Annotated in this window: 59 protein-coding genes (2 of these 59 only partly in view); 29 read left to right on the top strand and 30 right to left on the bottom strand. The window is 63.9% G+C overall.

All coding sequences use genetic code 11. The annotated features are described in order from the left end of the window. Positions 1–152: the 3' end of a ribosome biogenesis GTP-binding protein YihA/YsxC gene (gene yihA / locus IAE40_RS15415; protein WP_153775016.1), read on the top strand. It extends 481 nt beyond the left edge of the window; the window shows 152 of its 633 coding nt (coding positions 482–633); its start codon lies off the left edge, out of view; it ends in the stop codon at positions 150–152. Positions 153–511: 359 nt separating this feature from the next. Here the strand turns inward: yihA and polA are convergent, their stop codons facing one another. Further along, positions 512–3,259 carry a DNA polymerase I gene (gene polA, locus IAE40_RS15410; RefSeq protein ID WP_200603481.1) on the bottom strand — a complete coding sequence of 916 codons (2,748 nt, stop codon included), beginning with the start codon at positions 3,257–3,259 and terminating at the stop codon, positions 512–514. Positions 3,260–3,334: 75 nt separating this feature from the next. On the opposite strand from polA, the gene IAE40_RS15405 reads away from it, so the two are divergent. Further along, entirely contained in the window at positions 3,335–3,622 is a 288-nt protein-coding gene (locus tag IAE40_RS15405) for a DUF2782 domain-containing protein (RefSeq protein WP_063542000.1), read from the top strand. Positions 3,623–3,694: 72 nt separating this feature from the next. Further along, a complete protein-coding gene (locus tag IAE40_RS15400; protein ID WP_054893356.1) occupies positions 3,695–4,645 on the top strand; it encodes a homoserine kinase in 951 nt (316 codons plus the stop codon). A 143-nt stretch (positions 4,646–4,788) separates the two neighbouring features. Here IAE40_RS15400 and IAE40_RS15395 read toward each other — a convergent pair whose 3' ends face one another. Beyond that, positions 4,789–5,748, bottom strand: a complete 960-nt coding sequence (locus IAE40_RS15395) for a metal ABC transporter solute-binding protein, Zn/Mn family (protein WP_234465158.1) — start codon at positions 5,746–5,748, stop codon at positions 4,789–4,791. Positions 5,749–5,766: 18 nt separating this feature from the next. On the opposite strand from IAE40_RS15395, the gene zur reads away from it, so the two are divergent. The 4 genes from zur to IAE40_RS15375 all read left to right on the top strand — a co-directional run bounded on the left by zur (position 5,767) and on the right by IAE40_RS15375 (position 8,633). After that, positions 5,767–6,252, top strand: a complete 486-nt coding sequence (gene zur, locus IAE40_RS15390) for a zinc uptake transcriptional repressor Zur (protein WP_054893358.1) — start codon at positions 5,767–5,769, stop codon at positions 6,250–6,252. Continuing rightward, entirely contained in the window at positions 6,249–7,022 is a 774-nt protein-coding gene (znuC, locus tag IAE40_RS15385; RefSeq protein ID WP_200603479.1) for a zinc ABC transporter ATP-binding protein ZnuC, read from the top strand. The genes zur and znuC overlap by 4 nt, the downstream gene beginning before the upstream one ends. Then, on the top strand, positions 7,015–7,797 hold the full coding sequence (gene znuB, locus IAE40_RS15380) for a zinc ABC transporter permease subunit ZnuB (protein ID WP_063541998.1): 783 nt from the start codon (positions 7,015–7,017) through the stop codon (positions 7,795–7,797). Before znuC ends, znuB begins: the two co-directional genes overlap by 8 nt. Before the next feature lie 128 nt (positions 7,798–7,925). Continuing rightward, positions 7,926–8,633, top strand: a complete 708-nt coding sequence (locus IAE40_RS15375) for a PA5502 family lipoprotein (RefSeq protein ID WP_153774339.1) — start codon at positions 7,926–7,928, stop codon at positions 8,631–8,633. 130 nt (positions 8,634–8,763) lie between these two features. Here IAE40_RS15375 and katE read toward each other — a convergent pair whose 3' ends face one another. Further along, positions 8,764–10,908, bottom strand: a complete 2,145-nt coding sequence (katE, locus tag IAE40_RS15370; protein ID WP_153774340.1) for a catalase HPII — start codon at positions 10,906–10,908, stop codon at positions 8,764–8,766. Between the two features lie 224 nt (positions 10,909–11,132). Between katE and IAE40_RS15365 the strand changes: the two genes are divergently transcribed. The 3 genes from IAE40_RS15365 to IAE40_RS15355 all read left to right on the top strand — a co-directional run bounded on the left by IAE40_RS15365 (position 11,133) and on the right by IAE40_RS15355 (position 13,649). After that, on the top strand, positions 11,133–12,140 hold the full coding sequence (locus IAE40_RS15365; RefSeq protein WP_065864691.1) for a methionine ABC transporter ATP-binding protein: 1,008 nt from the start codon (positions 11,133–11,135) through the stop codon (positions 12,138–12,140). Further along, positions 12,140–12,811, top strand: a complete 672-nt coding sequence (locus IAE40_RS15360) for a methionine ABC transporter permease (protein ID WP_054893364.1) — start codon at positions 12,140–12,142, stop codon at positions 12,809–12,811. The genes IAE40_RS15365 and IAE40_RS15360 overlap by 1 nt, the downstream gene beginning before the upstream one ends. 64 nt (positions 12,812–12,875) lie before the next feature. After that, positions 12,876–13,649, top strand: coding sequence for a MetQ/NlpA family ABC transporter substrate-binding protein (locus IAE40_RS15355; RefSeq protein WP_054893365.1), 774 nt, complete (start codon positions 12,876–12,878; stop codon positions 13,647–13,649). A 73-nt stretch (positions 13,650–13,722) separates the two neighbouring features. Here the strand turns inward: IAE40_RS15355 and IAE40_RS15350 are convergent, their stop codons facing one another. The 5 genes from IAE40_RS15350 to IAE40_RS15330 are packed head-to-tail and all read right to left on the bottom strand — an operon-like array spanning position 13,723 to position 17,612. Continuing rightward, on the bottom strand, positions 13,723–14,355 hold the full coding sequence (locus IAE40_RS15350) for an SCO family protein (RefSeq protein WP_200603478.1): 633 nt from the start codon (positions 14,353–14,355) through the stop codon (positions 13,723–13,725). Beyond that, positions 14,352–15,251 carry a heme o synthase gene (gene cyoE / locus IAE40_RS15345; RefSeq protein WP_200603477.1) on the bottom strand — a complete coding sequence of 300 codons (900 nt, stop codon included), beginning with the start codon at positions 15,249–15,251 and terminating at the stop codon, positions 14,352–14,354. The genes IAE40_RS15350 and cyoE overlap by 4 nt, the downstream gene beginning before the upstream one ends. After that, positions 15,236–16,309, bottom strand: coding sequence for a COX15/CtaA family protein (locus tag IAE40_RS15340; protein WP_125931061.1), 1,074 nt, complete (start codon positions 16,307–16,309; stop codon positions 15,236–15,238). The genes cyoE and IAE40_RS15340 overlap by 16 nt, the downstream gene beginning before the upstream one ends. Before the next feature lie 9 nt (positions 16,310–16,318). Continuing rightward, the gene (locus tag IAE40_RS15335) at positions 16,319–16,903 is read right to left on the bottom strand and encodes a hypothetical protein (RefSeq protein WP_063541988.1); all 585 of its coding nucleotides are present in this window, start codon (positions 16,901–16,903) and stop codon (positions 16,319–16,321) included. Next, positions 16,869–17,612, bottom strand: coding sequence for an SURF1 family protein (locus tag IAE40_RS15330; protein WP_200603483.1), 744 nt, complete (start codon positions 17,610–17,612; stop codon positions 16,869–16,871). Before IAE40_RS15330 ends, IAE40_RS15335 begins: the two co-directional genes overlap by 35 nt. Before the next feature lie 63 nt (positions 17,613–17,675). On the opposite strand from IAE40_RS15330, the gene IAE40_RS15325 reads away from it, so the two are divergent. After that, positions 17,676–17,879, top strand: a complete 204-nt coding sequence (locus IAE40_RS15325; RefSeq protein ID WP_054893370.1) for a twin transmembrane helix small protein — start codon at positions 17,676–17,678, stop codon at positions 17,877–17,879. Between the two features lie 30 nt (positions 17,880–17,909). Here the strand turns inward: IAE40_RS15325 and IAE40_RS15320 are convergent, their stop codons facing one another. From IAE40_RS15320 to coxB, 4 genes are read right to left on the bottom strand one after another with little or no spacing between them, the layout of a single operon-like run. Continuing rightward, positions 17,910–18,797, bottom strand: a complete 888-nt coding sequence (locus IAE40_RS15320; protein WP_054893371.1) for a cytochrome c oxidase subunit 3 — start codon at positions 18,795–18,797, stop codon at positions 17,910–17,912. 16 nt (positions 18,798–18,813) lie between these two features. Further along, positions 18,814–19,380 (bottom strand): cytochrome c oxidase assembly protein, encoded by a 567-nt coding sequence (locus IAE40_RS15315; protein WP_153774344.1) that lies wholly within the window; start codon positions 19,378–19,380, stop codon positions 18,814–18,816. Positions 19,381–19,392: 12 nt separating this feature from the next. Further along, positions 19,393–20,976: a cytochrome c oxidase subunit I gene (gene ctaD, locus IAE40_RS15310; RefSeq protein WP_065864686.1), complete on the bottom strand. Its 1,584-nt coding sequence runs from the start codon at positions 20,974–20,976 to the stop codon at positions 19,393–19,395. A 43-nt stretch (positions 20,977–21,019) separates the two neighbouring features. Beyond that, positions 21,020–22,147 (bottom strand): cytochrome c oxidase subunit II, encoded by a 1,128-nt coding sequence (coxB, locus tag IAE40_RS15305; RefSeq protein WP_054893374.1) that lies wholly within the window; start codon positions 22,145–22,147, stop codon positions 21,020–21,022. Between the two features lie 382 nt (positions 22,148–22,529). On the opposite strand from coxB, the gene IAE40_RS15300 reads away from it, so the two are divergent. The 4 genes from IAE40_RS15300 to IAE40_RS15285 all read left to right on the top strand — a co-directional run bounded on the left by IAE40_RS15300 (position 22,530) and on the right by IAE40_RS15285 (position 26,590). Next, complete coding sequence (locus IAE40_RS15300) at positions 22,530–23,165, top strand: hypothetical protein (RefSeq protein WP_054893375.1); 636 nt, start codon at positions 22,530–22,532, stop codon at positions 23,163–23,165. 111 nt (positions 23,166–23,276) lie between these two features. Beyond that, positions 23,277–24,617 (top strand): CHASE2 domain-containing protein, encoded by a 1,341-nt coding sequence (locus IAE40_RS15295; RefSeq protein WP_200603476.1) that lies wholly within the window; start codon positions 23,277–23,279, stop codon positions 24,615–24,617. Between the two features lie 33 nt (positions 24,618–24,650). Continuing rightward, positions 24,651–25,016, top strand: coding sequence for a hypothetical protein (locus tag IAE40_RS15290; RefSeq protein ID WP_054893377.1), 366 nt, complete (start codon positions 24,651–24,653; stop codon positions 25,014–25,016). Beyond that, positions 25,013–26,590: a M48 family metallopeptidase gene (locus IAE40_RS15285; RefSeq protein ID WP_153774347.1), complete on the top strand. Its 1,578-nt coding sequence runs from the start codon at positions 25,013–25,015 to the stop codon at positions 26,588–26,590. The genes IAE40_RS15290 and IAE40_RS15285 overlap by 4 nt, the downstream gene beginning before the upstream one ends. A gap of 19 nt (positions 26,591–26,609) precedes the next feature. Here the strand turns inward: IAE40_RS15285 and IAE40_RS15280 are convergent, their stop codons facing one another. From IAE40_RS15280 to prlC, 5 genes are all read right to left on the bottom strand, one after another. Further along, positions 26,610–28,139, bottom strand: coding sequence for a SulP family inorganic anion transporter (locus tag IAE40_RS15280; RefSeq protein ID WP_200603475.1), 1,530 nt, complete (start codon positions 28,137–28,139; stop codon positions 26,610–26,612). Positions 28,140–28,326: 187 nt separating this feature from the next. Then, on the bottom strand, positions 28,327–29,046 hold the full coding sequence (locus tag IAE40_RS15275; protein ID WP_153774348.1) for a carbonic anhydrase: 720 nt from the start codon (positions 29,044–29,046) through the stop codon (positions 28,327–28,329). A gap of 337 nt (positions 29,047–29,383) precedes the next feature. After that, the gene (locus tag IAE40_RS15270; RefSeq protein WP_200603474.1) at positions 29,384–30,439 is read right to left on the bottom strand and encodes a PA0069 family radical SAM protein; all 1,056 of its coding nucleotides are present in this window, start codon (positions 30,437–30,439) and stop codon (positions 29,384–29,386) included. A gap of 79 nt (positions 30,440–30,518) precedes the next feature. Next, the gene (locus IAE40_RS15265; RefSeq protein ID WP_112897047.1) at positions 30,519–30,797 is read right to left on the bottom strand and encodes a YheV family putative zinc ribbon protein; all 279 of its coding nucleotides are present in this window, start codon (positions 30,795–30,797) and stop codon (positions 30,519–30,521) included. Beyond that, positions 30,794–32,881, bottom strand: coding sequence for an oligopeptidase A (gene prlC / locus IAE40_RS15260; RefSeq protein ID WP_054893382.1), 2,088 nt, complete (start codon positions 32,879–32,881; stop codon positions 30,794–30,796). Before prlC ends, IAE40_RS15265 begins: the two co-directional genes overlap by 4 nt. A 66-nt stretch (positions 32,882–32,947) precedes the next feature. Here prlC and IAE40_RS15255 point away from each other — a divergent pair, with 66 nt between their 5' ends. Both IAE40_RS15255 and IAE40_RS15250 read left to right on the top strand, forming a co-directional pair. Beyond that, complete coding sequence (locus IAE40_RS15255) at positions 32,948–33,496, top strand: gamma carbonic anhydrase family protein (RefSeq protein WP_054893383.1); 549 nt, start codon at positions 32,948–32,950, stop codon at positions 33,494–33,496. A 103-nt stretch (positions 33,497–33,599) separates the two neighbouring features. Next, positions 33,600–34,250 carry an HAD family hydrolase gene (locus IAE40_RS15250; protein WP_197891792.1) on the top strand — a complete coding sequence of 217 codons (651 nt, stop codon included), beginning with the start codon at positions 33,600–33,602 and terminating at the stop codon, positions 34,248–34,250. 31 nt (positions 34,251–34,281) lie between these two features. Here IAE40_RS15250 and IAE40_RS15245 read toward each other — a convergent pair whose 3' ends face one another. Beyond that, the gene (locus IAE40_RS15245; RefSeq protein WP_200603473.1) at positions 34,282–35,373 is read right to left on the bottom strand and encodes an aminopeptidase; all 1,092 of its coding nucleotides are present in this window, start codon (positions 35,371–35,373) and stop codon (positions 34,282–34,284) included. 66 nt (positions 35,374–35,439) lie between these two features. On the opposite strand from IAE40_RS15245, the gene IAE40_RS15240 reads away from it, so the two are divergent. Both IAE40_RS15240 and IAE40_RS15235 read left to right on the top strand, forming a co-directional pair. Next, positions 35,440–35,853: a PA0061/PA0062 family lipoprotein gene (locus tag IAE40_RS15240; RefSeq protein ID WP_063541966.1), complete on the top strand. Its 414-nt coding sequence runs from the start codon at positions 35,440–35,442 to the stop codon at positions 35,851–35,853. Positions 35,854–35,898: 45 nt separating this feature from the next. Beyond that, positions 35,899–36,312 carry a PA0061/PA0062 family lipoprotein gene (locus IAE40_RS15235; protein ID WP_054893387.1) on the top strand — a complete coding sequence of 138 codons (414 nt, stop codon included), beginning with the start codon at positions 35,899–35,901 and terminating at the stop codon, positions 36,310–36,312. 37 nt (positions 36,313–36,349) lie between these two features. Here the strand turns inward: IAE40_RS15235 and IAE40_RS15230 are convergent, their stop codons facing one another. Together IAE40_RS15230 and IAE40_RS15225 are read right to left on the bottom strand one after the other, a co-directional pair. Continuing rightward, complete coding sequence (locus tag IAE40_RS15230; protein WP_065864680.1) at positions 36,350–36,583, bottom strand: DUF1161 domain-containing protein; 234 nt, start codon at positions 36,581–36,583, stop codon at positions 36,350–36,352. A 65-nt stretch (positions 36,584–36,648) separates the two neighbouring features. Continuing rightward, entirely contained in the window at positions 36,649–37,074 is a 426-nt protein-coding gene (locus IAE40_RS15225) for an OsmC family protein (protein ID WP_054893389.1), read from the bottom strand. A gap of 157 nt (positions 37,075–37,231) precedes the next feature. On the opposite strand from IAE40_RS15225, the gene IAE40_RS15220 reads away from it, so the two are divergent. After that, positions 37,232–38,236, top strand: coding sequence for an LLM class flavin-dependent oxidoreductase (locus tag IAE40_RS15220; RefSeq protein ID WP_054893390.1), 1,005 nt, complete (start codon positions 37,232–37,234; stop codon positions 38,234–38,236). A gap of 124 nt (positions 38,237–38,360) precedes the next feature. Here the strand turns inward: IAE40_RS15220 and IAE40_RS15215 are convergent, their stop codons facing one another. Next, positions 38,361–38,582, bottom strand: coding sequence for a DUF1161 domain-containing protein (locus IAE40_RS15215; protein ID WP_054893391.1), 222 nt, complete (start codon positions 38,580–38,582; stop codon positions 38,361–38,363). Positions 38,583–38,692: 110 nt separating this feature from the next. Continuing rightward, positions 38,693–38,908, bottom strand: coding sequence for a dodecin (locus IAE40_RS15210; RefSeq protein ID WP_054893392.1), 216 nt, complete (start codon positions 38,906–38,908; stop codon positions 38,693–38,695). Positions 38,909–39,059: 151 nt separating this feature from the next. Between IAE40_RS15210 and IAE40_RS15205 the strand changes: the two genes are divergently transcribed. Further along, positions 39,060–39,383, top strand: coding sequence for a DUF883 family protein (locus IAE40_RS15205; RefSeq protein WP_054893393.1), 324 nt, complete (start codon positions 39,060–39,062; stop codon positions 39,381–39,383). On the opposite strand, the gene IAE40_RS15200 is transcribed toward IAE40_RS15205, so the two are convergent. Then, positions 39,380–40,273, bottom strand: coding sequence for a LysR family transcriptional regulator (locus IAE40_RS15200; RefSeq protein ID WP_153774354.1), 894 nt, complete (start codon positions 40,271–40,273; stop codon positions 39,380–39,382). The two genes, IAE40_RS15205 and IAE40_RS15200, sit on opposite strands and share 4 nt — an antisense overlap. Positions 40,274–40,494: 221 nt before the next feature. Here IAE40_RS15200 and trpB point away from each other — a divergent pair, with 221 nt between their 5' ends. Both trpB and trpA read left to right on the top strand, forming a co-directional pair. After that, positions 40,495–41,712, top strand: coding sequence for a tryptophan synthase subunit beta (gene trpB / locus IAE40_RS15195; RefSeq protein WP_054893395.1), 1,218 nt, complete (start codon positions 40,495–40,497; stop codon positions 41,710–41,712). Further along, entirely contained in the window at positions 41,709–42,518 is an 810-nt protein-coding gene (gene trpA / locus IAE40_RS15190) for a tryptophan synthase subunit alpha (protein ID WP_200603472.1), read from the top strand. Before trpB ends, trpA begins: the two co-directional genes overlap by 4 nt. Positions 42,519–42,608: 90 nt before the next feature. Here trpA and IAE40_RS15185 read toward each other — a convergent pair whose 3' ends face one another. Next, complete coding sequence (locus IAE40_RS15185; RefSeq protein ID WP_054893397.1) at positions 42,609–42,941, bottom strand: DOPA 4,5-dioxygenase family protein; 333 nt, start codon at positions 42,939–42,941, stop codon at positions 42,609–42,611. A gap of 79 nt (positions 42,942–43,020) precedes the next feature. Continuing rightward, positions 43,021–43,923, bottom strand: coding sequence for a choline sulfate utilization transcriptional regulator (locus IAE40_RS15180; protein WP_063541956.1), 903 nt, complete (start codon positions 43,921–43,923; stop codon positions 43,021–43,023). Positions 43,924–44,034: 111 nt separating this feature from the next. Here IAE40_RS15180 and betC point away from each other — a divergent pair, with 111 nt between their 5' ends. From betC to IAE40_RS15165, 3 genes are all read left to right on the top strand, one after another. Further along, positions 44,035–45,552 (top strand): choline-sulfatase, encoded by a 1,518-nt coding sequence (gene betC, locus IAE40_RS15175; RefSeq protein WP_200603471.1) that lies wholly within the window; start codon positions 44,035–44,037, stop codon positions 45,550–45,552. A 14-nt stretch (positions 45,553–45,566) separates the two neighbouring features. Beyond that, positions 45,567–46,496 (top strand): choline ABC transporter substrate-binding protein, encoded by a 930-nt coding sequence (choX, locus tag IAE40_RS15170; protein WP_153774294.1) that lies wholly within the window; start codon positions 45,567–45,569, stop codon positions 46,494–46,496. A 68-nt stretch (positions 46,497–46,564) separates the two neighbouring features. Further along, positions 46,565–48,130 carry a SulP family inorganic anion transporter gene (locus tag IAE40_RS15165; RefSeq protein ID WP_197891777.1) on the top strand — a complete coding sequence of 522 codons (1,566 nt, stop codon included), beginning with the start codon at positions 46,565–46,567 and terminating at the stop codon, positions 48,128–48,130. A 3-nt stretch (positions 48,131–48,133) separates the two neighbouring features. Here the strand turns inward: IAE40_RS15165 and aroE are convergent, their stop codons facing one another. Both aroE and hemF read right to left on the bottom strand, forming a co-directional pair. After that, the gene (aroE, locus tag IAE40_RS15160) at positions 48,134–48,958 is read right to left on the bottom strand and encodes a shikimate dehydrogenase (protein WP_197891775.1); all 825 of its coding nucleotides are present in this window, start codon (positions 48,956–48,958) and stop codon (positions 48,134–48,136) included. Positions 48,959–48,983: 25 nt separating this feature from the next. Next, on the bottom strand, positions 48,984–49,895 hold the full coding sequence (gene hemF, locus IAE40_RS15155; protein ID WP_200603470.1) for an oxygen-dependent coproporphyrinogen oxidase: 912 nt from the start codon (positions 49,893–49,895) through the stop codon (positions 48,984–48,986). Positions 49,896–50,028: 133 nt separating this feature from the next. Here hemF and IAE40_RS15150 point away from each other — a divergent pair, with 133 nt between their 5' ends. Further along, positions 50,029–51,006 (top strand): NADPH:quinone reductase, encoded by a 978-nt coding sequence (locus IAE40_RS15150; RefSeq protein WP_063541948.1) that lies wholly within the window; start codon positions 50,029–50,031, stop codon positions 51,004–51,006. A gap of 169 nt (positions 51,007–51,175) precedes the next feature. Here the strand turns inward: IAE40_RS15150 and IAE40_RS15145 are convergent, their stop codons facing one another. The 3 genes from IAE40_RS15145 to dprA all read right to left on the bottom strand — a co-directional run bounded on the left by IAE40_RS15145 (position 51,176) and on the right by dprA (position 53,627). Beyond that, the gene (locus IAE40_RS15145; protein ID WP_200603469.1) at positions 51,176–51,478 is read right to left on the bottom strand and encodes a DUF6124 family protein; all 303 of its coding nucleotides are present in this window, start codon (positions 51,476–51,478) and stop codon (positions 51,176–51,178) included. Between the two features lie 456 nt (positions 51,479–51,934). Then, entirely contained in the window at positions 51,935–52,492 is a 558-nt protein-coding gene (locus tag IAE40_RS15140; RefSeq protein ID WP_197891771.1) for an L-threonylcarbamoyladenylate synthase, read from the bottom strand. 37 nt (positions 52,493–52,529) lie between these two features. After that, entirely contained in the window at positions 52,530–53,627 is a 1,098-nt protein-coding gene (dprA, locus tag IAE40_RS15135) for a DNA-processing protein DprA (RefSeq protein WP_151925884.1), read from the bottom strand. Between the two features lie 208 nt (positions 53,628–53,835). Here dprA and def point away from each other — a divergent pair, with 208 nt between their 5' ends. Together def and fmt are read left to right on the top strand one after the other, a co-directional pair. Beyond that, positions 53,836–54,342 (top strand): peptide deformylase, encoded by a 507-nt coding sequence (def, locus tag IAE40_RS15130; protein ID WP_054893037.1) that lies wholly within the window; start codon positions 53,836–53,838, stop codon positions 54,340–54,342. Between the two features lie 60 nt (positions 54,343–54,402). Continuing rightward, positions 54,403–54,651 carry the beginning of a methionyl-tRNA formyltransferase gene (fmt, locus tag IAE40_RS15125; protein WP_200603468.1) on the top strand. It continues 684 nt past the right edge of the window, so only the first 249 of its 933 coding nucleotides appear in the window; its start codon is at positions 54,403–54,405; its stop codon lies beyond the right edge, outside the window.

Below are 54,651 nucleotides of genomic sequence, written 5' to 3'. Positions count from 1 at the left end.
ACACTCTGCTCAAGGTGCAGTCGGAAATTCGCAAGGGCTGGGGCGACGCGGCGTCCATCCAGCTGTTTTCGGCACCCAAGCGCCAGGGGCTGGAAGAGGCCTATCGGGTCTTGGCGCACTGGATGGAGCTGGAAGACAAGCCGGTGGCTTGAAGATCCACCTGCACGCTGTGGCGGCGGGCGGGTCCGCTGCCACAGGCTTCTCCAGCAGCCATGAGGCAAATTCCGGGCAAAAAAAACCCCGGACTTCATATGGGGAGGGGGAAGTTCGGGGTCCAAGTCCGGACCGCTAGGGCGGGGTCCAGATATCTGCCAACACTTAACACAACATAGGAGCATCGAAAGGCTTCACCAGCCATTCAGTTACTCTGAGTTCCGGTTCACCGGTTTAGTTCCGAAGCCTTGAAAACTATTTGCGATAGTTTCATGAAGCTTCAGAACCGGGGGCGAGGAGCCCACCCTGCGGATCCGCGACACTACGCCACAGATCCTACTCCTCTTCGCCACGCCATTTAGTGAGCTTCGTCCCAATTCGAACCAACGCCGACCTCGACCAACAGCGGCACATCGAGCTGCGCGGCGTTGCTCATGTAGGGGCGAATTTCGGCCTTCACCTGCTCGACCAGGTCTTCACGCACCTCCAGCACCAGTTCGTCGTGCACCTGCAGGATCACCCGTGCATCCAGGCCAGTGTCGTTCAGCCAGTTGTCTACCGCGACCATGGCGCGCTTGACGATATCGGCCGCGGTGCCCTGCATCGGCGCGTTGATCGCGGTGCGTTCGGCGCCTTTGCGCAGGGCCGGGTTCTTCGCATTGATGTCCGGCAGATACAGGCGCCGCCCGAACAGCGTCTCGACGAAGCCTTGCTCGGCGGCCTGGGTGCGGGTGCGCTCCATGTAGGCCAGCACGCCGGGATAGCGGGCGAAGTAACGGTCGATGTAGTCCTGCGACTGCTTGCGGTCGACGCCGATCTGCTTCGCCAGACCGAAGGCGCTCATGCCGTAGATCAAGCCGAAGTTGATGGCCTTGGCGCTGCGGCGCTGGTCATTGGTGACGGCCTCCAGCGCCACACCGAATACCTCCGCGGCTGTCGCGCGGTGCACATCGAGGTCATTGCGGAAGGCATGCAGCAGGCCTTCATCCTTGGCCAGGTGGGCCATGATGCGCAGCTCGATCTGCGAGTAGTCCGCGGCCAGCAGCTTGTAGCCGGGGCTGGCGACGAAGGCCTGGCGGATGCGTCGGCCTTCGGGAGTGCGTACCGGAATGTTCTGCAGGTTCGGGTCGCTGGACGACAAGCGCCCGGTGGCGGCCACCGCCTGCTGGTAGGAGGTGTGGATACGCCCGGTACGCGGGTTGATCTGCTCCGGCAGCTTGTCGGTGTAGGTACTCTTGAGCTTGCTGAGCGAGCGGTATTCCATCAGCACCGTTGGCAGCGGATAGCCTTCGGCGGCCAGGTCTGCTAGCACGGCTTCGGCCGTGGAAGCCTGGCCCTTGGCGGTCTTGCTCAATACCGGCATGCCCAGCTTGTCATAGAGGATCACCCCCAGCTGCTTGGGTGAGCCCAGATTGAACTCCTCGCCGGCCAGCTCGAACGCCCGACGTTCGAGCTCGGCCATCTTCACGCCCAGCTCACCGCTCTGCACCTTGAGCAGCGCAGCGTCGACCAGCGCGCCCTGGCGCTCGATCCTGGCCAGCACCGGCACCAGCGGCATCTCGATATCCATCAGCACCGGCTGCACGCTGGGGGTTTTCGCCAGGCGTGCCTGCAGTGCGTGGTGCAGGCGCAGGGTGATGTCGGCATCTTCGGCGGCGTACGGGCCAGCCTTGTCCAGATGGATCTGGTTGAAGGTCAGCTGCTTGGCGCCCTTGCCAGCAATATCCTCGAACGCAATGGTGCTGTGGTCGAGGTATTTCTGCGCAAGGCTGTCCATGTCGTGGCGCGTAGCAGTGGAGTCGAGCACATAGGACTCGAGCATGGTGTCATAGGCCACGCCGCGCATCTGGATCGGCAGCGAAGCGTTGGCCAGGATATTGATGTCGTACTTGGCGTTCTGCCCGACCTTGGCCTTGGCCGGGTCTTCCAGCAGCGGCTTGAGCGCCGTTAGCACCGCGTCGCGGTCCAGCTGCGTCGGAGCACCTTCGTAGTCGTGGGCCAGCGGCACATAGGCCGCTTCATGGGGCTCGACCGCGAACGACAGGCCGACCAGCTCCGCACGCTGGGCATCCAGGCCGGTGGTCTCGGTGTCGAAGGCGAACAGCGGCGCCTGGCGCAGCTTCTCGAGCCAGACATCGAAGCGCGCCTGGTCGAGGATGGTTTCGTATTTCGCCTCGACCTGGGCAGCAGGCTCCTCGACCGGAGCAATGGTGTCACCCTCCCGGGCGGCGTCGCGCTGTACCTCGGCGATCCAGCTCTTGAACTCCATTTCGGTGTACAGCGCCAGCAATGCTTCGCGGTCCGGCTCGCCGCATATCAGGGCATCGACTTGGACATCCAGCTCGACATCGACCTTGATGGTCGCCAGCTCATACGACAGAAACGCCGCGTCGCGGTGCTCCTCGAGCTTGGCCGGCAGGGTCTTGGCGCCGCGAATGGCCAGGCCCGGAACCTTGTCGAGGTTCTGGTACAGGTCACGCAGACCGCCACCGATACCGGTCAGCAGGCCCACTGCGGTCTTCTCGCCGACCCCCGGAACACCGGGGATGTTGTCGACCTTGTCACCCATCAGGGCCAGGAAGTCGATGATGTGCTCAGGGCCCACGCCGAACTTCTCGTGCACGCCTGCCACGTCGAGCACCGTGCCGGTCATGGTGTTGACCAGAGTGATGTGGCCGTCTACCAGTTGCGCCATGTCCTTGTCGCCGGTCGAGATGATGACCGGACGCCCGGCTGCCGCACTGCTGCGGGCCAGGGTACCGATCACGTCGTCGGCCTCGACACCCTCGACGCACAGCAGCGGGTAGCCCAGGGCCCTGACGCTGGCGTGCAACGGTTCGACCTGCACACGCAGATCGTCGGGCATGCTCGGGCGGTTGGCCTTGTACTCAGCGAACATGGCGTCGCGGAAAGTGCCGCCCTTGGCGTCGAAGACCACCGCGAACAGGCTGTCCGGGTACTGCTTGCGCAAGCTCTTGAGCATGTTCAACACGCCCTTGACCGCGCCGGTGGGCATGCCTTTGGAGGTGGTCAGCGGCGGCAGGGCGTGAAAGGCGCGGTAGAGGTAGGACGAACCGTCCACCAGGACGAGAGGCGCTTGGCTCATGAGGAGAATCAACCTTTTCGACGGGTCCGGAGCTAGAATAGCCGGATCAGTGACGACAAAAGGACTTAGGTTATCATGCGTACACCCATTCGCCTGTTACTGCTCAGCCTGCTGGCCACCATGCCGGTCGTTACGCTGGCGGCGGACGACGCCCCATCGGCAGATCCCGATGTGACCATTCGCACGGAAGGCGACAGAACCATCCAGGAGTACCGTCAGAACGGTTTCCTGTATGCGATCAAGATCACGCCGAAAAACGGCAAGCCTTATTTCCTGGTACGCGCCGATGGCTCCGATGGCAATTTCATTCGATCCGACCAGCCGGACATGCTGATTCCGTCCTGGAAAATCTTCGAATGGTAAGCTAGTAACGCGTATCGTTCTTATCAACCAGGCACCTCCTCCAGGAGGTGCCCGTATGGGCAACTTTTCAACATGTCAGTCTTCACCCCTGTGTCCCGGCCTGAGCTGGAAACCTTTCTGGCGCCGTACGAGCTGGGCCGTCTGCTCGACTTCCAGGGCATTGCCGCCGGAACCGAAAACAGCAATTTCTTCGTAAGCCTGGAAAAAGGGGAATTCGTCCTGACGCTGATCGAGCGGGGGCCGGCCGAAGACATGCCGTTCTTCATCGAACTGCTCGACGTCCTGCATGACGCCGACATGCCCGTTCCCTACGCTGTGCGCGATCGCGACGGCAAGGGCCTGCGCGAACTGTGCGGCAAGCCGGCACTGCTGCAGCCACGGCTGTCGGGCAAGCACGTCAAGGCACCGAACAACCAGCACTGCGCCCAGGTTGGCGAGCTGTTGGCGCATATCCACCTGGCGACCCGCGAGCGCATCATCGAGCGCCGAACCGATCGGGGCCTGGACTGGATGCTGGCCTCAGGCGCCGACCTGCTGCCGGGCCTGAGCACCGAACAGGCGCAGCTGCTGCAACCCGCACTGGACGAAATCGCCGCGCACAAGGCGCAGATCCTGGCACTGCCCAGGGCCAACCTGCACGCCGACCTGTTCCGCGACAACGTGATGTTCGAAGGCACCCACCTGACCGGGCTGATCGATTTCTACAACGCCTGCTCCGGGCCGATGCTGTATGACATCGCCATCACCATCAACGACTGGTGCCTGGACGCCGACGGCGGCATCGATCTGCCGCGCGCCCAGGCGCTGCTGGGGGCGTACGCGGCGCTGCGGCCGTTCACTGCGGCCGAGGCAGAGCTGTGGCAGGTGATGCTGCGCGTGGGTTGCGTACGCTTCTGGCTGTCGCGCCTGATCGCGGCGCGGGACTTCGCCGGCATGGACGTGACGATCCATGATCCGAGCGAGTTCGAGGTGCGTTTGGTGCAGCGTCAGCAGGTGGCTTTGAAGTTGCCGTTTGCGCTGTAAGCGCCGCGGCCCTATCGCGGGACAAGTCGCAGCGGCGAACCGCCGCTCCCACAGGCACGGCACTGAACCCAGAATCAGCGCCGTACCTGTGGGAGCGGCGGTTCGCCGCTGCGACTTGCCCCGCGATAGGGCCGGGTCAGCCGCTATAGATGCTCCAGGCAACCCACCAGGTCGTTGCCCAGCTTCTCCAGCAAACGCTCGTAGCCCTTGCCATCCACCGGATCGTTCCCACCCAGTGCATCCAGCTCCGCCAAGGTCACCGGCAGTCCGGCCACCAGTGTTTCGGCCAGGCGCGGGCGGATCGGCGGCTCGCTGAACACGCAGGTCGGGCCAACTTCCTGCAGACGCTTGCGCATGGCCGCGACATGCTGGGCACCCGGCTGCACTTCGGCGGCGACGCTGAACACGCCGGTATGACGCAGCCCGTACTCGGCTTCGAAATAGTCGAACGCTTCGTGGAACACGAAGTAAGGCTTGCCGGCAATGCCGGCCACACGGGCCTTGATCCGCTGGTCGAGCGCGTCCAGACGCTCGACGAAGGCCTTCTGGTTGGCCTGATAGCGCGCCGCATTGGCCGGATCCGCCGCCGCCAGGTCGCTGGCCATTTTCGCCGAAATCACCCGGGCATTGACCGATGACAGCCACAGGTGCGCATCGAGCGATCCCGGCTGGTGGTCATGGTCATGGTCGTGATCGTCGTGGTCTGCTTCATGCGAGTGGCTGTCCTCGCCAAAACGACGCAGCTTCATGTCCGCCAGCGTCTGCACGGCGATGGTCGGCTTGCTGCGGTTTTTCAGCACGCGCGGCAGGAAGCTCTCCATGTCCGGGCCGATCCAGTACAGCAGGTCGGCATCGCCCACCTTCCGTACGTCGGACGGGCGCAAGGCGTAGTTGTGCGGCGAGGCGCCGGGCGGCAGCAGCACTTCGGGGCTGCCGACACCGTCCTGAACCGCGGCAGCGATCTGCTGCAGGGGCTTGATGCTGGTCAGCACACGCACGTCGGCCTGGGCCGAGAAGGTGATGAAAGCGACAAAGAGAGCAAGGAATCGGGACACAGTGGATACTCGGCTCGTCAGAAACAGGTAACATAATAACGTCTCCATCGATAACCGTCGCCGCCCATGTCAATCACGCCGCTGGCTCACCGTCCCCACGATCATTCCCATTGCGTCCACAGCGCCTTGGCCGAAGCCGACGCCCTGTGCGTCCGCCAGGGTCTGCGCCTGACCGCGCTGCGCCGCCGTGTGCTGGAGCTGGTGTGGCAAAGCCACAAGCCGCTGGGCGCCTACGACATCCTCGCCGTGCTCAGCGAACAGGACGGCCGCCGCGCCGCACCACCGACCGTGTACCGCGCCCTGGACTTCCTGCTCGAGAACGGCCTGGTGCACCGCATCGCCTCGCTCAACGCCTTCATCGGCTGCAGCCACCCTGAACACAAGCACCAAGGCCAGTTCCTGATCTGCCGCGAATGCCACGTGGCCATCGAACTGGAGCAGGAGAGCATCAGCGGCGCCATCGTCGCCAGTGCCAAGGCCGTGGGCTTTGCCGTCGACACCCAGACCGTCGAAGTGGTCGGCCTTTGCAGTAACTGCCGGGGCGCCGCATGAGCGACGCGCTGATCCGCCTGGAGCAGGTCGGCGTCACCTTTGGCGGCGAATCGGTGCTCGACAGCATCGACCTGTCGGTCGCACCACGCCAGATCGTCACCCTGATCGGCCCCAACGGTGCTGGCAAGACCACACTTGTGCGCGCCGTGCTCGGTCTGCTCAAGCCGAACAGTGGCAAGGTCTGGCGCAAGCCGCGCCTGCGCATCGGCTACATGCCGCAGAAGATCCAGGTAGACGCCACCCTGCCGCTGTCGGTACTGCGTTTCCTGCGCCTGGTACCGGGCGTGGATCGCGCCGCGGCGTTGTCGGCATTGCAGGAGGTGGGCGCCGAACACGTCATCGACAGCCCGATCCAGACGGTCTCCGGGGGCGAGATGCAACGGGTATTGCTGGCGCGGGCGCTGCTGCGCGAGCCTGAACTGCTGGTGCTCGACGAACCGGTACAGGGCGTCGACGTGGTTGGCCAGACCGAGCTGTACAACCTCATCACCCGCCTGCGCGACCGCCATGGCTGCGGTGTGCTGATGGTCTCCCACGACCTGCACCTGGTGATGAGCGCCACCGACCAAGTGGTCTGCCTGAACCGCCATGTGTGCTGCTCCGGGCACCCGGAGCAGGTCAGCAACGACCCGGCCTTCGTCGAGCTGTTCGGCCAGAATGCTCCAAGCCTTGCGGTCTACCACCACCATCATGATCACAGCCACGATCTGCACGGCGCGGTGATCGCCCCTGGCGCCCATGTTCACGGAGAGCACTGCAAGCATGGCTGATTTTCTTCTGTACGCCTTGCTTGCCGGTCTTTCCCTGGCGCTGGTGGCCGGCCCACTGGGCTCCTTCGTGGTCTGGCGGCGCATGGCCTATTTCGGCGACACCTTGTCCCATGCCGCGCTGCTGGGCGTGGCGCTGGGCTTCGTGCTGGACGTCAGTCCCACGCTCGCGGTAACGGTCGGCTGCCTGCTGCTGGCGATCCTGCTAGTGACCCTGCAACAGCGTCAGCCGCTGGCCTCCGACACCCTGCTCGGCATCCTCGCACCCAGCACCCTGTCGCTTGGACTGGTGGTGCTGAGCTTCATGCACGATGTGCGCATCGACCTGATGGCCTACCTGTTCGGTGATCTGCTGGCGATCAGTACCACCGACCTTTCATGGATTCTCGGCGGCAGTGTGTTGGTGCTGGGCTTGCTCGCGGTGCTCTGGCGCCCGCTGCTGGCAATCACCGTGCACGAGGAGCTGGCGATGGTCGAGGGCCTGCCAGTGGCGGCCCTGCGCATGGCGCTGATGCTGCTGATCGCGGTGGTGATCGCAGTGGCGATGAAGATCGTCGGCGTGCTGCTGATCACCTCGCTGCTGATCATCCCGGCCGCTGCGGCACAGCGTCACGCGCGCTCGCCCGAGCAGATGGCCCTGGGCGCCAGCTTGCTGGGCGTGGCAGCGGTTTGCGGGGGGCTGGCGATGTCCTGGTTCAAGGATACGCCTGCTGGTCCATCGATCGTGGTCTGTGCCGCAGTGCTATTCTTGCTGAGCCTGGCATTGCCCAAGCGCTGAAATTTCAGGGTGCGCATTGACGCACCCTGCAACCTTTGCGCCCGTAAAGGGTCTGTAAGACTTGTTTTCGAGCGTGCGCACCTGGGTGTAGACTTGCTCGCTTTTTGCGCAAATAGAGAGTCGCAGGAATGAAGCCGTTCGCCTCCCGTTATCTGCTTGTTGCCGCGTTTTCCCTGTTCCTGGCCGCCTGTTCCAGTGCCCCGGTCGAGCAGCCGGTCGCGCCTGCGCAGCCGGACGCTTGGCAGCAGTTGCAACAGAACATCGCCAGCAACGAGCTGGCCACTGCCGAAGACCAGCTCGCCAGCCTGCAGGCACAGTCGCCGAACGATGCGCGTATCGAGCAATACCAGCGCCAGATCGCCGAAGCCTACCTGCAACGCAGCCAGATCGTCCTGCAGAAAGGCGACGTCAATGCGGCCGCCACTGCGCTGGCCCGCGCCCGTGCACTGATGCCCCAGGCACCAGCGCTGACCGGCGGTGATGCCGTCGCCCATGCTCGCCAGGCCGAGCTGGACAAGGCTGAAGCCGCGCTGAAGGCTGCAGAATCCAAGCCACAGGCACGGGTCATCGACCCGGCGGCACCGAGCACGGTGATTGCACTGAAAACCACGGACATTGCAGCCATGCGCAAGCAACTGGATAACATCGCCGCCGATGTGGTGAATTACCAGTGCGAAGTGGTGTTCCAGGTGCCACGCACTCAGGATGCGCCGTGGCTCAAGACCCTGCTGCAGAAGCGGGTGACGCGGATCGATGCAGACTTTGCGCTGAAGCAGAAGCACGAGATCCAGCGGGCATTGCCAGCACAGGTGGTGCTGGTGCCGCATCAGCGCTGAAACAGCGTCGACATCTTCGCGGGTAAACCCGCTCCCACAGATGCGTCGATATCTTAGTGGGTAAACCCGCCTCCACAGATGCGTACATAACCTGTGGGAGCGGGTTTACCCGCGAACAGATGCTACGGCATCAAGCCGGAATCGCTTCTGCAGCCGCCTCCCGCTCCCATACCCGGTGCCCTTCGACCGCCTTCACAAAGGCTTCCACGGTCTTCTGGTCATCCCCAAGCAGCAACCCCTTGTCCTCCTTGAGCCCCAGCGCCCCCAGGAGCGCCTTGCCATCATTGGCCAGAGCGATCGCCTTGAGGTGCTTGTAGCCCTCGAGCAGGAAGTGCTTGGCCACGCCACTGCCCGCCAGTGCATCCAGCGAGGCCTTGCCAGCGGGCACCAGGATCCCGTCGAACATGACCGAAGGCATGCCCTCCATCGACGCATCCACCGCCAGCGCCTTGCCGCCAGAGGTCTTCACCGGCGCCGAGGTTGGCCCCAGCAGCATGGGACGTGCGCTGTGGGCCTCCAGCGCCTTGACCAACCTGTCGACGCTTTCGTCATCCACGCCATTGGCCACCAGCAACGCGATCTTGCGCCCCTTGATGCCCACATCGCCGGGATGATTCATCTGGCTCAGGGCCGGCGACGCCTTGAGTTTCGATTCCTTACCTTTGACCGTCCCGGTCTTCGGCGCCGGTAGGCCGAGGTTCTGCGCGACAGCGGCTGCAAGCTTCAGGTCGATATTGGCCAGAATCTCATTAACCTCACGCGCACGAATATGCTCGCGCTCCACCTTGCCCAGCTCGAAGCTGTAGGCCTTGATGATGTGCTGTTGTTCGGTGTCGCTCATGCTGTGGAAGAACAGCCGCGCTTGCGAGAAGTGATCGCCGAACGAGTCGCTGCGCTGGCGGATCTTGTGCGCGTCGACGCGCTCCTGGTAGCTCTCGAAGCCACCGTCCTGCGGCGCTGCAGGGGTTTCTTTCGGCCAGCCAGCATCGATCGAGTTGGGCTCGTAGGCGGCGCGGCCCTTGTGAATGGTGTGACGGTGCATGGCATCGCGCTGATTGTTGTCATTGCGCGCCACCGGCCGGTTGATCGGGATCTCGTGGAAGTTCGGCCCACCCAGGCGGCTGATCTGAGTGTCGGTGTAAGAGAACAGCCGGCCTTGCAGCAGCGGGTCATTGGTGAAGTCGATGCCCGGCACGATATGCCCCGGGCAAAAGGCGATCTGTTCGATTTCGGCGAAGAAGTTGTCCGGATTGCGGTTGAGCACCATCTTGCCCAGCGGCGTCACCGGCACCAGTTCTTCGGGGATTATCTTGGTCGGATCGAGCAAATCGAAGTCGAACTTGTGCTCGTCTTCCTCCGGCACGATCTGCACGCCCAGTTCCCACTCGGGATAGTCACCGGTCTCGATGGCCTCCCACAGATCGCGGCGATGGTAGTCGGTGTCCTTGCCCGCCAGCTTCTGCGCTTCGTCCCACAATACCGAGTGCACGCCCTGGCGCGGCTTCCAGTGGAACTTGACGAAATTGGCTACGCCCTCGGCGTTGATCAGCCGGAAGGTATGCACACCGAAGCCTTCCATCATCCGCAGGCTACGCGGAATGGCGCGGTCGGACATGGCCCACATCACCATGTGCGCCGACTCGGGCACCAGCGAAACGAAGTCCCAGAACGTATCGTGGGCCGAGCCGCCGGTAGGTATTTCGTTGTGCGGCTCAGGCTTCACCGCGTGGACGAAATCGGGAAACTTGATCGCATCCTGGATGAAGAACACCGGCATATTGTTGCCAACCAGATCGAAATTGCCTTCATCGGTATAGAACTTGACGGCAAATCCACGTACATCACGCACGGTATCACCTGAGCCACGCGGCCCCTGCACCGTGGAGAAACGCACGAACACCGGGGTGATCTTCTCGGCATCCTGCAGGAAGCCGGCCTTGGTCAGGGCGCTGTGATCGCCATAACTCTGGAAATAACCATGGGCACCGGTACCTCGGGCGTGCACGATGCGCTCCGGGATGCGCTCGTGGTCGAAGTGGGTGATCTTCTCGCGCATGATGAAGTCTTCGAGCAGCGAAGGCCCGCGTGCGCCCGCCTTGAGGGTGTTCTGATTGTCGGCGATACGTACGCCCTGGTTGGTACGCAACGCCTGGCCAGTGGCGTCGTTACGGTCCTGTTCGAGGCTTTGCAGCTTGGCATTGGTGTTGGCGCGGTCGGGCGTCTGGGTACCGGCCAGTTCGCTCTGCTTGGGCGCATCCGTCCTGTTGCTCGACATCTTGGCTCTCCTCATCAGTCTTCAGGCTGCCCGTTCGGGCTTGTTCAAGTAATGACTGGACCGTTTCGCCAAGCGTTCCATCGGGATTACCGGTTGTCGCGCTATGCCGGATCGATTGGTCGATTACGAAATAAATGCTAAGAACAACTATGGGAAAAGGCTAAAATGCGCCACCCCAGCTCACCGCTGACCCCAATTTCCATGCGCCCCACAAGGTTCGCTACGTGATCGAGTTCCAACATGTGCACAAGACCTACCGCGTCGCCGGTAGGGACATCCCCGCCCTGAATCCGACCAGCCTGACCATCGAGAATGGCCAGGTGTTCGGCCTGATCGGCCACTCCGGCGCTGGCAAGAGCACCATGCTGCGCCTGATCAACCGCCTCGAAGCGCCGTCCGGCGGCAAGATCATCGTCGACGGCGAAGACGTCACCGCCTTCGACGCCAACCAGCTGCGCCGCTTCCGCCAGCAGGTCGGCATGATCTTCCAGCACTTCAACCTGCTCGCCTCGAAAACCGTCGCAGACAACGTCGCCCTGCCACTGGTGCTGGCCGGCGAGCTGTCGCGCGCAGAGATCGACAAGCGCGTCAGCCAGTTGCTGGCCCGCGTCGGATTGTCGGACCACGCGAAAAAATACCCGGCACAACTGTCGGGCGGCCAGAAACAACGCGTGGGCATCGCCCGGGCGCTGTCGACCAACCCGAAGATCCTGCTGTGTGACGAAGCCACCAGCGCTCTCGACCCGCAGACCACCGCCTCGGTGCTGCAACTGTTGGCCGAGATCAACCGCGAGCTGAAGCTCACCATCGTGCTGATCACCCACGAGATGGATGTGATCCGCCGAGTCTGCGACCGCGTGGCGGTGATGGACGCCGGGGTGATCGTCGAGCAGGGGCCGGTGGCGGACGTGTTCCTGCACCCGCAACACCCGACCACCAAGCGCTTCGTCCAGGAAGACGAGCAGGTCGACGAAGGCGAGCAGCGCGACGACTTCGCCCACGTGCCGGGCCGCATCGTGCGCCTGACGTTCCAGGGCGACGCCACCTACGCGCCGCTGCTGGGTACCGTGGCCCGAGAGACCGGGGTGGACTACAGCATCCTGGCCGGCCGTATCGACCGCATCAAGGATGTCCCCTACGGGCAACTGACCCTCGCCGTCACCGGCGGCAACATCGACGCAGCGTTTGACCGCTTCAAGGCGGCTGACGTACACATGGAGGTCCTGCGCTGATGGACGCCCTGAATTTCTTCGCCAACGTCGACTGGGCCGAGATTTCCCTCGCCACCGGCGACACCCTGATCATGTTGTTCGGCTCGCTGCTGTTCACGGTGCTGCTCGGCCTGCCACTGGGCGTGCTGCTGTTCCTCTGCGGGCCCCGGCAGATGTTCGAGCAGAAGGGCGTCTACGCGCTGCTGTCGCTGATCGTCAACATCCTGCGGTCGCTGCCGTTCATCATCCTGTTGATCGTGATGATTCCGATCACCGTGCTGATCACCGGTACCTCGCTGGGCGTGGCCGGTGCCATTCCGCCACTGGTCGTGGGCGCCACGCCATTCTTCGCGCGCCTGGTCGAGACCGCACTGCGCGAGGTGGACCGCGGCATCATCGAAGCCACCCAGTCGATGGGCGCCACCACCCGCCAGATCATCACCAATGCCTTGCTGCCGGAGGCCCGTCCGGGCATCTTCGCGGCCATCACCGTCACCGCCATCACCCTGGTGTCCTACACCGCGATGGCCGGTGTGGTCGGCGCGGGCGGCCTCGGCGACCTGGCCATCCGCTTCGGCTACCAGCGTTTCCAGACCGACGTGATGATCGTCACGGTGGTATTGCTGTTGGTACTGGTGCAGATTCTGCAGAGCGTCGGCGACAAGCTGGTCGTACATTTTTCCCGTAAGTAAGCCTAACAGGGTCGGCCCGGCCGTCCCGTTCGGGGGCCGTCGCGGCCCTCACAAGGAGTGATCGATGAAAAAGCTGTTCGCTGTCGTCGCCGCCGTCGCGGCCTTCTCGGCCAATGCCGCCGAAACCCTGACCGTCGCCGCCACCCCGGTGCCGCACGCCGAGATCCTCAACTTCGTCAAGCCACAGCTGGCGAAGGAAGGCGTGGAGCTGAAGGTCAAGGAGTTCACCGACTACATTCAACCGAACGTGCAGGTCGCGGAAAAACGCCTGGACGCCAACTTCTTCCAGCACCAGCCGTACCTGGATGAATTCAACAAGGCCAAGGGCACCAAGCTGGTCAGCGTTGCCGGCGTGCACATCGAGCCGCTGGGCGTCTACTCGGCCAAGATCAAGAAGCTCGACGAACTGCCATCCGGCGCCACCGTGGTCATCCCCAATGACGCCACCAACGGCGGCCGCGCTCTGCTGCTGCTGGACAAGGCTGGCGTGATCAAGCTCAAGGACAACACCAACATCCTGTCCACCGTGAAGGATGTGGCTGAAAATCCGAAGGGTGTGAAATTCCGCGAACTGGAAGCGGCCACCATCCCGCGCGTGCTGACCCAGGTCGATGCAGCGCTGATCAACACCAACTACGCCCTGGAAGCCAAGCTCAATCCAGAGAAGGACGCCCTGGCCATCGAAGGCAGCGACTCGCCGTACGTGAACATCCTGGTGACCCGTGAGGACAACAAGGACGCGGACGCGGTGAAGAAGCTGGTGCAGGCGCTGCACTCGCCTGAGGTGAAGCAGTTCATCAACGAGAAGTACAAAGGCGCTGTGGTGCCGGCGTTCTAAGCCGAACTACACCGCTGGATTCTTCGCGGGCAAGTCGGAACGCCGACTTGCCCGCGAAGCTTTTGGGGGTTCATCAATCCCGCTTGACCAGCCCCGGCAACTGCGCCACCAGCTTCTGGTTGTTGAACGGCGCACGAATGAACCCGCGCTGACGCCCGTCCGGCCCGACCACCGCCAGGTTGCCACTGTGATCGACGGTGTACCCTGGCTTGCTGGTGTCCGCCGGGATGAACGGAATGCTCAGGGCATTGGCCAGCTTCTGGGTATCCTCGATGGAACCTGCCAGCCCCACGAAATCCTTGTCGAAATAGCCCAGGTACTGCTTGAGCTGCTGCGCCGTGTCGCGGTTCGGGTCGACGCTCACCAGCACCACCTGCAAGCGGTCGATCGTCTCCTTGGGCAACTCGCTCTTCACCTGCCGCAACTGCGCCAACGTGGTTGGGCAGATGTCCGGGCAGTAGGTGTAGCCGAAGAACAGCAACGACCACTTGCCCTTCAACTGATCCAGCGCCACCGGCTGGCCGTTCTGGTCGTTCATGGTGACATCCGGCACGCTGCGGCTCTGCGGCAGGAGGATGATGCCGGCATCGATCAGTTCGGCCGGATTGGCCTCGCTACGGCCATTGAGCACCTTGTTGACGGTCAAGCCCATGATCAGCGCGACCAGGGCAACGAGGATGAAGACGGTTTTCTGGGTTCGGGTCATAGGTTCAGCAACAGGTAGTGGTCAACGAGCAGGGCGATGAACAGCAGGAACAGGTACGCGATAGAGTACTTGAAGGTGCCGATCGCCGCGTGCGGCCGGGTGCCACGGTACAACACCCAGGCCCACTGGACAAAGCGCAGCCCCAGCAACAGGGCGCAGCCCAGGTAGAGCGGGCCGCTCATGTGGATGGCGTAGGGCAGCAGGCTCACCGCCAGCAGTACCAGGCTGTAGAGCAGTATGTGCAGCTTGGTGTAGTGCTCGCCGTGGGTCACCGGCAGCATGGGTATCTCGGCCTTGGCGTATTCCTCCTTGCGGTGGATGGCCAGGGCCCAGAAGTGCGGTGGCGTCCAGGTAAAGATGATCAGCACCAGCAACAGCGGCTCGGCGCTCAGGTGGCCGCTGACCGCGACCCAACCCAGCAACGGCGGGGCGGCGCCCGCCAGGCCGCCGATCACGATGTTCTGCGGCGTGGCGCGCTTGAGAAAGCCGGTGTAGACGACCGCATAGCCCAACAGGGAGGCGAGCGTGAGCCAGGCTGTGAGCGGATTGGTGAAGGCCAGCAGCAACGCCATCCCGGCGATTGCCAAGGCCAGAGCGAACGCCAGCGCCGGCAGGGGCGCAACCCGTCCCTTGGCCACCGGCCGCTTGCAGGTGCGGGCCATCAAGGCATCGATGCGCCGGTCTAGTACATGGTTGACTACCGCCGCGCCGCCGGCGCACAGGGCGATGCCCAGATTGCCGAACAGCAGCACCGTCCACGGCACACCCGCGCGGGTGGCGAGGAACATGCCTACCAGCGAGGTGATCAGCATCAGCACCACCACCTTGGGCTTGGTCAGCTCCAGGTAGTCGCGCCAGCCAGCGCGCTGCCGCCCTTGGCTCAGAACCGTCGCCACGTGTCGTTCCTCAGATGATGGGAAACGCCGCCAGGCGTGACCGGCCGCAGGCGCCAGCCCAGGCCGACACGCACCTTGTCGACCACCCGAATGCGGTAGTTCACCAGCACCATGGTCAGCAGCAGCAGGGCGCCCCCGGCGTTGTGCGCCACAGCCACCCCCAGCGGCAGGTGCAGCAGCACGTTGCTGATCCCCAACCCCACCTGCAGCGCCAGGGCAGCAAGCACCAGCCGGGCCAGGCCGGACAGGCCATTGCGGTGCAGCTTCCAGCTCAGCATCAACAGCACTGCCACGACCATCAATGCACCCAGGCGATGGCTGATATGGATGGCCGTACGCGCATCACTGTCGAGCTGCCCGCCCAGGTAGTTGGGGCCGACGTGCTGGGTGAGATGGAAACCGTTGCTGAAGTCTGCCGCAGGCCACCATTGACCATGGCAGGTCGGCAAGTCGATGCAGGCGACTGCCGCGTAGTTGGCACTCACCCACCCGCCCAGGGCGATCTGCCCAATCACCACCAGCAGTGCCAGCGCAGCTACCCGACGCAGACTCAACGGCAGCTTGGGCGGTGGCGCAAAGGCCCGGGATAGACGCAGGGATAACAGGAACAGCAAGCTCAGGGTGGTGAAGCCTCCGAGTAGGTGCGCCGTGACCACCTGCGGCCAGAGTTTGAGGGTCACCGTCCACATGCCGAACGCTGCCTGTGCCAGCACCACGGCCAGCAGCAGCACCGGCAACCGGTAGGGCCCGCCGTCGCGGCCGTGACGACGTACCGCACCTATCGCCAGCCAAGCGATGACCAGCGCCAGGGTGCCGGCAAAATAACGATGCACCATTTCCGCCCAGCCCTTGGCTTCTTCCACTGGATGCTCGGGGAAGTGCAACTCGGCATGGGCCAGTTGCGCATCGGTCTTGGGCACGCCGATGAAGCCATAGCAGCCGGGCCAGTCGGGGCAGCCAAGCCCGGCGTGAGTCAGTCGCGTGTAGGCGCCGAGCAGCACGACGACCAGTGCCAGCAGGGTGGCGAACACAGCGAGTCGGTAACCGGGTCTGGCCATGCTGGCCTCCTAGCCGATGTTGGACAGCTTGAGCAGGTGGCGCAGGTCGTCGAGCACATGCTTGCCCTTGACCTTGGCGTCGTAGCGCAGCACCAGGTTGCCGTGGGGATCGACGATCCACAGTTGCGCGCCGGGCTCGACGACCTTTGTGCGATAGCGGTCGGCATCCAGCGGATAGCGCTGCAGTTGCGGATACTCGCGCTCGAGCAGCGCCTGGTAGTCGCCACTCACGGGCGTCGCGGTTGCCAGCGCATGGCTGGCGCGGCTGGCATCGCGGCCAAGGCCGACCTGGATCTGTCGGGCGAGGTAGACCAGTTGCTGGCAGTCCTCGGTGCAGGCATCGGGCGTGCTGACCAGCAGTTGCCAGCGCTCGTCCTGAGCCTGGATGCCGATATCGGCGCGGCTTTGGCCGTTGCCGATCATCACGCCATGGTAGCTGCGCCCCTCCGGCACCCAGAACTTGAGCTTGTACATGCTGGTGGCGAGGATCATCGGACCGAGGGTCACCAGCAGGATCAGGATCAGTTGCAAGCGCCCGCGGGTGCGGGACTTGCGCCCTTCAGGCACGTCCAGTGGACTCGTGGCGGCGGCCATGGCGTTTCTCCTTGTTGTCGTTGTGCCAGCCGAAATACAGGTACAGCAGCACCAGCGCCGTGCTCAGGGCGAACCACTGCACGGCATAGCCGAGGTGTTTTTCCGGGCCCATGGCAACGACCGGCCAATCCAGCCGATAGCTGGCAGGGCCTGGTTCCAGGCGCAGTTCATGGGCGAAGCCTTCGCGCGCCAGTTGCTGCCAGAGCTGCGCGGGATCGACAGCGGTCAGCAGGTGCGGCCACTGGCCGCCGGGCGGGTCGGGGTGCAGCTGAAAGGTGCTGCCTGGCGGCACATAGACCGTGGCCTGCAACGCCAGGGGCTGGGCCGGGGTGTCGAAACGCACAGGCACGCGGCGGTCCGGCCAGGGCAACCAGCCGCGATTGACCAGCAACCACTGGCCGCTGGCCTGGTCATGGAAGGGTTGCAGCAGCTCGACACCGGCCTGGCCGTCGCGCAGGCGGTTGTCCAGCAGCAGGCTGTGCTCGGGGTCGAACTGACCGAACAGGCGCACGCGGTAGAAGACCGGGTCAGGCAGTTGCACAAGCTGCGCCACGGCCACCGGCGCCTCGATGCGCCGCTCGGCGTAGCTGTCGAGCAGTTGGCGCTTTTCTTCGGCCCGACGCAGTTGCCAGCAGCCAAGCGCGATCAGCCCCGGCAGCAGCGCGAACACCACCAGGGTCGGGACCAGCCCTGGGCGAAATGGCCTCACCGCGGCCTCGCCCTGTCGATCGCTATACTTGTCCACATCACTGCATCCCCCCGGAGTTTCGCCATGCTCAAGGCCGCGATTGTCCTGATGCTGTTGGCCACCATCGCCAGCCTGTTCAGTGGCCTGGTGTTCCTGGTCAAGGACGATGACCACTCGACCCGCCTGCTCAAGGCCCTGACCGTGCGCGTCATCCTGGCCGCCCTGACCGTCGGCCTGGTGGCCTGGGGCTTCATCAGCGGGCAGCTGGTTTCGCACGCGCCGTTCTGAATCACCCCACCCACAGGGTCCACCTTGCGGCTAAAGCACATACACAAAGATGAACAACCCCACCCACACCACATCCACGAAGTGCCAGTACCAGCTGGCCGCCTCGAACCCGAAATGCTTGTCCGGGTTGAAATGCCCGCGCAGCACGCGCACGAACATCACGATCAGGATCAAGGTGCCGAGCGTGACGTGCGCACCATGAAAACCGGTGAGCATGAAGAAGGTCGCACCGTAGATTCCCGAGCCCAGGGTCAGGCCAAGGTGCACGTAGGCCTCGTAGTATTCGTAGGCCTGCAGAGCCAGGAACGATAGCCCCAGCAGGATGGTCAGCCCCAGCCACAGTTTCAGCGCACCGCGATGGCCCTTGCGCAGGGCATGGTGGGCGATGGTGATGGTGACGCTGGAGCTGACCAACAGGAGGGTGTTGATCAGCGGCAGGTGCCAGGGGTTGATGATGTCCTTGGGCGGCGGGAACAGCTTCGGATCGGGCGTGTGCAGCAACGGCCAGACGAACTCGAAGCTGGGCCAGAGCATATGCGTCACGCCCTTGGCACCTTCGCCGCCGATCCAGGGTCCGGCCAGCACCCGCACATAGAACAGCGCCCCGAAGAAGGCCATGAAGAACATCACCTCCGAGAAGATGAACCAGCTCATGCCCCAGCGGAACGAGCGGTCCATCTGCGCGCTGTACAGCCCGGCGTGGCTCTCCTTGACCACCGCACCGAACCAGCCGAACAACATGTAGGCCAGAAACAGCGCACCGACGAAGAAGATCAGCGGCCCGTGGGATTCCGGGTGTCCGGCCTTGAGGTCGTTGAACCAGGTACCCAGGCCGAACACCGTGATGAACAGCCCGATAGTGGCGATGATCGGCCACTTGCTCTGCGCCGGAACGTAGTAGTGCTCATGACTTGCCATTGCTGTTCTCCTTGCCTCAGCGGGCGTCCTGAACGTCCTGTACCGCGGCATGGGCGACCGGCGGGTGACGCGCAGTGATGTCGAACAAGGTGTAGGCCAGGGTCAGGTGCTTCACATTGCCCGGCAGGTCGCGGTCGACGATGAAGCGCACCGGCATCTCGATGCGCTCGCCGGGCTGCAGCACCTGCTGGGTGAAACAGAAGCACTCGGTCTTGTGGAAATACGCGGCCGCTTCGGCCGGGGTGATGCTAGGAACGGCCTGCGCACTCATCGGCCGGTCGGTCGGGTTGTGCGCAACGAACACCATCTGGTTCACCGCACCCGGATTCACTTCGAGCTGGTCAGCGGTGGAGTAGAAGTCCCAGACCATGTCGCTGGCGTTGGTCGACATGAACTGCACCCGCACCGTGCGCGAGGGGTCGCTGACCTGGCTGCCCTCGTACTGCCCGCCCGTCTTGCCGTTGATACCAAAGGCCTTGCACATCACGTCGTAGATCGGCACCAGGGCAAAGCCGAAGGCGAACATCACCACCGTGAGCATCAACAGGCGCAGCACCAGGCGTTTGAGCGACAGGCCGGTCATCGCGTCAGTCTCCTATTTCACTTCCGGCGGGGTCTGGAAGGTGTGGTAGGGCGCAGGCGAGGGCACCGACCACTCCAGCCCGTCGGCGCCATCCCAGGGCTTGGCCGGAGCCGGCTCGCCGCCGCGGATGCACTTGATGACGATGAACAGGAAGAAGATCTGCGTGGCGCCGAACATGAACGCACCGATGGAGGAGATCATGTTGAAGTCGGCGAACTGCAGGTTGTAGTCCGGAATCCGTCGCGGCATCCCGGCCAGCCCGACGAAATGCATGGGGAAGAAGGCCAGGTTCATGCCCACGAACGACAGCCAGAAATGCAGCTTGGCCAGGGTTTCGTCGTACATGTGCCCGGTCCATTTCGGCAGCCAGTAGTAGGCCGAGGCAAAGATGCCGAAGATCGCGCCCGGCACCAGCACGTAATGGAAGTGGGCGACCACGAAATAGGTGTCGTGGTACTGGAAGTCCGCCGGGGCGATGGCCAGCATCAAGCCCGAGAAGCCGCCGATGGTGAACAGGATGACGAAGGCGATGGCGAACAGCATCGGCGCCTCGAAGGTCATCGCGCCCTGCCACATGGTGCTGACCCAGTTGAACACCTTCACCCCAGTGGGCACGGCGATCAGCATGGTGGCGTACATGAAGAACAGCTCGCCCACCACCGGGATGCCGACCACGAACATGTGGTGAGCCCAGACGATGAACGACAGGAAGGCGATCGCACCGGTGGCATAGACCATCGAGGTGTAGCCGAACAGCGGCTTGCGCGAGAACGCCGGGATGATCGAGCTGACCGCGCCGAAGGCCGGCAGGATCATGATGTACACCTCGGGGTGGCCGAAGAACCAGAACACGTGCTGGAACAGCACCGGGTCGCCGCCACCCGCCGCGCTGAAGAAGCTGGTGCCGAAGTGGATGTCCATCAGCATCATCGTGACCACGCCGGCCAGCACCGGCATCACCGCGATCAGCAGGAAGGCGGTGATCAACCAGGTCCAGACGAACAGCGGCATCTTCATCAGCGTCATGCCCGGGGCGCGCAGGTTGAGGATGGTGGCGATGACGTTGATCGCGCCCATGATCGAACTGATACCCATCAGGTGGATGGCGAAGATGAAGAAGGTGACGCTGGCCGGCGCATAGGTGGTCGACAGCGGCGCATAGAAGGTCCAGCCGAAGTTCGGCCCGCCGCCGGGGCTGAACAGGGTCGAGACCAGCAGCAGGAAGGCCGCCGGCAGCAGCCAGAAGCTGAAGTTGTTCATACGTGGCAGGGCCATGTCCGGAGCGCCGATCATCAGCGGAATCATCCAGTTGGCCAGGCCGACGAACGCCGGCATCACCGCGCCGAACACCATGATCAGCCCGTGCATGGTGGTCATCTGGTTGAAGAACGCCGGCTCCACGATCTGCAGGCCCGGCTGGAACAGCTCGGCGCGGATCACCATGGCGAACGAGCCGCCAAGCAGGAACATGGCGAAGCTGAACCACAGGTACATCGTGCCGATGTCCTTGTGGTTGGTGGTCAGTACCCAGCGCATCAGGCCCTTGGCCGGACCATGCGCATGGTCATGGCCGTGGTCGTCGATCACTGCACTCATGTCCTGTCTCCTGCAATCCGCTGATTGCCACGGCTAACCCGGTTCATTGCGCGTCCGCCTGCTTGAGCGCCAGTACGTCCTTCGGCGTGACCATGTCGCCCTTGTTGTTGCCCCAGGCGTTGCGTTCGTAGGTGACCACCGCGGCGATATCGACCTCCGACAGTTGCTTGCCAAACGCCGCCATGGCGGTGCCGGGCTTGCCATGGAAGACGATGCCCAGGTGGGCTTCCTTGGGCCCGGTGGCGATCTTCGAGCCCTTGAGCGCCGGGAACATCGGCGGCAAGCCCTGGCCTTCGGCCTGGTGACAGGCCACGCAGGTGGTGTGGTAGACCTTGTCGCCACGCTCGACCAGCTCTTCGAGCGTCCACTCCTTGCTGGTCAGCTCCTTGAGCTTGGCTGCTTCGGCCTTGCGCTCGCCGAGCCAGGTGTCGTAGTCGGCCTTGGACTTCACCTCGACCACCACGGGCATGAAGCCGTGGTCCTTGCCGCACAGCTCGGTGCACTGGCCGCGGTAGATGCCCGGCTTCTCGATGCGCGTCCAGGCTTCGTTGACGAAACCGGGAATGGCATCACGCTTGACCGCAAAGGCCGGCACCCACCAGGAATGGATCACGTCGGCGGCGGTCACCAGGAAACGCACCTTGGCCCCGACCGGCAACACCAGCGGCTGATCGACCTCGAGCAGGTAATGCTCGTCCTTGGGCGCCTGGTTGCGGATCTGCTCGGAAGGGGTGGCGAGGTTGCTGAAGAATTCGACGTCCTGGCCCAGGTACTTGTAGTGCCATTTCCACTGGTAGCCGGTGACCTGAATATCGATGTCCGACTCGCTGGCGTCGTAGATGTCGATCAGGGTCTTGGTGGCCGGGATGGCCATGGCGACGAGGATGAGGAACGGGACGACCGTCCACATGATCTCGACCCAGGTGTGCTCGTGGAAATGCGCAGGCTGCTGGCCGGTGGAGCGGCGATGGATGACCATCGACCAGAACATCGCGCCGAACACCACGACGCCGATGACCACGCAGATCCAGAAGATGGTCATGTGCAGGTCGAACACGGCGTGGGAGACTTCCGTCGCCCCCGGAGACATGTTCACGGTCCAGGCCGCGTGTGCCTGGCCGAACACCGTCCACAACAGGAGGCCCATCCAGACATGTGGATGTCGCATCATTGCGGGTTCCCCTTATCGTTCTTGTAGTCCCGGAGGCGTGGACGACGTTTTCTACGACATAAGGGGGGGAACGGGGGTCAAGACTGCCTGGCTTCGACGACCGAGCCCCCTGCAAACGGCAGTCGGGCCTCATCAACGAATCACGTTCAAGCGGAGTATAGACAGCGGCCAATGGCACGCAACGCGTGATGTGAAAACAACTTCACGCACCTGCTGAAACTGCTGAAAGGATTATTCCAGAGCGTTCGGGGCACAATAGTGGCACATTGATATAACCCAGCGGAACAAGTGCCTTGTTGTTATAACAAATGCGTCTTAGCAATCTACGCAGCCGAGCTAACTTAGTGTCTTCCGTTTGTAACGCCTTGTCCCTGGAGTTGTCATGAACATCGCAGCTGTACGCGAGCAGATCGAACACGCCCATCAACATGAGAGCCGCACAGGCCAACTGAAGCAACGCCTCGAACAACAACTGCCTCACCTGCATCCTTCGATCCAACTGCCCCCGCAGGACGCCCAGGGTACCTTGACGCGCTTCGTCCGGGCCTACATCGACCAGGTTCCGGAATTGCTCGAAGCGGCTAACGCCGTCGCCCGCGAGGCCGGCATCGAGTCGCAGATCAAGCCGGTGCTGAAAATCGCCGAAGCCTATTTCCTGCAGCCCCCGGAGGTGATGCAGGGACACGTGGGCCTGGATTGCCTCCTCGATGAAGCCTATCTGGCCCATCGTCTGGTCGAGGAGGTCAACGACCTGTATATCCGCCACTTCCAGCAGCCGCTGATTCCGGTGGACACCACCGTGGCCAACCTCATCGCCCACCAGTTGATCGGCGAGGACTTCGCCAACCAGCTGGATGAAGTGGTGCATCACTCGGTCGAAGAAATGCTCGATGACGAAAGCTTTGCCGTGGAGTCGGTCGAAGCCTATCGCAACACCCTCAGCAGCCCCGAGACCGGCGCAGCCTGGAAGCGCTGGCCGTGCCTGTCACGCCAATTGAGCGTGGAGCTGGCGCTGTAACACGACGATTCGATCATTGACGGGGCGCAATGCGCCCCTCGATGGTTGCGGGCGCTTTCGGATCGATCGCCAATAGTGGCAAAATGCCTCAACCCCTTGTTTGAGGCATGGATGCTGAAGCTCTCCCTTTTTTCCCTGCGCCAGGCGCTGTTCGGCCTGTCAGTCGTACTGATCGCGTTGCTCGACCCCTTTGGTATCGCCAGCTCGACCGACGATGCCTCGTCGCGCTGGCTCAACCGCCTGTTGGCAGCTACCTACGCCGACAAGGGCCAGCAACAGGTCGTGGTGGTCTTGATCGACGATGACTACCTGCTGCGCAACGACACCTACTGGCCGCTGCCGTACAACGAGCAGAGCAAGCTGTTCAAACGCCTGCTGGCCTATGAGCCGGCGGCAGTGTTCGTCGACCTGCTCTACAGCCACGACCACTCGCGTGAAATCCCCGGGCAGCCCCCACGCATGGAAAGCCAGCTGCTGGCCAATGTGTTCGAACGCTATCGCCAGCAGGATATCCCGCTGTACCTGGCCGATACCGGCCTGCCGCGGGCAAGCGAAGGCGCGGTCAACACCCTGCCGCGCCTGGCCGAGGTCAGCACACCAGCGCTGGTGAGCTGGAGCGACTTCGGCAACCAGTACCCGCTCGCCGTGAAGACGCCCTTGGGCACGCTGGAAACTCCGGCCCTGCGGCTCTACCGCGACTATTGCCGCCACCAGGCATGCACAGACCTGCCCGCAGACCCCGCCAGGGCTGCCGAGCTTGCTCCGATGACCGTGCAATGGGGCGTGTACCGCTCGCCCGAGCAGGAAAAGGTCGCCGATGTCAGCACCTGCGATATTCCGGGATTGTTCGAGCAACTGAAGCAGGCGGTGTTCTGGAAGCTGGGCAAACAGGCACGGGCGACCTGCGCGTACACCCTGACGCTGTCGCCTACCGACCTTGAGGTCACCGACCCGGACGACCGCAAGCTGCTCGAATCACTGCTGCGCGGGAAGCTGGTCCTGGTCGGCGCGCAGATCGCTGGCACCGGCGACCTCACCCAATCTGCGCTGCACGGCAAGATTCCCGGCGTCTACTGGCATGCCATGGCCCTGGACAACCTGATCAACTGGGGCATGAACTACTACCGGGCCACGCCCAGCCTCGCCGACCTCGGCATTCCGGCAGGCTCCGTCGATGTACTGGATATCCTCGAACTGCTCCTGCTGGGCGGCATCACCCTGCTCAAGGGCAGCCTGGACGCCCCGCTGTTCACCCGCGCGCTGTTCATCCAACGGCGTCGCCCAAGGCTGCGGCCACTGGCTGCCTGGGCCTTGGTACTCGCCGCCATCGTGCTGCTCAGTTGCGGGCTTTGGCACTACAACTACACGCCGGCCAACGTGCTCGGCCTGTTGCTGTTGTCGCTCACGTTGTTCAGCGCAAGGATCCAGGCCCTGTTCGCCAACAGGGCCTGACACCCGGAATTTCTCTATCAAAGGACCCCAGAGATGATCAAGAGCTCCCTATTGCTGCTGTCGCTGCTGGTCAGCCAGAGCGTGATGGCCACCCCCGAGCCGGTAGTCGAAGCCTGGCTGCGCAAGTCGGTGGCAGTGCTGGACGACCAGGGCAAATCGCTGCGCCAGGTCGACAGCAGCAGCCTGCCAAAAGCGCCCAAGGTGCTGCAGTACAACAAGGAGCTGGACATCATCCAGGTAGGCCTGCCCGAGGGTAACGTCTGGATGGACACCATGGCGGTGCGGGTAAACCCGCCGTTGAACATCGTCAAGTTCCCCTGCCAGACCCTGCAAAGCGGCTATTCCGACGACCACCAGAACAACTCGACCATCGGCTACGGCGCCGGGTGCAAGAAATGAGTGCGGGCAAGCTCAAGGGCGTCGCTGCCGCCCTGTCGCTGGCAATGCTCGGCGGCTGCAACACGCTCAATGGGGCCAACGACGCCTTGCAGAACCTGGTCGGCCCCTCGACCCAGTCGCGGCTGGACGGGCGTTATGTCGATCATCAGGACGTGCGTTCGTATTATCGGCTCGACCCACAGAAAACCCAGCAACTGCGCTTGAGCTTCGACGGCCGGGCGATTCCCGCCGACGAGATCCGCCAGCAGAACCTGGTGCGCATCCCGGCCCTGGAGAGCTATCTGCAAGGTATCGTCAACCGCCTGGCCAAAGGCTGGCCGGGGCAGGCACCGAACCTGCAGGTACGCATCGTCGACAGCTACGCCTTCGGCCCCTCGGCCGACCCCTACGGCAACCTGTTCGTGCCGCTGGGCATGCTCGACAACGTCGAGAGCGAGGATGAAATCGCGGCCATGCTCGGCCACGAGATGAGCCACGTGCTGCTGCGCCATCATGATCGCCGGGCAGCGTTCCAGGAGCAGAAACAGTTGCTCACCAACATCACCACCACGGTGGTGATCGCAACCGTGGCAAAGAATACCGGACGCAACAAGCAGACCGGCGCGCTGTTCAGCAAGGACCCGGTGGGTACGCAGAAGGCCATCGGCAATACCGTGCTCTACACCTCGCTGGCCAACAGCTTCTCGGACAATGTCTGGAGCACCGCCTGGGGCCGCACCCAGGAAGACCAGGCTGACCTGCTCGGCGCCGACCTGATGATCCGCGCCGGCTACGCGCCGCGGGCTTCGAGCGTCAGCCTGCAACGCCTGGAAGACTTCCAGGGCAAGCAGAAGCCTTTGCTCGCAAGCTTCCTGCAAGAGCGCCAGACGGCGATGACCGACTCGCTGAAAAAGCTCGACCTCAACCGCACCACCCAGGAACTTCAGACCCTGCTCAACCAGGGCTTGGGCACGGCATTGAACGCCACCGGCCAGTACCTGACCCGCTCGCACATGTCGCCGATCCAGCGAGACGAAGAGCTGCGCCAGTATCTGGACCGCGAATACCAGCAACAGACCCAGGCGCGGGTAAACCGTCGCACCTGGCCGCAGGTGCGCGATTCGGCGACGGTGCAGCGTTCGCTGCAGGCTTACCGTGACGCCTACGCAGCCACCGCCGCACTGGAGCAGAAGAAGACCCGCGAAGCCGAGGCCTTCGTCAGCCGTGCGCTGGCGTCTCCTGTCGGTAACCAGCCAGGCATCCGGCGTGCGGCTTTCGCCGTGCATTCGGCGCAGGGCAACGGCCGCGCGGCCCTCGCCGACCTGCAGGGCATCCAGGACTGGTCGCTGGCAAGCCCGATGGTCTATGACTTGATCATCGGTCATCACCTGCGCAACCGCGATCCCCAGGCAGCGCTGGGGATGATCGACAAGGCCGAACAGAACCTGGGCTCAGAGGAGTTGTTCATCACCGAGAAGCTGCTGGCCAGTCGTCAACTCAAGGCCGATGACCAGGTAAAGCAGGTACTGCGCAAATGCGAGCAGTACCCCAGCCGTAAAGAAGGCTGTCGCAAGCTGGTGCCCAAGTCGGCCTGAGACTTGGGCACACGACGCCTCAGACCTGCGCGCTGCGTCGCAAGCGGCCCTCGATGCGCCGCTTGAGCCCGCGCTGCTCGATGGACAGACGTGAGCCGGCGGCGCGGCTCGCGCGCCCCCAGTCCTCGAGCAGCTCCAGCACCGAGTGGTCGATGTAGCTCAGGTTCGCCAGCGGTACATGCAGATGCGTCCCGGCAGGCACGCTTTCCAGCACCTGGGTCAGGGCAGGCACCTTGAGGAAGGTGGCCGCACCGCTCAGGCGCAGCTCCATGTGCCCATGGCGCGGCAGCTCGACCAGGTTGATCTTGAGGCGCGCCGCCTTGAACGCCAGCTTGAGCAAGGTCAGGGCAAAGCCCAGCAGCACCCCGGTCAGCAGGTCGGTGAAGATGATCGCCAGCGCCGTGGCGGCGTAGGTGAACATCGGCATCCGGCCATAGCGCCCGAGGCCGCGGAAGGCCTTGAAATCGACCAGCTTGATACCGGTGTACACCAGCACGCCCGCCAGGCTTGCCACCGGAATCTGCTGCAGCACGCTGCTCAGCACCACCACGAACGCCAGCAACCACAGGCCATGCAGGATCGCCGAGGCGCGAGTCTTTGCACCGGCCTGAACGTTGGCCGAACTGCGCACGATCACGCCAGTCATCGGCAATGCCCCCAGCACACCGCACAGCATGTTGCCGATACCTTGCGCCGACAGCTCCCGGTCGAAATCCGAACGCTGGCCGTTGTGCATGCGATCCACCGCCGCAGCCGACAGCAGCGTCTCGGCGCTGGCGATGAAGGCCAGGGCGAAGGCGGCCACCAGCAAGGTTGGATCGGCCAGTTTGAGCAGGTCGTCCGGACGGATCCAGTCGATCGCCTCCGACAGGTCTGCAGGCACCTGCACACGGTTGACCGGCAGCGCCAGCCAGATGCTGATCGCGGTCATCGTCGCCACGCCCAGCAAGGCACCGGGGATGAAGCGCAGGCGCTGCGGGCGCCAGCGTTCCCAGCCCCACATCATCGCGATGGTGCCCAGGCCCAAAGCGCCGGCCTGCCAGCCATTGCCGGCGGCTTCAAACGGTAATGCCGAGGCCAGGGTCGCGGGGAAGCCCAGCAGGTTCTCGACCCCCGAGGGCTGTGGCGCGCTATCGAACATGACATGCACCTGCGACAGCACGATCAGCACGCCGATACCGGCCAGCATGCCGTACACCACCGCCGGTGCAGTGACGCGAAACCAGCAGCCCAGGCGCAGCCGCCCGGCCAGCAGCTGCAACAGGCCTGCCAGCAGCAGGATCGGCCCGAGCATGGCCACGCCATGCTGGCGCACCAGCTCGAACACCAACACCGCCAGGCCTGCGGCCGGGCCGCTCACCTGCAGGGGCGAGCCGGCCAGGAAGCCCACGACGATGCCACCGATGATCCCGGTGATCAGCCCCTTGGCGGGCGGCATGCCCGAGGCGATCGCGATGCCCATGCACAGCGGCAGGGCCACCAGGAACACCACGACCGAAGCCAGCAACTCTCGCGGCAAGGCCGCTTTTATCTGTGTCATGTTCACCATAACGCTCCTTTTCTGATTCACGGCCATTCCACTGGCCGACGGCACGGGGATCCCTGAATCGCGCGCAGGCGCGGGCCGCCAGCAGGATTGCCGGCAAGTAGGTCAGGGAAATTCAAGGCAGCAGAAAGCCCTGCCGCGCCTGGTGGGCGCAGCCGGCTATCAAGGTTTCTTCAGGTGTTGGGGTCGCTTAGTAGCGGCCTCTCGGAGTTGCGCACGGCACTGGCTCGCCAGCAGCCAGGGGCAGGAAGCTGTCGCTCGCGGCGTCGTAGGCTTCGATGCGGCTGGTTTCGATATCGTAGATCCAGCCGTGAATGTAGAGCTGTCCGGCCGCCAGGCGCGAGGCGACCGAAGGGTGGGTACGCAGGTGATGCAACTGAGCGATGACGTTTTCCTTGGTCAGCACCTGCATGCTCTCGTGTTCCGTTTCGCACGAGCAGTTGCTCTCGACCACGGTACGCGCCACTTCGGCGTGGCGCAGCCAGGCGGAAACGGTCGGCATCCTGGTCAGCGACTGCGGGTTGAGCACCGCGCGCATCGCACCGCAGTCGGAGTGGCCGCAGACGATGATGTGGTGAACGCCCAAGGCCAACACGGCGTATTCGATGGCGCTGGAAACACCGCCGTTCATCTGCCCGTAGGGCGGTACCACGTTGCCGACGTTACGGGTCACGAACAGATCGCCCGGCGAGCTCTGGGTGATCAGTTCAGGCACGATGCGCGAGTCAGCGCAGGTGATGAACATCGCGCGCGGCTTCTGCGCGGTGGCGAGCTTCTTGAACAACTCCTGCTGCTCGGGGAAAACGTCATGGTGAAACTTCAGGAAGCCGTCGACGATGTGCTTCAGGGCGGCATCGGCGCTCTCGGCGGGAGCGGCCGGAACGGGCTTGGATGGGTCCTTGACGGGCATGATTCATCCTCTTGACGGTTTGTAGGTAAGTTCCATTTTACCGGGGAAAGATTCTGGCTATGCGGAGAATTAGATGACGCGCACAGGTAATAAATCACAGTCGCTGTGGACTGACTTCCTACGCTAGCGGAGAAAACTTAACTGAAACTGAATTCGGAGGCTCTAGAACGGGCGTTCCAGGTTTTCGAGGGGAGGCTTTGATAATAGCAAAAAAGCATCAGCCGCCAATACCCTCCAATGAAATTATTGGTAGGTATTAGTCAGGTTACAGGGTAGTGAAACTGTACGGTGGTGGCCTCTTCGTGGGTGAACCCGCTCCTGCAAGACCTTCAGCGTCTCAAAACAACGCCATCTGCTCCCCAGGTGGGCAGAACGCCGTGCAATCCAGAGCCAACCCCTCCCGCCCTTCAAACCCCAACTGCCGTGACGCCTTGCGAAAACGCTGCGCCAGCAGCTCGGCAAAGACTCCTTCACCCCGCATCCGCGCGCCAAAGCGGCTGTCATACAGCTCACCACCCCGGCTCTGACGAATCAGGCTGAGCACGTGGGCCGCACGCTGCGGATAATGGTCCTGCAACCACTGTTCGAACAACGGCGCCACCTCCAGCGGCAGGCGCAGCATCATGTAGGCGGCGCTCTGCGCGCCAGCTTCCCTGGCGGCCTGAAGCAGGTGCTCCAGTTCGCTGTCGTTGATCATCGGGATCATCGGCGAACACAGCACCCCCACCGGCACACCCGCCTCGCGCAACACGCGGATCGCCCGCAGGCGCGCCTTGGGTGCCGCCGCGCGGGGCTCGAGGGTGCGTTTGAGTTCGTCGTCGAGGGTGGTCAGGCTGATCATCACCCGCGCCAGGCGCTGGCTGGCCAGTTCGCTCAAGAGGTCCAGGTCTCGTAGCACCAGCGAGCCCTTGGTGACAATGGTCACCGGATGGCGGTAGCGCAGCAGCACCTCGAGCAGGCGACGGGTCAACTGATGCTCGCGCTCTATGGGCTGGTAGGGGTCGGTGTTGGCGCCGAGGTTGATCGGGGCGCAGACATAGCCCGGCTTGCTCAACTGCTGTTCGAGCACCTCGGCGGCATTGGTCTTGGCGATGAGCTTGGTCTCGAAGTCGAGGCCGGGGGAGAGGTCCCAATAGGCGTGGCTGGGCCGGGCGTAGCAATAGATACAGCCGTGTTCACAACCGCGGTAAGGATTGATCGAACGGTCGAAGGGCAGGTCGGGCGAGGTATTGCGGGCGATGATGGTCTTGGCGGTTTCGATCCGCACCTCGGTGCCCTGGGTGAGGGGGACTTCCTGGTGCCAGCCGTCGTCCTCGACCACCGAATGGCTGGGGGCGAAGCGGTTGTGCGGGTTGGTGGCAGTACCGCGACCGCGGACTGGGGTTGGTTTCATGGTGGAAAACCCGAATTGCTGTATATGCATACAGTAATCCGGGTTTGCACAGAAGACCAGTGCCGTCAGGCGGACGGGGTCAATCCGGCTTCTTGAGCTTCGGATTCGGGAAGAACTGAACCGTCTGCACCTTTACCGGCTCGGCCTTGACCGCTTGCTGGTTTACCCGGGTACCGAGCTCCTTGGGCACCGACAAGCCCTGCTCGTTGAGGGTGTCGGTGAAGCCGCAGGCCACACACTCGCGGTGTGGCACGCCGTCTTCGTTCCACATCATCAGCTTGTCGGGCTCGCTGCACGCCGGGCATACCGCCCCGGCGATAAAGCGTTTCTTGGTCTTGATCACGCCGCCCTCACTCATGCCGCCGCATCCTCGGTCAGGCCACTATGACGCAGCAGCGCATCGATGGAAGGCTCACGACCACGGAAATCGACGAACAGCACCATTGGCTCGCGCGAACCGCCCCTAGCCAGGATCGCCTCGCGGAACGCCCGGCCAGTCTCGGCATTGAGCACGCCTTCTTCCTCGAAGCGCGAGAAGGCGTCGGCCGACAGCACTTCGGCCCACTTGTAGCTGTAGTAGCCCGCCGCATAACCGCCGGCGAAGATGTGCGCAAAGCTGTTGGGGAAGCGGTTGTAGGCCGGCGGACGCATCACCGTGACCTCATCGCGCACGCCCTCGAGCACCTGCAGCACACTGCGGCCGTCGCCATGGGTGGCGTGCAGCTCGAAGTCGAACAGCGAGAACTCCAGCTGGCGCACCATCATCATCCCGGACTGGAAGTTCTTCGCCGCCAGCATCTTGTCCAGCAGGTCCTGGGGCAGCGGCTCGCCGGTCTCGTAGTGACCGGAGATCAGTGCAAGACCTTCAGGCTCCCAGCACCAGTTCTCCATGAACTGGCTCGGCAGCTCGACCGCGTCCCAGGCCACACCGTTGATGCCCGACACGCCGGCATGCTCAATGCGGGTGAGCAGGTGGTGCAGGCCGTGGCCGAACTCGTGGAACAGCGTGGTGACTTCGTCGTGGGTGAGCAGCGCCGGCTTGCCCGGTGCAGCCGGGGTGAAGTTGCACACCAGGTTGGCCACCGGGCTCTGCAAGGCGCCTGCCGCGGTGCGGCGACGGTCGCGGGCACCGTCCATCCAGGCGCCGCCGCGCTTGTTGGCTCGGGCGTAAAGGTCGAAGAAGAAGCGCCCGACGTGCTGGCCGTTCTCCTTGATCTCGAACAGGCGCACGTCCGGGTGCCAGGCGTCGAAGCCCTTGAGTTCGGCGATTTCGATGCCGTACAGGCGCTGGACGATGCTGAACAGGCCGCTCAGCACCTTGTCGATCGGGAAGTAGGCACGCAGGGTTTCCTGCGACACGCTGTAGCGCTGCTCACGCAGCTTCTCGCCGTAATAGCCGGCGTCCCAACTGGCCAGCTCCGGGGTGCCCTGCTCGGCGGCGTAGGCCTTGAGCTGCTCCAGGTCCTGGGCCGCGAACGGCTTGGAGCGCTTGGCCAGGTCACGCAGGAAGCTCAGCACCTGGTCGCTGGATTCGGCCATCTTGGTGGCCAGGCTCAGCTCGGCGTAGTTGGCGTAGCCCAGCAGCGCGGCCAGTTCCTGACGCAGGTCGAGGATCTCGGCCATCACCGGGCCGTTGTCGAACTGCCCGGCGTTCGGGCCCTGGTCGGACGCGCGGGTGCAGTAGGCGGCGTACAGTTCTTCGCGCAGGGCGCGGTCGCTGGCGTAGGTCATCACCGCGTAGTAGCTGGGGAATTCCAGCGTGATCAGCCAGCCGTCGAGGCCTTTGGCCTGGGCAGCGGCGGCCATCTGCGCCTTGGCCGATTCGGTCAGGCCGTCCAGCGCGGCTTCGTCGGTGACGTGCTTGGTCCAGGCCTGGGTGGCGTCGAGCAACTGGTTGGAGAAGCGGCTGCCCAGTTCGCTGAGCTTGCTCTGCACTTCGGCGTAGCGCTGCTGCTTGTCGGCCGGCAGGTCGATGCCCGACAGACGGAAGTCACGCAGGGCGTGCTCGAGAATAGTCTTCTGCGCCACGTCGAAACTGGCGGCCTCGGCGCTGTTGGCCAGCGCCTGGTAGGCATCGAACAGGGCGCGGTTCTGCCCCATCTCGGTGGAATAGGCGCTCAGCGCCGGCAGGCACGACTCGTAGGCCTCGCGCAGTTCCTTGCTGTTGCACACCGCATTGAGGTGGCTGACCGGGCTCCAGGCCGCGCCCAGGCGGTCGTTGAGTTCGTCCATCGCCAGCACCAGGCCGGCCCAGGAGGGATTCTTGCCCTGCTGCGCGAGGATATCGGCGATGGCCTTGCGGTTGTCGGCCAGGATCTGCTCGATCGCCGGCAGCACGTGTTCGGCGCGGATTGCGGAGAAGGGTGGCAGGTCGTGGGACTGCAGAAGCGGGTTGTTCGCACTCACGGTTTGGATACCTTGGCAGGAGAAACACGGGACCATCTTAATTACAATCGACGCCGACCGCAGCAGGCAGCCTGCCTATCGGCATTGCAGAGGGACACTATCATGGCCATCCGGACCTTCCGGGAACACACGCCGAAAGTCGGCCCACGCGCCTTCGTCGACCGTTCGGCGGTGGTGATCGGCGACGTGCAGATCGGTGAAGACAGCTCGGTCTGGCCGCTGACCGTGGTGCGCGGCGACATGCACCGCATCCGCATCGGCGCGCGCACCAGCGTGCAGGATGGCAGCGTGCTGCACATCACCCACGCCGGCCCCTTCAACCCGGACGGCTTCCCGCTGATCATCGGCGACGAAGTGACCATCGGTCACAAGGTGATGCTGCACGGCTGCACACTGGGCAACCGGATCCTGGTCGGCATGGGCAGCACCATCATGGATGGCGCCATCGTCGAGGACGAGGTGATCATCGGCGCAGGCAGCCTGGTACCGCCCGGCAAGCGCCTGGAGAGCGGCTACCTGTATGTCGGCAGCCCGGTAAGGCAGGCCCGGCCGCTGAACGAAAAGGAACGCGCGTTCTTCCCCTACAGCGCCAGCAACTACGTGAAGCTCAAGGACCAGCACCTGGCCGAAGGCTACGATCAACCGGAATGACGCATTCGCGGGCAAGCCCGCTTCCCCAGGCTCTTTGATTATCCTGTGGGAGCGGGGCTTGCCCGCGAAGCAGTCGACGCAAGACTTGAGTGGAACCGCATACATGCACCAGCAAAACATTCTCTTCGACCTTGACGGCACCCTTACCGACCCACGCCTGGGCATCACCCGCTCGATCCAGTACGCCCTGGCCAAGCTGGGTATCGACGAGCCCGACCTGACCCGCCTCGAGCACTTCATCGGCCCACCCTTGCTGCAGGCCTTCATGCAGTTCTACGGCTTCGACGAGGCCAAGGCCTGGGAGGCGGTCAACTTCTACCGCGAGCGCTTCCGGGTCACCGGCCTGTACGAGAACCTGGTATTCGACGGTGTGCCGGAACTGCTGCAAGCGCTCAATGGCCAGGGCCGCACCCTGTACGTCGCAACCTCCAAGCCTTGGGAGTTCGCCCGCGAGATCGCCCGCCATTTCGCCTTCGACCGGCATTTCAAGGTGATCTACGGCAGTGAGCTGGATGGCACCCGCACCAACAAGGTCGAGCTGATCCGCCACCTGCTGGACGAAGAATGCCTGGACCCGGCGCAGACCCTGATGATCGGCGACCGCAAGCACGACCTGATCGGCGCCCGCAGCAATGGCCTGCAGGCTGTAGCGGTGGGCTACGGGTTCGGCAGCCGCGAAGAGCTGGTGGCCGAGGCGCCGGAGTTTCATTTCGACACAGTGGCAGATTTGCACCGGGCGTTCATCAAGGCTTGATGGCCACGGGGCCGCGCGCGGCCCCGGCATATCACGGCTGTGCCATCAACCGCTGCAAGGCCGCTTTTCGCTGATCGATCGGCTGCTGCCCCAAGTGCTCGACCCGCTGATAGAACATCGTCCAGTCCCCGCCTGCCTCCCGAAACAACGCCGCAAACGCCGGCACCCACTGGTCATACAGGCCGAACGGCAGCAGCTTGGCGTTGCTCATCGGCCCATACACCCAGGCGTCATAACGGCGATCACCGGCCCAGTCCCGATCGCGCAGCTCGCAGTATTCACGTCGCAATCGCGCGAACTCGGCCTGCTTGGCCACCCGCTTGTCGGCATCAGCAAGCGTCCCGGCATAGATCGCCTGCAGGCGCTCGCGACTCGCCAGCACCAGGCGGATGAACTGTTCACGCTGCCGCGCCCCATCCTCGTGAGCCGCCGCAAGCCCGCGCGCCATGCGCCATTGCCGCGTGCCCTCCTGTTCGACGAAGGTGGCGAAGGACTCGTTGAATTCGGTGTCGTCCTTCACGTAGAAGCGCTGGTGCGCCAGCTCGTGAAAGATCAGCGTGGCCAGGCGCTCCTCGCCCCAGCCCACCATCGACGAGAGGATCGGATCGTCGAACCAGCCCAGGGTCGAGTAAGCCTCGACACCCCCGACGTACACATCCAGCCCCTCCTCGCGCATCAGCGCTGCCGCGCCGCGCGCCGCACCCTGGCGGTAGTAGCCGCGGTAGGCGACGCAACCGGCGATGGGGAAGCAGTGAGTGACCGGCTGCAGCGACAACTCCGGCGTGGCGAACACATTCCACACCACATAAGGCCGGCCAAGATCGGCGTACACCCGGTAGCTACGGTTGTCCGGCAGCTTCAGGTGCTCGCTGGCGAAGGTGCGGGCCTGTTCGGCATGCAGCAGGCGCTGGCGCAGCCGTTCGTCAGTCGCAGGATCGGCCAGCATGCGCTCCACCGGCTGGCGTGCACGCAGCAGTTGCCATTGCCCTTCGGCCAGTTGGCCGTAGTAGCCGAGGCTGCCGCAACCGCTCAGCAGGAGCGCGGCCAGCAGCGGAACAAAAGGGCTGAAAACGCGGTCGAGAGCCCGGTGGCCTGAGCGCTGTAGCAGAAAAAGTCGAAACATCAGGGCTGTTCATCCCGCTCAAGGCCTGTGCGTTCCAAGACTATCTCGCCAGGGGACCCTTTCGCCATGCGTACACTGTTTGCCGTCGGCACCTTCGGGCTGCTGAGCGCCTGCTCCACCTTGCCCGACCCCGATCCCAACCAGGCCTGGATCGACCTCGCCCGCGACGACGACACCTCGCTGCACGCCGTGCAGGTGGACGAGCGCGACTGGGCCGACAACCGCTATTTCGAAGTGCCGCCAGGTAGCCATGAACTGACGGTGCGTTACCAGTTTCCAGTCTCCCCGAGCAATATCGGCCCGGTCGACGAGCCACTGTGGCGCGACTGCCAACTGAACCTGACCTTCAAGGACTTCAGCGCCGGCCAGCGCTACAGCCTGCAAGCCGGCAGCATTGGCTTGCGCCCTTGGGTGAAACTCTATGACGGACAGCAGAAACTGATCGGCCAAGGCCTGCCAGCGGGCTGTCAGCGCACCTGATCAGCGCTATGCTTGTAACCTGTGACCCGCAAGCGGAGTGTCCTCATGCGCCAGCCCATGATGCTGATCGCCCTCAGTGCACTGGGGGCTTGCGCCAGCCCCTTGCCACCCAAAGACCCGGCCCAGGCCTGGGTTGATCTCTACACCGTCACCCCCGGCCGCACCATCATGGCCGACAAGCTCGATGGCAAACGCCTCGACGACGGCCGCTACTTCCAAATCACGCCGGGCCGCCACGAACTGGTGGTGCGCTTCGACTACGAGCTGACTGCCGGGCTTTTCACCACCAGCCCGACCGAGCGCACCTGCTACCTGACCGTGCGCTTCGACAACTTCAAGGCCGGCGAACGCTATCGCCTCGAAGCCCGGGCCCCGGCGATGCAGCCGCAGGTATACCTGTACGACGCCAATCGCCAGGTGCTGGTAGACGAGCCAAGCAACATCTTCTGCATTCCATGAACAACGGGGTCGCACTGCGACCCCGCTGCAACGACCGCTATTGGTCGTTCTTCTGGTAGATGATCTTCTTGGTCCCGCCATCGCAGCTGCCAACGACCATGTTCTGATCACTGACTTCGCTGTTCGGTACGATTTCCAGGGTGTAGGAAGGCACCCCAGCCGCCTGGATCTTCGCCTCGATCTCGGTCTTGAGCTCCTCGCACGGCTTGACTGCCGCCAGCGCGGAGGTGGTCAGCAACGAAGCCAGCACGGCGAATGCTACGCGGATCATGGAACAGCTCCTCAAAGGGCAGGCAAGCTGCCGACCCTTCCAGACTACAGCAAGCAACGCCTCACCTACGAGAGCAGCGTCGCATCCAGGCTGATCGTCGCGTTGAGTACCTTGGACACCGGGCATCCCGCCTTGGCCTTGTTGGCGATCTCCTGGAACTGCGCCTCACTGGCACCGGGCACTTTGGCCTTGAGGGTGAGGTGCACGGCGGTGATGGCAAAGCCATCGGCCTGCTTGTCGAGGCTGACTTCAGCGATGGTGTCGATGCGTTCAGGCGTCAGCCCGGCCTCACCCAGCATCATCGATAGCGCCATCGAGAAGCAGCCCGCATGGGCCGCGCCGATCAGCTCCTCGGGGTTGGTCCCAGGCGATCCCTCGAAGCGGGTATTGAAGCCATAGGGGTTCTGCTTGAGGGCGCCACTCTCGGTGGACAGCAGGCCCTTGCCATCCTTGAGCCCTCCCTGCCAGATCGCCGATGCTGTCTTTTTCATGATGCCTCCTGGATGTTCAGTGGGTGTCACTACGGATTCTGAGGACACTGCCTACAGCAAGTTCAGATCAATCCATAGCCAACCATTGAATCCATCGCCGGGTGCCCATACAGAGTCACAAAGGCCCTTGGCCAATCACTTTCCTGCGGAGGCTCCGATGACGCAGCTGCGCGACCTGAAGATATCCACCCTCGACCTGGTGCCCGTGCGCGCCGATGCCGGCCCAGCCCAGTCGCTACGCAACTCGCTGGACCTGGCGCAGCATGTGGAGCGTTTGGGCTACAACCGATTCTGGGTGGCCGAGCACCACAACATGGACGGCATCGCCAGCTCGGCGACCTCGGTGCTGATGGGCTATCTCGCCGGCGGGACGTCGCGCATCCGCATCGGCTCGGGCGGGGTGATGCTGCCCAACCATGCGCCGCTGGTGATCGCCGAGCAGTTCGGCACCCTGGCCAGCCTCTATCCCGGTCGCATCGACCTGGGCCTGGGCCGCGCGCCCGGCTCCGACCAGATGACCGCCCGCGCCCTGCGCCGCGAGCGCTCTGGCAGCGCCGACGACTTCCCCGATGATGTCGAGGAACTGTCGCGCTACCTCGGCCCGCGCACCGACGATCAGAAAGTCATCGCCGTGCCCGGCCACGACACCGAAGTACCGATGTGGCTGCTGGGTTCGAGCCTGTTCAGCGCGCAACTGGCCGGCATGCGCGGCATGCCCTACGCCTTCGCCTCGCATTTTGCGCCGCGCTACATGCATGAGGCGATCCGCATCTATCGCGACCATTTCAAGCCATCGACGACGCTGGACAAACCCTACGTGATGCTGGGCATCCCGATGGTGGTGGCGGACAGCGACGAGAAGGCCGAATACCTGGCGACCTCGGTCTACCAGCGCATCCTCGCGCTGATCCGCGGCCAGAGCCTGATGCAGCGCCCACCCGTGCAAAGCATGGACGGGCTATGGCTACCCCATGAGCGTGATGCAGTGGGGAGCTTCCTCGGGCTGGCGATGATCGGTAGCCCGCAGAAGGTACGGGCGAAGGTGGAGGTGCTGCTGGAGCAGACCGGCGCGGATGAGCTGATCTTTACCTGCGATTTGTATGAACATGCGGACCGGCTACGCTCGTACGAGCTGCTGGCGCAGGCGTTGAAGGGCGAGTAAATGCCACTTGCGGGAGGGCGTGCGCCGCGAAAAAAACGTGTGGCCTGTACACGGCAACGCGGTGTCTTTTTCGCGGGTAAACCGGCTCCCACACTTACAGCGTTCGGTTGAGGTCAGCGTCGCCTCAACCCCGGCGATAGACGATTTCCTTGGTCCCGGCCTCGCAACTGCCAATCACCTTGCCGGCCGGCGTGCCCTTGTCGACGATCTCCAGCGTATATCCCTGGACTCCCTTGGCATCGAGCTTGGCTGCAATTTCGCTCTTGAGCTCCTCGCACGGCTTGCCTGCCGCCATGGCACCACCGGCCAGCATCATCAGGCCCACTGCCAGAAACACTTTCTTCATCGTTACCGTTCCTTATGCGGATCAAAAAAGCAGAATAGGGCGCCGGCATGTACCGGTGCCCCATGGAAGTCATACGCCATAAAGCAGGAACAGGCTATCCCCGCACTGTTTCAACTGTTGGCGATGCGGAACCCGACCTTGAGCGTGACCTGGAAATGCGCGGCCTTGTTGTCACGGATGTGACCACGTGTTTCGACCACCTCGAACCACTCCAGGTGCTTGATGCTCTTGCCGGCTTCGGCGAGGGCATTGTTGATCGCATCTTCGATACTCGTGGGCGAGGAACCGACGAGTTCAATCTTCTTGTAGGTGTGATGATCGGACATGAGCGCTCTCCTTGAATGATGTGCTGGATTGAGCCTAGCAGCGCAGGCCCGGTTTACCTGCGAGCCATCGCCTCGGGTGAAAGTTCGATCGCACTTTCGCCACATCGCGCAGTCGCACTCTTTACACCCTACTCAGCGAAGGAGAGTCCACATGGCCCGTAACGCACTGCGCAAGACCTCACTGGAAAGCATGGAAGCTGAGATCGAAAGCCTGCTCAAGACGCTGGAAGACCTCAAAGGCGATGCTTCGGAAGAAACGCAGAAAACCATGAAGGCGCTGCGCGGCAACGCCCAGAACGCTCTCAAGCATTCGCGCAGCCTGCTGACCGACGCCTACGAAGAAGTGAAGACCCGCACCCGGGAAACCGGCATCGCAACCCGTGACTACGCCCAGGAACACCCCTGGACCACGGCTGGCGTGGCCGTTGGCGCATTGGGTCTGCTCGCCGCCTACCTGCTGTGCCGTCGCAACTAACCCTGCGCCTGCAACTCCCGGCGCAACCACTGCGCCAACTGCTCGGCGCGCCCATCTGCGGCGCGCCGCGGCACCCATAGCGCCAACGCCGCCGGCGTCGGCGAAAACCCCCACGGCGCCGCCAGGCGTCCCGCTCGCAGGTCGTCCGCCACCAGCGGTTGCGGCGCGATCGCCACCCCCAAACCGGCCACCGCTGCCTCCAGCAGGTAGTACAGGTGCTCGAATGCCTGGCCGAAGGTCAGCGCACTGGCATCCAGCCCTTGCTGCGCAGCCCAGGTCGGCCACGCCTGAGGGCGCGAGGTGGTGTGCAGCAGGGCTTCGCCCAACAGGGCACGCGCAGGGGCCTGGTGCAGACGCTCGAAGCCGGGAAAGTGCGGGCTGAGCACCGGCCCGATACGTTCCTCGGCCAGCACATGCACCTGCATGTCCGCGGGCCACGGCGGCTCGGCATACACCAGCAATGCATCCAACCCTGGGCGGCGCGGATCGAGATCCCCCTCTCCAGCCGACAAGTGCAGGCGCAGCTCAGGCAGATCGGCCTTCAAACGCCCGAGGCGAGGAATGAACCACCGCGCCAACAGGCTGCCGGAGCACCCCAGTACGAAGGGCGCATCGCTGACATCGCGGCTTAGTTCGGCGCACACACTGCGCAGGCGATCGAAGGCATCGAAGCTGGCATCACGCAGGCGAGTCCCGGCATCTGTGAGTTTGACGCCACGCCCATCCTTGACGAACAGGGCAACGCCCAAATGCTCCTCGAGCACCTTGATCTGCCGGCTCACCGCGCCATGTGTCACGTGAAGCTGTTCGGCGGCCTGGCTGACGCTGTTCAGTCGGGCTGTGGCCTCGAAGGCGCGCAGGGCATTGAGGGGAGGGAGGTCCTGGGGCATTTGACTTGTGAGTTTTCCTGACGAGTTGTCGCAATCTTATCGGTTTTCAGGGGACGTTGCGCTGGGTAGAGTAGGCCCATCGATCAGTGGTGGCCTCTTCGCGGGCAAGCCCGCTCCCACAAGTGCAATGCTGTATTGAGCATCACACCGTTTCTGTGGGAGCGGGCTTGCCCGCGAAGAAGGCAACACGATATCCAATCCAGACCCCTATGGAGCGCCCCATGTCCCAGTCCCAATACCGCCCCGGCCCCGACGCCAATGGCCTGTTCGGCTCGTTCGGCGGCCGCTACGTAGCCGAAACCCTGATGCCCCTGGTCCTGGACCTGGCCCGCGAATATGAAGCGGCCAAGGCCGACCCCGAGTTCCTCGAGCAACTCGCCTACTTCCAGCGCGACTACATCGGCCGCCCCAACCCGCTGTACTTCGCCGAGCGCCTGACCGAGCACTGCGGCGGCGCAAAGATCTTCTTCAAGCGTGAAGAACTCAACCACACCGGCGCGCACAAGGTGAACAACTGCATCGGCCAAGTGTTGCTGGCCAAGCGCATGGGCAAGAAGCGCCTGATCGCCGAGACCGGCGCCGGCATGCACGGCGTGGCCACCGCCACCGTCGCTGCGCGCTTCGGCCTGCCTTGCGTGATCTACATGGGCGCAACCGACATCGAGCGCCAGCAGGCCAACGTGTTCCGCATGAAGCTGCTGGGCGCCGAGATCGTTCCGGTCACCGCCGGCACCGGTACCCTGAAAGACGCCATGAACGAGGCCCTGCGCGACTGGGTCACCAACGTCGAAGACACCTTCTACCTGATCGGCACCGTGGCCGGCCCGCACCCTTACCCGGCGATGGTTCGCGACTTCCAGTCGATCATCGGCAAGGAAACCCGCGCCCAGTTGCACGAGAAGGAAGGCCGCCTGCCGGACAGCCTGGTCGCCTGCGTCGGCGGCGGCTCCAACGCCATGGGCCTGTTCCACAACTTCCTCGAAGACGAAAGCGTGCAGATCATCGGCGTCGAAGCCGGTGGCCATGGTGTGCACACCGACAAGCATGCCGCCAGCCTCAATGGTGGAGTCCCTGGCGTACTGCACGGCAACCGCACCTACCTGCTGCAGGACGACGATGGCCAGATCACCGATGCCCACTCGATTTCCGCAGGCCTGGACTACCCCGGCATCGGCCCCGAGCACGCCTACCTGCACGAAGTGAAGCGGGTCGAATACGTCAGCATCACCGACGACGAGGCCCTGGATGCCTTCCACGCCACCTGCCGCCTCGAAGGCATCATCCCGGCGCTGGAGAGCTCCCACGCCCTGGCCGAGGCGATCAAGCGCGCCCCGAGCCTGCCCAAGGATCACCTGATGGTCGTGTGCCTGTCCGGCCGCGGCGACAAAGACATGCAAACCGTGATGAACCACATGGCTGCCCAGGAGAAACAGGCATGAGCCGTCTTGAACAACGTTTCGCCGACCTGAAGGCCGAAGGCCGCTCGGCGCTGGTCACCTTCATCACCGCAGGCGACCCTGGCTACCAGGCCTCGCTGGAAATCCTCAAGGGCCTGCCCGACGCCGGCGCCGACGTGATCGAGCTGGGCATGCCCTTCACCGACCCGATGGCCGACGGCGTGGCGATCCAGCTCGCCACCCTGCGCGCCCTGGAAGCCGGCCAGACCCTGGCGAAAACCCTGGAGATGGTCCGCGAATTCCGCGTCGGCAACCAGACCACGCCGATCGTGCTGATGGGCTACTACAACCCGATCCATCGCTTTGGCGTGGAACAGTTCGTCGCCGAGGCGAAGGCCGTTGGCGTCGATGGCCTGATCATCGTCGACCTGCCGCCAGAGCACGACGCCGAGCTGGCAACCCCGGCCCAGGCCGCGGGCATCGACTTCATCCGCCTGACCACCCCGACTACCGACGACGTGCGTCTGCCACGCGTGCTCGAGCGCAGCTCGGGCTTCGTCTACTACGTGTCGGTGGCGGGTGTAACCGGGGCGGGCTCGGCGACCACCGAGCACGTCAAGGAGGCCATCGCCCGCCTGCGTCGCCATACCGACCTGCCGATCAGCGTCGGTTTCGGCATCCGCACGCCGGAGCAGGCTGCAGCGATCGCCAAGCTGTCCGATGGCGTGGTGGTGGGCTCGGCACTGGTCGACAAGATCGCCCAGGCCAAGTCACCCGAGCAGGCTGTGAGCGATGTACTGAGCCTGTGCTCGGCGCTGGCTGAAGGGGTGCGCGGCGCTCGGGGCTGACCCGGTAGCGCTTTCTTCGCCGGTGAACCCGCTCCCACAGGAATGACACCGAACCCTGTGGGAGCGGGTTTACCGGCGAATCGACCACCGCTATTGCTTGAAGATCGACAGGTCCAATGGCCTGATCGCCCCCATCCAGATCGCATGATCGCGATGGTCCGCCAGCTCATCGCCGGTCAGTGGATGCAAAAACACCACCAAGCCCCTGCGATACAGCGCCAGCCACGGCAACACCACACCCACCACCTCCGGCCCGAAGGCCAGTTGGCAACTCCAGTCCGGGTGCGGGCCGACCGGTTTCTGGTGCATGCGGCCCATGGTCACGGGGAACAGCCGAGCCGCCTCTTCGCACAGTTGCCGGGCTTGTTCCTGGGTCGAGGCGTCGTAGTACACGTGGGCATGGTAGCCCTTGATCCTTTGCACGATAGCTCCTGAAATGCGGGGGGTTGCGGGTAGGACTATACGCCGGAGGGCCTCGTCGCGGGCCTGCTCCGTGACGGCATCACTGAGTCCCTCGCTCGCGCTCCAGCCACTCCACGAACCGTTCGATCAACGCCCCACGCCGCTTGCGCGGGGGCAACACCACGTAATACCCACGCGACGAACGCAGACTCCCTTCCACCGGCCGGCACAGCAATCCCTGCTCGACCAGCCCATCGACCAGATGCCCCCAGCCAATCCCGACACCTTGCCCGGCGATTGCCGCCTGGATCAGCAGGGTGTAGTTGTCGAACCGCAGCTGCCCCGGTGGCGGCGGGCTGGCCAGGCCAAAGCCACGAAACACTCCGGCCCAATCGAACCAGCGGCTGGCCTGCTCACCGCGCAAATGCAACAACGGCAAGCGTTGCAAAGCCACGGCTGACAAGGGTTTGCCATCAGTCAGCCGAGGGCTGCAAACCGGAAAGACCTCTTCATCGAACAACCAGCGGCTTTCGCCCTGATGAAAGCGCCCGTCGCCAAACAGCACGGCCACATCGATATCGGGCCGCAGCATCCCCTGGCTGCGCTCGCCGGTCACCAGGCTCACGTCCACCTGTGGATAAGCCTCGTGAAAACGCTGCAGCCGGGGCATCAGCCAGAAGGCGGCAAAGGCGAAGTCGGTGGCCACCTGCAACACCTCGCGCTGCCCGCGACCGCTGGCCTCGGCAATGCCTTCATCCATCGCCTGCAAACCCTGGTGGACCTGCTCGAACAGCGACTGGCCCGCATCCGTCAGCGCGATACCCCGGTAGATCCGGTCGAACAGGCGCGTGCCCAACTGCGCCTCGAGCCGCTTGACCTGCTGGCTCACAGCCGGCTGAGTGGTGCCCAGCTCCAGTGCCGCCGCCGTAAAACCGCGCAGACGCGCCGCCGCCTCGAACACACGCAAGCTTTCCAGTGACATGCCCGCAAGGTGCTCAAACATAAGCTCAGCTAATCCCAGTCATTGCCCGCCATGGGCTTTACCCATGTTATCCACAGTCGCATCCTCGATCGCAAGCAATTCACATAACGTTCGACGATGGAAGGGCACCCCATGAAGCAACCCAATATCCTGTTCATCATGGCCGACCAGATGGCCGCGCCCATGCTGCCGATCTACAACCCCTCGCCGATCAGGATGCCCAACCTCGCCCGCCTCGCCGAACAGGCAGTGGTCTTCGATTCGGCCTACTGCAACAGCCCGCTGTGCGCGCCGTCGCGCTTCACACTGGTCAGCGGCCAGTTGCCCAGCCGTATCGGCGCCTATGACAACGCCGCCGACTTTCCCGCCGACATCCCCACGTACGCCCACTACCTGCGCCGCCTCGGCTACCGCACCGCGCTGTCGGGCAAGATGCACTTCTGCGGCCCTGACCAGTTGCACGGCTATGAAGAGCGCCTGACCAGCGACATCTATCCCGCCGATTTCGGCTGGGCGGTGAACTGGGACGCCCCCGAGGTGCGCCCGAGCTGGTACCACAACATGTCCTCGGTGCTGCAGGCCGGGCCGTGCGTGCGCACCAACCAGCTGGATTTCGACGAGGAAGTAGTGTTCAAGGCGCAGCAGTACCTGTACGACCACGTTCGCGAGGATGACGGTCGCCCGTTCTGCCTGACCGTCTCGATGACCCACCCGCACGACCCCTACACCATCCCCCGGCGCTACTGGGATCTCTACGAGTCTGTGGATATCCCCCTGCCACGCGACGAAATCGCCCAGGACCAGCAAGACCCTCACTCGCAGCGCCTGCTAAAGGTCTATGACCTGTGGAACAAGCCGCTGCCTGTGGACAAGATCCGCGACGCGCGCCGCGCCTACTTCGGCGCCTGCAGCTACATCGACGACAACATCGGCAAGCTGCTGCAGACCCTCGAGGATTGCGGCCTGGCCGACGACACGCTGATCGTGTTCTCCGGCGACCATGGCGACATGCTTGGCGAGCGCGGGCTCTGGTACAAGATGCACTGGTTCGAGATGTCGGCGCGGGTGCCGCTGCTGGTCCATGCGCCCAAGCGTTTCGCCGCGGCGCGGGTCAGTGCCAGCGTGTCCACCTGTGACCTGCTGCCGACCCTGGTCGAGCTGGCAGGCGGGGCTGTGGATAACAGCCTGCACCTGGACGGCCGCTCGCTGCTCGGCCACTTGCAAGGGCAGGGCGGGCACGATGAGGTGATTGGCGAATACATGGCCGAGGGTACGGTCGGGCCGCTGATGATGATTCGGCGTGGCGCGTACAAGTTCGTGTACAGCGAAGACGACCCGTGCCTACTCTACGACCTGAGCCGCGACCCGCACGAGCGGGAGAACCTCACCGGCAGCCCGGACCACCAGGGCTTGCTGCAGGCATTTGTCGATGAAGCCAGGCAACGCTGGGACGTTTCCAGCCTGCGCCAGCAGGTGCTGGCCAGCCAACGCCGCCGCCGTCTGGTGGCCGAGGCCCTGGCCATCGGCAAGCTGAAAAGCTGGGATCACCAACCCTTGGTCGACGCCAGCCAACAGTACATGCGCAACCATATCGATCTCGATGACCTCGAGCGCAAGGCACGTTATCCACAGCCCGCACCCATGGATTGAGAAGAGAGGCCGCCATGCAGAAGTTCTCCACCGCCGTGATCGCCCTGGCCCTGGGCCTGAGCGCCCTGACCGCCCAAGCGGCCGACAGCGACACGCAATGCAGCACCGTCAAACTGGCTGACCCCGGTTGGAGCGATATCGCTTCCACCAACGCCATCACCCGCCTGCTGTTCGAAAGCCTGGGCTACCAGGTGAAGATCGACAGCCTTGCTGTACCGATCATCTATGGCGGCCTGAAAGACGGCCGCGTGGATGCCTTCCTCGGCAACTGGATGCCCGCGCAGCAGGGCTTTCATGACAAATTCATCGCCACCGGCGACGTGAAACAATTGTCGCGCAACCTCGAAGGCACCGAGTTCACCCTGGCAGTGCCCGACTACGTGTGGAATGCCGGCATCAAGGACTTCGCCGACCTGCAGAAACACGCCGAGCAGTTCGACAAGAAACTCTACGGCATCGGCTCCGGCGCGCCGGCCAACCTGTCGCTCAAGGAAATCATCGACAAGAATGAGTTCAACCTCGGGCAGTGGAAGCTGATCGAGTCCAGCGAGCAGGCGATGCTGGCGCAGGTCGACCGCGCCGTGAAGAAGAACCAGTTCATCACCTTCCTCGGCTGGACACCGCACCCGATGAACGTGAAGCTGAAGATGCACTACCTCACCGGTGGCGAGAAATGGTTCGGCAGCAAGGGCGAGGTGTTCACCCTGGTGCGCAACGGTTATCCACAGGCCTGCCCGAATGCCGCGAAACTGCTGGGCAACCTGGCATTTACCCTGGATATGGAGAACGCCATCATGGCCGAGGTCGTGGACAAGAAGGTCAGTTTCGACCAGGCAGCCAAGGCGTGGGTGAAGGCGCATCCACAAGTCCTGGAGGCGTGGCTCGCCGGCGTGAGCAGCAAGGCTGGCGGTGATGCACTGGAGGCCGTCAAGGCCAAACTCTGATTGCCCGCTGCCGCGGTGGGTATGAATCCGCTCCAGGAAGGGGCAAAACTCAGGATTGTGAATAACCCATGCCCCGCCTGACCCAGTTGCTGCCCTTCCTGACCTGGCTTCCCCGGCAATCGCGCCGCAGCCTGCGCCAGGACCTGCTGGTGGGTCTGAGCGGCGCGATTCTCGCCCTGCCGCAGTCCATCGCCTATGCGTTGATTGCCGGCCTGCCCGCCGAGTACGGCCTGTATGCGGCCATCGTGCCGGTACTGATCGCCTGCCTGTGGGGGTCGTCGTGGCACCTGATCTGCGGTCCCACCGCCGCTATCTCCATCGTCCTCTACGCCAGTGTCAGCCCGCTGGCCGTGGCCGGCAGCAGCGACTACGTGACCCTCGTCCTGCTGCTGACCTTTCTTGGCGGGGTGTTCCAGCTGCTGCTCGGGCTGCTGCGCTTCGGCACGCTGGTCAACTTCGTCTCCCATTCAGTGGTGCTCGGCTTCACCCTGGGCGCCGCCATTGTCATTGCCCTTGGCCAGTTGCCGAACCTGATGGGCATCGACTTGCCCAGCCAGGCCACGGCACTCAAGACGGCCCAGGACCTGTTCGCCCATGCCCGCGAAGTGGACCTGCCCTCGCTGGGGCTGGGCCTGGCCACCTTGCTGATCGGCATCGCCATCAAGCTCCTGCGCCCGCGCTGGCCGGCGCTGTTGATAAGCCTGGTACTGGTGAGCCTGGTGGCGTGGCTGCTGCCCGGATACTTCGCTCACGTGCCCCGCGTTCCCGCATTCAGCGGCCATCTGCCGCCCCTGAGCCCGCTGCCGTTGCTCGATCTGGACCTGATCCTGCGCCTGCTGCCCAGCGCCGTGGCGGTGGGCATGCTCGGGCTGGTCACCAGCCTGTCGATCGCCCGCTCGTTGTCAGCCCGTTCCGAACAACTGATCGACGCCGACCAGGAGATTCGCGCCCAGGGTGTTTCCAACATGGTCGGGGCGTTTTTCTCGGGTTATCTGTCGTCTGGTTCGTTCACCCGCTCCGGGCTGAGCTTCGAGGCGGGCGCCCGCTCCCCTATGGCCGGGGTGTTCTCGGCGCTGTGGGTGGCGCTGTTCGCCGTGGCCGGTGCCGGGCTCATCGCTCACCTGCCGATCCCGGCGATGGCCGGCAGCATCCTGCTGATTTGTTGGGGACTGGTGGATCACAAGGCGATTCGCGCGCTGTTCCGCGTCAGTCGTTCAGAGTTCCTGGTGATGGCGCTGACCGCGGCGGCAACCCTGTTACTGGAGTTGCAGACGGCGATCTACGCGGGAGTGCTGGCGTCGCTGTTCTTCTACCTCAAGCGCACCTCGCGGCCACGGGTGCAGCAGAGCCGTGAAGGGGAGGCGGACGTGCTGCGGGTCGGTGGCTCGATCTTCTTCGGTGCCGCGCATTATCTGCAGGTACGCCTGCAGCGCTGCCAAGGGCCACATGTGGTGATCGACGCGCGGCAGATCAACTTCATCGACTATTCGGGTGTGGATATGTTGCACCGCGAGGCGCGGCGGCTGATGCGCAATGGCGGCAGCCTGACCCTGCATCGGGCCAGGCCCCAGGTGGTGGAGGAGTTGCAGAAGCTGGAGGGGATCGACGGGTGTCCGATCAGGTTCGAGGAGTAATCTCTACCCCCGCGCCAACTGCCTCCGCAATTCATCCAGCACCGGCCCGGTGTCAGGCCGAACCCCGCGCCAGACGTAAAACGCCTCGGCCGCCTGCTCGGCGAGCATTCCCAGCCCATCCAGCACTTTCGCCGCCCCAAGCTTCGTCGCCCACTGGCAGAACGGCGTCGACTCCTTGCCATACATCATGTCGTAGCACACGGTGCGACCGGCCTCGACCAGACTCTCGGCGATCGGCGGCAACTCCCCCGAAAGGCTCGCCGAGGTGGCGTTGATGATCACGTCCACCGGCTCCTGCAGCCAGGCAAAACCGCTGGCGACCACCGGCCCGAGTTCATCGAACTCGCGCGCCAGCTGCTCGGCCTTTTCCACCGTACGATTGGCGATCACCAGCGATTGCGGCTTATGCGCCAGGATCGGCTCCAGCACGCCACGCACCGCACCACCTGCGCCGAGAATCAGGATGCGCTTGCCCGCCAGCGTGACCCCGGCATTCACCGTCAGGTCGCGCACCAGGCCTGCGCCATCGGTGTTGTCGCCCTGCAGCGTGCCATCGGCCAACAAGGTCAGCGTGTTGACCGCGCCCGCGCGTTGCGCCCGTGGCGTGAGGCTGTCGCACAGGCGGTACGCCTCTTCCTTGAACGGCACGGTCACGTTGGCGCCGCTGCCCTGCTTGAAGAAGCCGCGGGCGCAGTCGCTGAACTCGTCCAGCGGCGCCAGCAGGGTGCTGTATTCCAGATCCTGGCCGGTCTGCTCGGCGAACAGGCGGTGGATCAGCGGCGACTTGCTGTGGCCGATGGGGTTACCGAAAACGACGTACTGGTCCATGAGAAATCCTCGGTTATCCACAGATTTACTGGCCGAGCCAGTCGCGGTCCTGCAGGAAGTACTCGGTCAGGCGCGCTTCCTCGCTGCCAGGGGTGGCCTTCCAGTCGTAGCCCCAGCGAACCTGCGGCGGCAACGACATGAGGATGGATTCGGTACGTCCGCCGGATTGCAGGCCGAACAGCGTACCGCGGTCGTAGACCAGGTTGAACTCGACATAGCGCCCACGGCGATATTCCTGGAATTCGCGCTGCTGCGCGGTGTAGGGGGTGTTCTTGCGCCGCTGCACGATCGGCAGGTAGGCCTCGATGTAGGCATCGCCGATGGCACGGATGAAGGCGAAGCAGGTGTCGAAATCCCACTCGTTCAGGTCATCGAAGAACAGCCCGCCAATGCCACGGGGTTCGCCGCGGTGCTTGAGGTGGAAGTAGCGGTCGCACCAGGCCTTGTAGCGCGGGTACACGTCGGCGCCGAAGGGGGCACAGGCCTGTTCGGCGACGCGGTGCCAGTGGATGCAGTCTTCCTCGTTGCCGTAGTACGGGGTCAGGTCGAAGCCGCCGCCGAACCACCACACCGCCTCTTCGCCCTCTTTCTCGGCGATGAAGAACCGCACGTTGGCGTGGGACGTCGGCACATGCGGGTTGTACGGATGGATCACCAGCGACACGCCCAGCGCCTCGAAGCCACGCCCGGCCAGCTCCGGACGGTGCGCGCTGGCCGACGGCGGCAAGCCTGCGCCGAACACGTGGGAGAAGTTGACCCCGCCTTTCTCGATCAGCTTGCCCTCGCCGATCACCCGGGTGCGACCACCGCCGCCAGCATCGCGAATCCAGGCGTCCTCGACGAAGCGGGCGCCGCCGTCCTCGGTTTCGAGGGCGGCGCAGATGCGGTCTTGCAGGTCGAGCAGATAGGCCTTCACGGCCTCGGTGCGGCTGGTCATCGGGTCACCTGGGAAGGGCAGGGAGGAATTCGCCGCGTAGCATACCACCGGCCAGCGCCGCGCCGCAGTTGACGGCAGTCAAGCAAAGGCGTCCGATAGAGGGCCTTTGCGATGACGACAACAGGAGTGTGTGATGGCCAAGCGTATTCAGTTCAGCCAGCATGGCGGCCCGGAAGTCCTGCAGCTCGTGGACTTCGAACCGACACCGCCCGGCCCGCAGCAGGTGCGCGTGCGCAACCATGCGATCGGTCTGAACTTCATCGATACCTATTTCCGTGGCGGGCTCTACGCGCCGCCATCACTGCCTTCAGGCCTGGGCACCGAAGGTGCGGGTGTAGTCGATGCGGTGGGCGAGGGCGTCACCCGCTTGAAGGTCGGCGACCGCGTCGGCTACGGCGGCGGGCCGCTGGGCGCCTATGGCGAATACCACACCCTGCCGGAAGCGAACCTGGTGAAGCTGCCTGACAGCATCAGCTTCGAGCAGGCTGCGGCCGTGATGCTCAAGGGCCTGACCACCCAGTACCTGCTCAAGCAGACCTACGCGGTGCAGCCCGGCGACTTCATTCTGTTCCACGCCGCAGCAGGTGGCGTCGGCTCGCTGGCTTGCCAATGGGCCAAGGCCTTGGGCGCCAAGCTGATCGGCACTGTCAGCTCGCCCGAAAAAGCCGAACGCGCCAAGGCGCTGGGGGCCTGGGCGACCATCGACTACAGCCATGAAGACGTGGCCAAGCGGGTGCTGGAGCTGACCGAAGGCAAGAAGTGCGCGGTGGTGTATGACGGCGTGGGTGCCGACACCTGGCTGACTTCGCTCGACTGCCTGCGCCCGCGTGGCTTGATGGTGAGCTTCGGCAATGCCTCCGGCGCGGTGAGTGGCGTGAACCTGGGAATTCTGTCGCAGAAGGGCTCGCTGTACGTGACCAGGCCGACCCTGGCCAGCTACGCCAATAACGCCGAGAACACCCAGGCCATGGCCGATGACCTGTTCGCAATGATTGCCAGTGGCAAGCTGGTGGTGGATATCCAGCAGCGCTATCCGTTGAGCGAGGCGGCGAAGGCACAGGAAGCGTTGTCGGCGCGCCAGACGGTGGGGTCGACGGTGCTGTTGCCCTGAGGACCCCATCGCGGGACAAGCCCGCTCCTACAGGTTCAGCGCCGTTCATGCGTGCCGTGCGGTTCCTGTAGGAGCGGGCTTGCCCGCGAAAAGCACACCACGGTGGATGCCACCCGGCGGTTCGTCGCCCCCGACAAGCCCGCTCACACCGAGGGCTCCGCTCAAGTCATCAGGCTTTAGGGCTACCCGCAGACTCGATCCCATCCAGCATCGCTTCGACCAGGCCCTCTGCCAGCTCGATGGCATGCAGGCTCGACCAGAACATGCCCCGACCGCTGTCGCTCAGGTGGTCAATGGCTTTGATGCCAGTGTCGTAGGCACAGCGCAGGTAGAGCGCGACGTGGACCAAGGCGTCGTGGGGGTCGATGTCGGGGTTGACGGTGAAGAGCGGGAGATGGCCGGCATCGCAGCGGCCGAAGGGGTGGGTGGTGGTTTTGGGGAGTGGTGGATCAGGAATCAGCTTATCGGTCATGTCATTTCTCGCTCGATATTTGCTGACACAACACTCGTTACCACACGAATGAGGGTGGCAGCTGTACACGGGGTGGTAAGCCGGAGGAGAAAAGACAAAGACCCCGGTAGGCCCGAAGGCCTCCCGCGTACAGCCGCCATGACGGCATTGTCTTTCTCAGTTTTCCCGGGTTACCACACCCGATCGCCAAGTTGTTCGGCGACGGTCTGGAGCCTAGAGGTAGACGTTCCCACTGAGAAGGTAATGGCGATCGATAGGCCGCGTAGGATATTTCCCTAAATCAGAAATGTGCAGTCTTGAGGATAAGAATCAGAAAACCCTGATGAGCGGCGCCTCTCTCCCTTGTAGGAGCGGGCTTGTTCGGGGCGCCGAATCGCCGCGAACACCGGCAGAGCCGGTGCCATGCACTGCGGTGGCCTTTTCGCGGGCAAGCCCGCTCCTACAAGTGTCGAACAATCACCCCGGCCGCACTACTTCGCCCGTGACCAGGTCGCGAATCACACTCGGATTCCTGCGTCCGCCCAGCGCGCCGCCGAGCACCAGGTCCAGCTCGTTGTGGAAATACTGTTCCACCCGCAACCGGCTCTTGGCCGCCGGCCGCCCGGCAGGGTTGGCGGAGGTGGAGATCAGCGGCCCCACCAGCGCGCACAGCTCGCGCACCTGCGGATGATCGCTGACGCGCAGCGCCACCGTATCGTGCTGGCCGGTCACCCATTCGGGCAACAGGTCCTGGTGCGGCACCAGCCAGGTGTTCGGGCCCGGCCAGGTGCTGCCCATGCGGTCGATCCAGTCCTGGGGGAAATCCTCGAACAGGAAGTCGAACTGACGGATGTTGTCGGCGACCAGGATCAGGCCTTTATCCACAGGGCGTGACTTGAGCGCCAACAGGCGGTACACCGCATCTTCGTTCCACGGGTCGCAGCCCAGGCCCCAGACCGCTTCCGTTGGATAGGCGATCACCGCACCCGCCTTCACCTCACGCGCGGCTTGTTGCACACGCCAACTGCTCACCATTGCTGTCTCTCCGCTTTAAGCCTGATGCGCAGTGTACTTAGGCGGAACGGGCAAACCAACGTCCGGCTTCGCTGCTGACCCGTCCTTCGAGTTCGAGCTCGGTCAGACTGGCCAGTACCTGGGCCAATGGCAGCCCGCTGCTGTGGGCCAGGCCCTCGCTGGTCTGCGGAGCGGCATGCAGCAGCGCCAGCAGTGGATGGCCCGGTTTCTCCACAGACGCGGGAGGCAGGTTCTGCCAACCGCGCAGGCTGTCGAGGATCTGCCCGACACTCTCCACCAGCAGCGCACCATCGCGAATCAGTTGATGGCAGCCCTTGGCGCCCGGGTGGTGAATGGAGCCGGGAATCGCGTACACCTCCCGTCCCTGTTCGGCTGCCAGCCGGGCCGTGATCAACGAGCCGCTGGCGAGGCTGGCCTCCACGACCAGCACGCCGAGCGACAGGCCGCTGATGATCCGGTTGCGCCGCGGGAAGTTACCGGCCAGTGGTCCGGCGTCCAGCGGGTACTCCGAAACCAGCGCGCTGCCGCTGTCGATCATGGCCCGTGCCAAGTCGCGATGGCGCTGTGGATAAAGTTTTTGCAACCCTGTGCCGAGCACCCCGATCGTGTGGCCGCCAGCGTTCAACGCAGCCCGATGAGCGGCGCCGTCGATACCCAGTGCCAAGCCGCTGGTGATGGTGAACCCGGCCTGAGCCAGGCAACGGGAAAACGCACCGGCCGTATCCAGCGCCGGGGGTGAAGCACGCCTGCTGCCCACGATCGCCAACTGCGGCCGTTCGAGCAGGGCAGGGTCGCCGGCCACGAAAAGCAAAGGCGGCGGATCGTCTATCTCGGCCAGCAATGCCGGGTATCCAGGGCCGTCCCACATCAATAAACACTGGCCCGGACGCTCTAGCCAGGCCATTGCAGCCAATGCGCCATCGCGTACTTGCGCACTGCGCCGGGCGTCTATACTGGAAGCCTTCAGGCCTAGAGCACGCCACGCGCTGGCCGGGGCGCTGAGTGCCGAAGAGGCGCTGCCGAATGCTTCGATGAGGGTATGGAAACGACGCAAGCCAATATCGGGAAGGCGATGCAGACGCAGCCGCGCCTCCAGTTCCGCCGGAGTGCAAGGCGACGAGCGGGATGGGTTCATGGTGGATCGTCCTTGATCGGCAGGAGGCCAATGAAGCGGCACATCCTGTGGATAACTTTGTGAGTAACACTTTGAAAAGCTGTCGATCAAAACGGCAGCTATCAAGCCCATAGAGACCCTAGCCAAGCTTCACAGGTGCCGAATGCTCCATTTCCCTTTATTATGTGTGCTCAGTTTTCAACCAAACGCACAGTGACTGCCTGACCCTATGGCCATCTTGAACATCCTCGAATTCCCCGACCCGCGCCTGCGCACCCTCGCCAAACCGGTAACGGAGTTCGACGACGCCCTGCAGCAGCTGATCGACGACATGTTTGAAACCATGTACGAAGCGCCCGGCATCGGCCTGGCCGCGACCCAGGTCAACGTGCACAAGCAGGTCGTGGTGATGGATCTTTCCGAAGATCGCAGCGAACCGCGAGTGTTCATCAACCCCAGCGTCGAAGAGCTGACCCACGACATGGGGCAGTACCAGGAAGGCTGCCTGTCGGTGCCAGGCTTCTACGAGAACGTCGACCGCCCGCTGCGCGTGCGGGTCAAGGCCCAGGATCGCGACGGCAAGCCCTACGAGCTCGAGGCCGAAGGCCTGCTGGCGGTGTGCGTGCAGCACGAGTTCGATCACCTCAACGGCAAGCTGTTCGTCGACTACCTGTCTCAGCTCAAACGCGACCGGATCAAGAAGAAGCTGGAAAAGCAGCACCGCCAGCAAGCCTGATCCCCACCTTCCAGAAGGCTTGCTCCGGCAAGCCTTTTTCTTTTTTGAAGCGAGAACTCCATGCGCATCGTCTTCGCAGGCACCCCAGAGTTTGCCGCCGAACACCTCAAGGCCCTGCTCGACAGCCCTTACGAAATCGTGGCTGTCTACACCCAGCCCGACCGTCCCGCCGGCCGGGGCCAGAAGCTCATGCCGAGCGCGGTCAAAGCCCTCGCATTGGCCCATGACATACCGGTGTACCAGCCACAGACCCTGCGCAATGCCGACGCGCAGGCTGAACTCGCCGCACTGAAACCGGACCTGATGGTG

The sequence above is a fragment of the Pseudomonas sp. S44 genome, from assembly GCF_016624805.1.
In the GTDB taxonomy this organism is placed as follows: domain Bacteria; phylum Pseudomonadota; class Gammaproteobacteria; order Pseudomonadales; family Pseudomonadaceae; genus Aquipseudomonas; species Aquipseudomonas machongensis.
The sequence above is the reverse complement of the archived record's forward strand: the minus strand, read 5'-3'. Positions and strand labels throughout refer to the sequence as shown.

Bases quoted from the DNA above. Each gene is read 5' to 3' on its own strand.
- IAE40_RS15245 (WP_200603473.1), bottom strand. From the start codon at position 35,373: ATGTTTCGACTTTTTCTGCTACAGCGCTCAGGCCACCGGGCTCTCGAC.
- IAE40_RS15285 (WP_153774347.1), top strand. From the start codon at position 25,013: ATGAGTGCGGGCAAGCTCAAGGGCGTCGCTGCCGCCCTGTCGCTGGCA.
- IAE40_RS15240 (WP_063541966.1), top strand. From the start codon at position 35,440: ATGCGTACACTGTTTGCCGTCGGCACCTTCGGGCTGCTGAGCGCCTGC.
- IAE40_RS15355 (WP_054893365.1), top strand. From the start codon at position 12,876: ATGAAAAAGCTGTTCGCTGTCGTCGCCGCCGTCGCGGCCTTCTCGGCC.
- IAE40_RS15140 (WP_197891771.1), bottom strand. From the start codon at position 52,492: ATGGTGAGCAGTTGGCGTGTGCAACAAGCCGCGCGTGAGGTGAAGGCG.
- IAE40_RS15325 (WP_054893370.1), top strand. From the start codon at position 17,676: ATGCTCAAGGCCGCGATTGTCCTGATGCTGTTGGCCACCATCGCCAGC.
- IAE40_RS15230 (WP_065864680.1), bottom strand. From the start codon at position 36,583: ATGATCCGCGTAGCATTCGCCGTGCTGGCTTCGTTGCTGACCACCTCC.
- IAE40_RS15400 (WP_054893356.1), top strand. From the start codon at position 3,695: ATGTCAGTCTTCACCCCTGTGTCCCGGCCTGAGCTGGAAACCTTTCTG.
- IAE40_RS15255 (WP_054893383.1), top strand. From the start codon at position 32,948: ATGGCCATCCGGACCTTCCGGGAACACACGCCGAAAGTCGGCCCACGC.
- IAE40_RS15320 (WP_054893371.1), bottom strand. From the start codon at position 18,797: ATGGCAAGTCATGAGCACTACTACGTTCCGGCGCAGAGCAAGTGGCCG.
- IAE40_RS15300 (WP_054893375.1), top strand. From the start codon at position 22,530: ATGAACATCGCAGCTGTACGCGAGCAGATCGAACACGCCCATCAACAT.
- ctaD (WP_065864686.1), bottom strand. From the start codon at position 20,976: ATGAGTGCAGTGATCGACGACCACGGCCATGACCATGCGCATGGTCCG.
- prlC (WP_054893382.1), bottom strand. From the start codon at position 32,881: ATGGTCCCGTGTTTCTCCTGCCAAGGTATCCAAACCGTGAGTGCGAAC.
- IAE40_RS15350 (WP_200603478.1), bottom strand. From the start codon at position 14,355: ATGACCCGAACCCAGAAAACCGTCTTCATCCTCGTTGCCCTGGTCGCG.
- dprA (WP_151925884.1), bottom strand. From the start codon at position 53,627: ATGAACCCATCCCGCTCGTCGCCTTGCACTCCGGCGGAACTGGAGGCG.
- IAE40_RS15290 (WP_054893377.1), top strand. From the start codon at position 24,651: ATGATCAAGAGCTCCCTATTGCTGCTGTCGCTGCTGGTCAGCCAGAGC.
- aroE (WP_197891775.1), bottom strand. From the start codon at position 48,958: ATGGACCAGTACGTCGTTTTCGGTAACCCCATCGGCCACAGCAAGTCG.
- IAE40_RS15200 (WP_153774354.1), bottom strand. From the start codon at position 40,273: ATGCCCCAGGACCTCCCTCCCCTCAATGCCCTGCGCGCCTTCGAGGCC.
- def (WP_054893037.1), top strand. From the start codon at position 53,836: ATGGCCATCTTGAACATCCTCGAATTCCCCGACCCGCGCCTGCGCACC.
- IAE40_RS15145 (WP_200603469.1), bottom strand. From the start codon at position 51,478: ATGACCGATAAGCTGATTCCTGATCCACCACTCCCCAAAACCACCACC.
- IAE40_RS15235 (WP_054893387.1), top strand. From the start codon at position 35,899: ATGCGCCAGCCCATGATGCTGATCGCCCTCAGTGCACTGGGGGCTTGC.
- IAE40_RS15215 (WP_054893391.1), bottom strand. From the start codon at position 38,582: ATGAAGAAAGTGTTTCTGGCAGTGGGCCTGATGATGCTGGCCGGTGGT.
- choX (WP_153774294.1), top strand. From the start codon at position 45,567: ATGCAGAAGTTCTCCACCGCCGTGATCGCCCTGGCCCTGGGCCTGAGC.
- znuC (WP_200603479.1), top strand. From the start codon at position 6,249: ATGAGCGACGCGCTGATCCGCCTGGAGCAGGTCGGCGTCACCTTTGGC.
- IAE40_RS15280 (WP_200603475.1), bottom strand. From the start codon at position 28,139: ATGGTGAACATGACACAGATAAAAGCGGCCTTGCCGCGAGAGTTGCTG.
- trpB (WP_054893395.1), top strand. From the start codon at position 40,495: ATGTCCCAGTCCCAATACCGCCCCGGCCCCGACGCCAATGGCCTGTTC.
- IAE40_RS15210 (WP_054893392.1), bottom strand. From the start codon at position 38,908: ATGTCCGATCATCACACCTACAAGAAGATTGAACTCGTCGGTTCCTCG.
- IAE40_RS15270 (WP_200603474.1), bottom strand. From the start codon at position 30,439: ATGAAACCAACCCCAGTCCGCGGTCGCGGTACTGCCACCAACCCGCAC.
- IAE40_RS15295 (WP_200603476.1), top strand. From the start codon at position 23,277: ATGCTGAAGCTCTCCCTTTTTTCCCTGCGCCAGGCGCTGTTCGGCCTG.
- IAE40_RS15250 (WP_197891792.1), top strand. From the start codon at position 33,600: ATGCACCAGCAAAACATTCTCTTCGACCTTGACGGCACCCTTACCGAC.
- IAE40_RS15395 (WP_234465158.1), bottom strand. From the start codon at position 5,748: ATGGAGACGTTATTATGTTACCTGTTTCTGACGAGCCGAGTATCCACT.
- IAE40_RS15360 (WP_054893364.1), top strand. From the start codon at position 12,140: ATGGACGCCCTGAATTTCTTCGCCAACGTCGACTGGGCCGAGATTTCC.
- zur (WP_054893358.1), top strand. From the start codon at position 5,767: ATGTCAATCACGCCGCTGGCTCACCGTCCCCACGATCATTCCCATTGC.
- trpA (WP_200603472.1), top strand. From the start codon at position 41,709: ATGAGCCGTCTTGAACAACGTTTCGCCGACCTGAAGGCCGAAGGCCGC.
- IAE40_RS15205 (WP_054893393.1), top strand. From the start codon at position 39,060: ATGGCCCGTAACGCACTGCGCAAGACCTCACTGGAAAGCATGGAAGCT.
- IAE40_RS15375 (WP_153774339.1), top strand. From the start codon at position 7,926: ATGAAGCCGTTCGCCTCCCGTTATCTGCTTGTTGCCGCGTTTTCCCTG.
- IAE40_RS15335 (WP_063541988.1), bottom strand. From the start codon at position 16,903: ATGGCCGCCGCCACGAGTCCACTGGACGTGCCTGAAGGGCGCAAGTCC.
- coxB (WP_054893374.1), bottom strand. From the start codon at position 22,147: ATGATGCGACATCCACATGTCTGGATGGGCCTCCTGTTGTGGACGGTG.
- hemF (WP_200603470.1), bottom strand. From the start codon at position 49,895: ATGACCAGCCGCACCGAGGCCGTGAAGGCCTATCTGCTCGACCTGCAA.
- IAE40_RS15165 (WP_197891777.1), top strand. From the start codon at position 46,565: ATGCCCCGCCTGACCCAGTTGCTGCCCTTCCTGACCTGGCTTCCCCGG.
- katE (WP_153774340.1), bottom strand. From the start codon at position 10,908: ATGTCGAGCAACAGGACGGATGCGCCCAAGCAGAGCGAACTGGCCGGT.
- IAE40_RS15340 (WP_125931061.1), bottom strand. From the start codon at position 16,309: ATGGCCAGACCCGGTTACCGACTCGCTGTGTTCGCCACCCTGCTGGCA.
- IAE40_RS15265 (WP_112897047.1), bottom strand. From the start codon at position 30,797: ATGAGTGAGGGCGGCGTGATCAAGACCAAGAAACGCTTTATCGCCGGG.
- IAE40_RS15315 (WP_153774344.1), bottom strand. From the start codon at position 19,380: ATGACCGGCCTGTCGCTCAAACGCCTGGTGCTGCGCCTGTTGATGCTC.
- IAE40_RS15150 (WP_063541948.1), top strand. From the start codon at position 50,029: ATGGCCAAGCGTATTCAGTTCAGCCAGCATGGCGGCCCGGAAGTCCTG.
- IAE40_RS15275 (WP_153774348.1), bottom strand. From the start codon at position 29,046: ATGCCCGTCAAGGACCCATCCAAGCCCGTTCCGGCCGCTCCCGCCGAG.
- IAE40_RS15220 (WP_054893390.1), top strand. From the start codon at position 37,232: ATGACGCAGCTGCGCGACCTGAAGATATCCACCCTCGACCTGGTGCCC.
- betC (WP_200603471.1), top strand. From the start codon at position 44,035: ATGAAGCAACCCAATATCCTGTTCATCATGGCCGACCAGATGGCCGCG.
- IAE40_RS15225 (WP_054893389.1), bottom strand. From the start codon at position 37,074: ATGAAAAAGACAGCATCGGCGATCTGGCAGGGAGGGCTCAAGGATGGC.
- IAE40_RS15180 (WP_063541956.1), bottom strand. From the start codon at position 43,923: ATGTTTGAGCACCTTGCGGGCATGTCACTGGAAAGCTTGCGTGTGTTC.
- IAE40_RS15405 (WP_063542000.1), top strand. From the start codon at position 3,335: ATGCGTACACCCATTCGCCTGTTACTGCTCAGCCTGCTGGCCACCATG.
- znuB (WP_063541998.1), top strand. From the start codon at position 7,015: ATGGCTGATTTTCTTCTGTACGCCTTGCTTGCCGGTCTTTCCCTGGCG.
- polA (WP_200603481.1), bottom strand. From the start codon at position 3,259: ATGAGCCAAGCGCCTCTCGTCCTGGTGGACGGTTCGTCCTACCTCTAC.